Genomic DNA, 57671 nt, shown 5'->3' with positions numbered 1-57671 from the left:
GCGGCCGCTGCTGCTAAAACCAAAGAACCGGTTGAGCAAGGCTTAGTCAGCATGACCGGCACTTTCTTTGACACCATTTTGATTTGTACCATGACAGGCTTAGTGCTGATTATTACCGGTGTGTGGAATGGCGATACCGCTGGCGCAGCAATGACCAGTGCTGCCTTTGCCTCTGGCGGCTCAGTGATTGTCGGCCAGTATGTGGTGACCATTGCGCTAGTGTGTTTTGCCTTTACGACAATTCTGGGTTGGCATTATTACGGCGAGCGTTGTTGGTACTACCTAACCAGCAAACGCTTAGGTGAACAAGGTATTAAACTGTATCAGTTTATCTTTTTAAGCTTGATTGCTGGCGGCGCGTTTATTCAACTAGACCTTATTTGGATGCTGGCCGATACCGTTAATGGCTTAATGATTATTCCTAACTTGATCGGGATTATTGGTTTAAGACACATTATTTTAGCCGAAACCAATAAGTATTTTGCTAAACAGCTAGGTAAACATGCCTCTTACAATGTACTGGACTCATCCGTTAAGTAACGAGGTTTGCTCAAATACCTTAAGCCCTTTTTTAATGTTTAAAAACAGGCTTAAATAATAAAAAGGCGCAGTCAGTGAATGACTGCGCCTTTTTTGAAAGCTGATTATCTCAACACTTCATCTTGATAAGCATCAAATTAACCTAGGGATTATTTAGCTGTGATGGCTTGTTTTACTGTGCTTTTCAGGTTGTTCATAAAGGTTTTAAAGTGAGGCATAAAATCCAAAAATAGTGGATGCTTGCGGTTTTGCATCATCACAGGGCCTATATAGTCGTAAAGCTACTGCGACTCTGGTAGCAAGCGGCGCTTCTAAACCACTGCCCTTTTTTATATTTTCAACAGCCTTGAATAGATCTTCCCTATCTTGAAACTCAAAGCTTAAGCTTTTGCCAGTATCTTGGCCTGAAGTAACCTCTTCAATGGTAATGCGGTAGCTATTTTCTCGGTTAATTTTAGGGATCATAATCTCTCTCCGGCTTAATGAAACAAATTAAACTTAGTTGATAAAATCAACTATGGTCACGCTAGTTGATTATATCAACTATTTAATTGTCGCAATGTTAACCAGTAGAGAGCTGTTATACGGTTTTAAACAGGGTTTGGATTAACTGGTTACGTTTAATCAAGACGCAACCAGTTAGTTTGAGCTAGGGTCTTGTTAGTTTCAGCCTGCTTTTTATGACGATAAACTGATTAATATCGAGCGCATTAACGGCGACATTAAGCTTTGAGGCTTGAGCTTTGAGGCTTGAGCTTTGAGGCTTGGGCTTTAACACTTAAGCTTTAAGACTTGAGCTTTAACACTTAAGCTTTAAGACTTAAGCTTTGAGACTTAAGCTTTAAGACTTGAAAAGTAATCATCCCAACTTTGATGCTTACGACCTGCAGCTTTTTGAAAGTCGCTGGGGTTATCTGATTTACCATTGAGAATGCCTTGGTAAATACCTGCGATCACCGTACCAATAAATTCACCCAGTTCAGCGGTGCGATCATCGCGGTATTGCGCAACTGAAATAGGGATATATTTAAGACTCAGATCAAAAGTGCTATTCAGATATTCGGCTAATTGATACTGAGTTATTGACTCACCATGGAGGTTATAAACATGGCCATTATGTTTATCTTCAGTCAACATACAGGCATAGGCAAATGCCAGCTCTTTTCGAGTAGTGTAACCGCACATGCCATCGCCAGCGCAATTAGAAATAACGCCAGCCGCCTTGTAACTCTCAATATACTCAATATCCGGCTCAATATAGATACCGTTTCGGCCTATAACCCACTCAAGCCCTGAGCTCTGAACATCTAGCTAGGTTTGGCGATTACTCTGAATAACTGGAGAAAATGCCGTGCCTTCCTCTGCGCCTTGAACACTGGTGTAGACAATTTTTTTAACCCCAGCTTGCTTGGCAGCTTGAATAACATTGCGATGCTGAGGAATACGCGCTTCGGGGGCTTCCATGCCTGATACCAGTAACAAGGTATCGATACCATCAAGCGAAGTCTCAAGCTCAGCGAGATTATCGTAATCACCTGGGCGAACTTCAACCCCTAAGTGTTTAGCATTGTCGACGGTTCTAGCAAGGGCGATAACATTATCACTGCCGCCTAAAGCAAGCAGGGCTTTGACTATTGCAGCGCCAAGTTGGCCACTGGCTGCTGTTACAGCAATATTCATTGGATTTTCTCCTGTTCAAAGCAAAGCATTTCATCCATCGGCGAGTGGCGATCTACAAAAATTAAAGCATAGCAGTTTATTTACGCAGTCGAAGAACCACAGTCGAATAACCGCAGTCGAAGAACCACAAGCGAATAACCACAGCCAAACGTAAAAGCTAAACAACAGAAAAATAGCAGAGTTAATATCTAAATAAGCTTTAAAGTGAGCCTTATTTAGTGTTTTGTGTTGCAAAAAGTCTTTTTCCGTCCAGCAAAACGCTAACTCAATTGATGCAGATCAAAGCGCTCCTAGCTTAACTATTGTCTTATAAAGGTGACCAAGATCACGTAAGCAGATTCAAACTGTGCTTTCGTATCACAAATAAAGCCCTACAAGCTCCATCACATAAAATAATAGGTGTACTCATGGAATTACTACCGAACTGCTATACCGACGTGTGTATTAATGGAAAATGGTTTCATTACGATCACAACAAACAAGCGGCATTTATGCTTAATGGCAGCGATCCGCTATCAATTGAACTTGAGATCACCCCCACCACAGAAGCAGAACTTGAAGCACACTTGGCCTCAATTGCCACCTTCTAAGTAAGCTTACTGCCGCAATATCAAACCTTGGTTTGATAACGACAATGCCAGAAACAAAAATCCCCTCAATGTTGTTTCTGGCTTGATATTTCATTGACCGCTGTCGCTTTACGCTATAATGACAATACAAGACCAAGAGTATCTAGTTGTTAATGAGGCATTAATGGAAAAATCTACGGTTGTGGTAATTGATGACGATCCTGTTTGCACAGGCCTGTTGTTGGCAATTTTGGGCGATGAATATCGGGTTATGACAGCAAATTCTGGCGATGCAGCTATCGAAATGCTTGCAAGTATCCGCCCCCACCTCATATTCGTTGATATTACTATGCCCAATATTAATGGCTACCAAGTGATAAAGTTTATTAAAGATCAGCCTGAGATCGCCAATACTCCGATCGTAGTTGTCAGCTCACTCATTGAAGCCTCAGATCAACAATTAGCCTTAAAAATTGGCGCTGATGATTACCTGACTAAACCTATCATGCCCAATGATGTGCAAAAAACCATTGATCGGTTTTTGAATTAATCGATCCTTTGCACAGTAAGATACTATGCACAGTAAAAAGCCTTTTCATGCTGAAAAGGCTTTTGATTTTTATATGAATCAGAATATTAGTCCATAAACACTAATTCATAATGGGCTTTGTCACCTTTCACTTCTAAGGCTACCCGGTAAGTCTCAACCGCTGTTTTCCAATTCACACTGTCTAAGGTTAAATAATACAGCCCTGATTCGGCTTCATTGATATCAAGTGAGCAGGTTTCAGCCTCAATGCAATTTGCATGACTGGCCTGATGCCAGTCCAGATTGTACTTGGTTGACGACTGCGTTTTTGAAGGGTAACCCATAATAATCAGGTTAAATGCACTTGCGTCAGTGACCGACAAATCATCATCACCGGTCAGTTTTACTGTTACAGTGCCATTTTCTGCATCAACAGATTGTAAGCTAGCAGTTAGGGTCTCAGTTTGATCGATATTAACCGTTAATACCGGAGGCTCTACTGGTGGCTCAGTTGGCGGATCGATAGTTTCATCATCAGAGCCACCACAGCCAAACAACAACATCGAACTCAAGCCAATCACACTACATAATTTAAAATGTTTCATGTTATTACTCCCAGCAATTAGTGGCCGCCGTGACAGGTATTACATGACATATTCGTTTGCACACTAGGGGCAAATGTTGATGACGATGTATGACAACCTTGGCAATCTTGAGTCGCTTCAGAAACAGGATGATCATTCACAGTTTCACCATCAAAGGCGTTATTGAGCATCGTAACTAATTCATAGACCACAGAGGCTGAAAGCTGTTTACAGCGCATGCCTTTTTCACTAAATGACTTACCATTTTCACTGGCCCAAAGACTAATAGAGCTGTGACAAAGGGTACTATTTGCCGCTGTAGGTTTACCGACTTGAGCTAAGGTCTCTGTCATGTCCGCGCCAATACCTTCAATAAATTCAGCCGTTTGAAACGGTAGTGTTTCTGATTCATAAAAACGCATGGTTTGACTTAGCACTGCATTGGCTGACTCACCATTAATGGATAATAAATTAACCAACATACCTGTGGCGTTAATATTGCCACAAACAGTGCCTTCTCCTAGCATACCTGCATAACCATAATGCGCCATGGCGGTTGGCACTTGGGCGAACTTATCAGCATCAACAGAATCTGATTCTGCCAAGCTTTGAATAATGCTATCAAACACTTGGAACATACAGCCATTACCGGTTTCATAGGCACGTTTTGCCACAACCATAGGATCGAGTTTGCTGTAAGCTAAGCGGGTACCCACTTCTAATTTCCAATCTCCGCTGACATTGGTCACTGCCGCTATAACTGGATTAGCGATAAGTGCCCCGCCCGCTGCCGCAGTAGAAATACCAATAATACGGTTGATCGCCTGTCTTCTATTTAGAGTTTTCATAATCACTTGCCTCGCATTTTTATATTTATTCCCAACTTTTAAGTCGAGTGTTGATAACTGGCAGAACGGTAAATATGTGCATATTTAGCACTCGCGTTTCTGGCTTGAGATAAGAATGACAGATAGGGAAAATACCTATGGGAGCTAGCTCAAAGTAATATTCAAGCTAAAATATCCATTAGAAAAAACGAATGAAAGGTAAATTAAATAGCGTCAAAAACACCATTTGAAGCGTTAAATATCAATATAAAGGCATTATTTAGCGTGTAATACTAATTACAGGATTTTACTTTTGATATTACTTAAAAATCAATGTGACCCAGATCACATTGAGTTAATTATCCGTAGCAGAACTAGCAAATATACGACGCGCTGGAGCTTGATACGAGCAGCCGCAACTGCAATGGCGATTGGTCATAATAAAGAAGTAATGAGTGGCCTTTAGCAAAAGCCAGCTGCAAATTTGCGCTGCAGTATAGTAAAACTGTGATTTGTAGAATGTTTGTGATGATTTATTTGCGGTAAACTTAACAATAGAATGTTTATCTGAGTGTGATTTACATGCGCATTGAAATCTTTGAATTTGATATTGCCAATAACCAAATACTCAATACTGAATCTCAAGTTCAGCTGCACCTTACCCGCACCGAAAGTCAGGTTTTAGAGCAATTAAGTCGCCACCCCAATCGCATCATGACCAAGGGGCAATTAGCCTGTGCAGGCTCTCAAAGCCCTGTTATGAGTGAATCGGCAGTGGCAAAAGCGGTATTTACCTTGCGTAAGTACTTTGGCGAAAATTATGCTGAATTAATTGAAACCATCCCGCGTAAAGGTTATCGGCTCAATATCACCCCACCAGCAGCCAGTTGGATTCAAAAATCAGCTCAGCACAAAAAACACTTTATCTTCGCCGTAACGCTAACAATTGTGGTGTTAACCGCCATTATTGCGGCTATGCATCAATACATCCTATTTAAACCAGCACAAACGCCGATTAAAAATAGCCGCCTTGTACAACTTGATAATCAACAGCAAATTGAACTGGCATGGCTTGAGTCACCCAGCATATCAATGCAACAAGATACCCCTACTGAAGAAAAAATTATTGCCGCGCTTAACCAGTGCGAGACTTTAGTGTGGCAACAAGTGTATCTGGCCTTTTCTAACGACATGCAGGTGCTAAATATCTCTTTAGCTGGACATAAGTCCAATGGGGATAACTTTATGCGTAATATTAAAACCAGCGATTTTAGCTTAACCCCGAATTTTATTTCCGATAAATGGCTAACTGAGGTATCGCTCTGTGACTAATCGCATCATATTCAGAATACTGGCAGCCTTAATAGCCATTGTCAGCAGCGTCATTGTTTACCAGCATATCAAAGCCACCGAAGTGGATATGGTGTTATCTTGTCGCAATGAATTAGTGGCGAAAAACCCGAACAGTGACACCATTGAACATCACTCATTGATCGCTGATTTTACCTTACAAAAACGTTCAGCCAGTATCAGCTATCGTTACTTCAGCACTGATGGTAACCCCATTGCGACCTTGTATTTAACTGGCGATGTACTTAGCGCCTATAAAGAAAAAGACACCTACATTTTAAACTTAACCCACAATGAATTAATTCGGCATAACACTGAACTGCCATTACCACAGCATGCCAGCCACTTAGAAGCCTTTGCTAAAAGAAATATCAGTAAAAAAGGTGTCCATAACCTCACGATTCAAATTACCAATCGAAATGCGCAACAAAATACCGTGTTACTGTATTTTTTACCCAGTACTAATATCTGTGCCTGCAACCTAGTGGAAATGAAGTAACTGAGCTAATGATTTTAAAGTCACAGTTTAAAATGACATTTTAAAGTGACGCTTTAAAACCGTCACTTGCTAATAGGTTAAAAAACATAAACATAACACTACATAGTTCACATAAGCACAAACACTCGGTAACAATGAGCCTAAGCAATGCTATAATCCCGCTTGGAAACAACCTCAATAAAACTATTAATAACAATATGTTGCTGGATTAATATGCCTATAATAACTACAAAAACACTGCGCTACCTTCCTTTATGCATGGCTGCAGCCTTTGCTACCTCAGTTCAAGCTAATAATCACAGTTTTGATGCGCGCTCACATGCCATGGGCGGCGTGGGTGTTAGCAGCGCTGATTATTTAACGGCGCCTTTTCATAACCCTGCATTAACGGCGCGTTTTAAAGAGTCAGATGGGGTGGCGGTATTGTTCCCGTCTTTTGGAGTGCACGCTAACGATCCCACTGACACTATCGACAATGTTGAAGATTTTTCAGATGTTTATGATGAGTTTAAAAACATCAGCAGGCCAACTGAAGCGGATGCCCAAGTGGTGATTGATCAACTGCAGTTGATCCAAGGAAATTACGCCCAAGTACAAGTGGGTACTCAGCTAGCCATTGCGATCCCCAATAAAGTGGTATCGATAAACCTGTTTGCCCAAGCCTATGCCGATGCACTGGTGTTTGCTGATATTGCTGATGGCGATCTTGATCCTATCAATATCATCAATCAAGACCTGAACTCTCAAGCGTTAACCATGGGTGTGGTCGTGACTGAAATTGGTGTCAGCTTAGCTAAGTCTCATCAGTTTGCCACAGGCGAGCTCTACTATGGGCTGTCACCTAAATATCAGACGGTAAACACCATTAATTATATTACGGACATTGATAACTTTGAGTTTGATGACTGGGATGATGATCGCTACCAAAACGATCAAAGCAACATGAACCTTGATGTGGGTATTGCTTATCAACATAACGCCGGTTTTGGCTTTGGTTTTGTGGGTAAAAACTTAATCGAGAATAGCTATGACACTGAGCTCATTAATGGCGTGCAGGGTCAATATCAAATAAGCCCCACTTATACTGTCAGTGCCAATTATCAAAACCGCTTTATCACCGCAGCCATTGATGTGCAGTTAAATGAGTCTGAAGGTTATAGCAATATTGATGGCACCCTTAACCAGTTTGATAGCAGTAATGACAATCGCCAACTAGCCGCTATTGGGCTTGAGTTTACCCCTGCTAGCTGGGCTAAATTGCGCGCCGGTTACCAAACAGATTTAACAGATAATATCGATGACAGCGTGACAGCCGGTTTAGGTTTATCCATTGCTGGAGTATTTAATATCGATATTTCAGCCAATTACAGTGATGAAAACAATATGGGTGCAGCTCTGCAAACGAGCTTCACTTTTTAGGTGTTAAATCTCTAATCTGAGATTTTAGAAAAGAAACATCATCACGGCGATTAAGTGATAAATAACAAAAAGGCTGTTGCAGAAATTCTGCAGCAGCCTTTTTTACAAGTGAATTTAATCAGTTAGTAACGCTTAATAAGCTAAATTATTCAGCACTTACTATTTAGCCCCAGGTTCAGCAAAGCGGTTCATCCACTGCTCAACTTGGTTGTACCAATAAATTGAGTTGTTCGGCTTCATGATCCAGTGGTTTTCATCAGGGAAGTAAATCATCTTCGACTCAACACCACGGGTTTGTAGCGTGCGGAATAACTCAAAACCTTGGCCGACAGGCACACGGTAATCAAGCTGACCATGAACCACTAAGGTTGGGGTATTAAAGTTTTCAGCGCCGTAATGCGGCGAGATAGCCTGGTAAATTTCTGGCTTGTCCCAGTAGTTACCAAAACGGGTACTGTGAACCGAGAAATCAGCCGCCATTTGCGAGTACATGTTATATACCGCAGCGTGGATAAATAACGCATTAAATGGCTGTTCTTTCTGACCTAAAATAATTGAGGTCAAGTAACCGCCATAACTTGCGCCACCTGCCACTAAACGATCATTATCGATCCAATCTTTTTGCTTAAACCATTCAGTCGCTTTAAATACATCTTCCAGAGACTTGTTTTTCCAATCAGGGTTAATGCTGTCGGTAAAGTCTTGACCGAAGCTATTTGAACCGTGGAAGTTTGGCCACGCAGTAACATAACCCCATGACGCAAAGGTTTGTGCATTCCAGCGATAATGGAAACCATCAGAGATCGCACTGTGTGGACCGCCGTGGATCAGCATCATTAATGGGTATTTTTTACTGCGATCAAATCCCGGTGGATAATGAACCCACATTTGAATGTCTTGATCGTTATAACCTTTATAGGTCACTGACTCATAAGTACCCACATCGATATCCGCTAAAATCTCATCATTAAAGCTGTCTAGACGGGTACTATTACCATTGCGTGGATTGATTTTTACCAAGCGTGCAGGGTAAGTAAAGCTATCATTGGCGGCCACTAAAGTACCGTCATTCGCCAGTGCAGGCATACCAAAGTTAGTGGCTTTAGTGATGGCTTTTACTTTGCCGTTTTTAGCATTGATATGGAAAATACGTCTTGTTGCCGCATCATCAATCGCAGCATAAAAGCCTTTGCTGTCTGGTGTCCATACAAAACGCGCTACGGTGCGATCCCAATCTTTGGCAATCATTTTTTCGCTGCGCTTGTTAACATCGAGCAAAATTAGCTTGGCAGTGTCGGCATAAAAACCATGAATAGTTTGGCGAGTAAAAGCCAAGGTTTTGCCGTCTGGACTAAATGTTGGGTTTGAATCTGGCGCTTCGTTGTTCGGGGTTAAGTTTTCAACCTTAGCGCTACCGATTTTAGCGAAAAAGATATCGATTTTAGCGTCAACTTGGTTGTCCCAACCATTGCTATTAAAGGCAATAAAACGCTCAGCTGGATCGATGTCATAGCTAGCTGCACTTTGAGATGAACGTGGTAGCTGCTTGTTTAGTGGCTGAGTGATTGGTTCAATATCGCCGCCTTTAGCTGGAATACGAAACACATGGGCTTCGCGGTCTTCATCCAGCCAATGATCAAAGCTTGAATAAGGCAGTGCATTCCATTGGTGCGCTGACACTTTATCGTCTTTATCAGCTTTTAGTTGCTCGGCTACTTGATCCCAGTTTTTACCCGGAAATACTGAACTGATAAAGTAAATATGCTCACCAACCCACTTAATCCCATACGCGCCGCTTGGCACTTCAGTTAAGCGCTGGGCTTCACCTGGGCTGTTCATCGGTAATAAGTATACTTGGCCTGCTTCGTCTTTATCACGCTTACTGATAAAGGCTAAAGTATTGCTGTCTGGTGAAAAGGTTGGTTCGCTCACCCGTAAACCGTTAGCGGTAATTGGGCGCTGGCTGTTGCCCTCTTTATCAAATAGCCATAATTGAGTTGCGCCCTTATCTTCAGGAACATCGTAGTTAGTTACTGGTGCAATGATGTAATCGCCATTGGGGGAAATAGTGGGATTACCTAAACGGCTTAGTTGCCACAATACATCCACTGAAAGGGTTTTGGTTTGCTCTGCAAACGCTGTCGCTAATGGCATAAACATGCACAACAGCACTATCCCGACTCTCTTCACGTGTCGTCTCCTTCAAATTTTGTTTTAATTATTTTATTTTTGCTAATAACTTTGTCTGTTCATGTGGCGATAAAAGTTAACTAAATTGTATCATCATCAACAAATAGCAGTGGCTCAGTTGGCAAGTTGTTATTGTTATCACATCACCATCATCAGGCTTAACACTTAAATGAAACTTAAACCTGAGATGGATAAGCAAAAACCACAAATTTAGTGCTTATCAGGCTAGTTTTCAGCCTACACGACATTGAAATCAGTTTATAAAAAACGCTACCATTATTAAAATTAGCTGTTGATTAATAAGGGTAATATAACAATGGTGCAACATGGTTGATTCACATCAAGGCAAGATAAAACAGCAGCTTTCAGCGGTGTTTTTAACTGATTATAAAATCAGTAAATTACAGTTTAATCTGCTGATTTTTCTGGCCATCATTTGGGGAGGAGTCAGTAATTACTTAGCGATACGTTATATTCCCATTGAGTGGTTCAATATGCTCGGTTTTTGGCCCATTTTAGCCATGTATTTGCTCTGCGGCATTGCTGGGGCGCTGTTATTAGACCAAAAGTTGCCGATAAAAATCTTTGCAGGCTTTAATATTATAATTTTAGGCTCGGGAATACTGCTCAGCTTTCTACTGCAATCGGTTGCCGCAGACACCATTTATACCTTCTTTCAATATGCGGCATTAATGACCTTATTGATGCTGTTTATCACCCATTTTTTGCCTAAAAACCTGCTAACCAAGAAGGTGGTGGTAGCTATTGCACTGGGACTAATCATGCTAATAGAGCTAGTATCATGGTCACTTTGGGGAGTAACCAGCAACCTATTTAGCTTAGGCATTCTGGTGATGGTTTTTAGTGGCAGCAGCAGTATTTGGGCTGAAGCCAATGAAGAATATGATGGCAGCGTAGGCTATTGTGCCGAACTAGACTTTAAATTAAGTGATGCTATCTGGTGGGGCGTATGTGTGTATATGGGGTTAGTTCATTTACTGATGAACCATCTCTCTAAAAAAGAGCCATCTTAGATTATAAGTAGGGCAAGCAAGCTAACTTGTTTGCCCTATTAATATTTAGCTTAAAAATAGCTTTAAAAATAGCCTTTTAAAATAGCCATTAACTATCAAACTTCAGCTATCCGCAGATTAATCGCTTAGAAAAAACCTAGCGGGTTAATGTCGTAACTCACCAGCAAGTTTTTGGTTTGTTGGTAATGATTTAAGGCCATCTTATGGGTTTCACGGCCTACGCCTGATTTTTTATAGCCGCCAAATGCCGCATGGGCTGGGTACATGTGATAGCAGTTGGTCCAAACTCGGCCTGCTTGAATGTTGCGTCCCATTCGATAAGCCAAGTTAGTGTCACGGGTCCACACTCCTGCGCCCAAGCCAAAGTCAGAGTTATTGGCCATGGCGAGTGCTTCGGCTTCATCTTTAAAGGTGGTTAGTGATATCACAGGGCCAAAAATCTCTTCTTGGAACACCCGCATATCATTGGTGCCTTTAAGTAATGTCGGCTGAATATAAAAACCACTATCAAAATTATCACCCACAGATGCAATCTCGCCGCCTAATAACACTTCTGCGCCTTCTTTTTTGCCGATATCAATGTAGCCTAATATTTTATCGAACTGCTCTTTCGATGCCTGCGCGCCAACCATGGTGTCGGTATCTAAGGGATTACCGCGCTTGATCGCTTTTGAACGCTCTATCAGCATTTCCATAAATTGTGGGTAAATATCTTCTTGAATAAGTAGCCGTGACGGGCAAGTACACACTTCCCCTTGGTTGAAAAAGGCTAATACCGCGCCTTCTACGCACTTACTTAAATATTCATCTTCAAAGTTAACCACATCGTTAAAGATGATATTGGGTGACTTACCACCTAGCTCAACCGTGGAGGGAATAATGTTTTCAGCGGCGCATTTTAAAATATGCGAGCCAACAGGAGTTGAGCCGGTAAAGGCAATTTTAGCAATACGCTTACTGGTTGCGAGCGCTTGACCTGCTTCTTCGCCAATACCATTAACGATATTAAGCACCCCAGCAGGCAGTAGATCGCCAATTAACTCCATTAAAAATAGAATTGATGCTGGTGTTTGCTCCGCAGGTTTAAGGATCACGCTGTTGCCCGCTGCGAGTGCAGGCCCAAGCTTCCAGGTCGCCATTAATATAGGAAAGTTCCACGGAATAATTTGCCCGACAACCCCTAATGGCTCATGAATATGGTACGACAAGGTATTGGCATCAATCTCTGCGGCGCTGCCCTCTTGGGCCCGTAAACAGCCAGCAAAGTAACGGAAGTGATCCACCGCTAAGGGAATATCGGCATTAAGGGTTTCGCGCACGGCTTTACCGTTATCCCAAGTTTCGGCCACAGCCAGAGCCGTTAGGTTATTTTCGATGCGATCGGCTATTTTTAATAAAATATTAGAACGCTCCGTGGCAGAGGTTTTACCCCAAGATGCTTGGGCTTTATGGGCTGCATCAAGGGCTAACTCAATATCTTGTGCATCTGAACGGGGAATTTTACAAAAAACTTGGCCATTTACTGGGCTGATATTGTCAAAGTATCGACCATTAACAGGCTCAACCCACTGACCGCCTATGTAGTTTTGATATACCGATTTATAGCTCATTTCTGAACCTGCTTCGCCGGGTGCTGCGTAAATCATGCTACTTTCCTCTAATTGTATTTTTTGGATAACTAATTAAGCTAAATCAATAATTGGAAAGTGACTATTCTGAGAATCCACAGCTGTTGACTCACAGTACAAATGATTGTGAAACTGGTGTCTAGCTCATGGCGATATTGCCCATAAGCTGAGCTAAGTTAACGAGTTAGCTCCGCGATTTAAGGGGCAAGCTATCACAGCATAAGTAAGGATTGTTGTTCAGGAACAAAGATACCAAATGACTTGGTATCACTCTGTGAGGGAACAATATGATCAGTGGACGCCTACAACTGCAGCGCAGCAAGCCAAAGGTACTAGTAGAAAACAAGATTAGCTTTGCTGGACCTGAATCTGAACTGAGTATTTACGATACCTTTGAGCAAGCCTCGAGGGTGGCACTTAAATCTGACCAACTGTTATTTTGCGGCATGCTAACAGGTAAAAAAGTCATGCATGCGGTAGATGATTATGAGGCGGCGTTTTACCCCCATGAATCTTTTATTATGGCGCCTAATCAGGCCGTAGAAATTGATTTTCCTGAGGCAAAAATCCATCAACCTACTACCTGTCTTGCCATTGAAATTTCAACTGAGCGAGTGCAACAAATTGCCGATAAGCTTAATCTTAGCGCCCCTATCGATAAACAATACGGCCACTGGCAATACCAACAATCTTTAGTGCATACCCACCATAATCAGCAAACCCAAGCGCTATTAGACAGAATTGTGGCGATTTATACCGAGAACGGACAGGATCGCAGTTATTTAATTGATTTGGCGATTTCAGAATTAATAGTGCGCTTGATGCGTCATCAAACCCGCGATTTTTTATTGCATCACAGTCATAACGACCCACAATTTAACGGCCTAAACGCGGCGTTACACTATATTAAGCAGCACCTCAGTGAACCATTAGATATTAATGCCTTGTGCCGACAAGCCTGCATGAGTCGCAGTAAGTTTTTTCAGCAATTTAAACAACATTTGGGCTGCACGCCGATGGTTTATCAGCAGCAAAGCCGCTTAACTCAAGCGGCGACGCTGATAGAGCAAGGTCAGCAAATAACCCAAGTGTGTTATTCACTGGGTTATCACAGTGCTAGCCATTTTAGTCGCCTGTTTAAACAGTTTTATGGCATTTGCCCTGTTGATTATAAACAGCGCCATTTAGCGAGTTAGCTGTTAAAACGGGTTTAGACTTACAGCTGGGTAAATTGACGGATCAAGTTATGATAAACATTGTGCAGATTATCTAACTCAGTGCGATCGGTATTACCTTGGCTAATGAGCGTTTGAATGGTTTGATCAAGCTGATACAGATTTTGCCTTAAACTAGTATCGGCCACCATGCTTTGCATCCAAGTAATGGCTGCGACTCGTTCACCACGGGTCACCGCCGTTACCTTGTGCAAACTACTAGACGGGTACAATACCGCGTACCCTGCAGGCAGCTTTATTTGCTGCTCGCCAAACTCGGTAGCAATGATTAACTCGCCGCCGTCATACTCATCTGGCTCACTTAAAAACGTGGTCATAGACATATCACTTCTTAGCACCTCATTGGTGCCCGGAATGCGCATCACTGCTGCATCTACGTGAAAACCATATTCTTCAGATATACCATAGCGATTAAAGCAAGGCGGAAAAATTTTATGGGGTAAAGCCGCCGAAACGACCTTTGGGGTGCTGCCAAACTTAGCTAATAAAGTATTAGCCAGTTGGCGCACCACATCATCATTAGCATCAGCTTGATTGTTATTTTTGACTGACGCCGCCATACCCATGGCGGTTTGCTTGCCGTCTAACCATGGCGCGTCAGCTAATTGCTGCCTGAATAAACTCACTTCTTCAGCAGTCAATATTTTCTCAATAACAATCATGATAATCCCTTTAATTAAAATTCAAATGTTGCAGTTAAATTAGCGTTTCTAGCATCGCCTAGGTACATGAATGAGCCTGAACGGTATGCTGCTGTCCAGTACTCTTCATCTAACACGTTACCTACATTCAAGCGGAAGGTTAATGCTTCTGTGGCATTGTAGTTCGCGAATAAACTCACCACTTGGTATGCAGGTACTTCTATGCTGTAACGGCCATTTTCACTATCATATCCAGCGGCAGTATCAGGTTGGCCACCGAACATTTCACCTTGGTAAGTGTAACCACCACCAATGACGAACATGTCATTAATCTCATAACGAAGTTGTAAGTAGGCACTTTCGTCAGCAAAGTTACTCAGCTTTTTACCAATATAATCTTCATTAAATGATTCAAGTACTTCTGAGTCCATTAATGACGCCGATAATTGAATACTTAACGCCTCAGTGATGTTACCCACCATGCCAATTTCAATCCCTTCAACACGGTTTTTACCGGTATTAAGGCTGCCTAGAGTTGAATAGCTATCTCCCACGCTTTCCATTACATCATCTTTAGTGATTTGGAATACCGAGGCAGAAAACATCACGCTATCATCAAATAGCATCCATTTGGTGCCAAGCTCAATATTTTCAACCGCTTCAGGATCTGCTGCCAGTACTTGCTCAGGTGTGCCACAAAGTCCACCATAACCACAACTTGCACCAAGGTCAGACTCGCCGCCGTTAATGTTCGTCGCTGTGCTGTAGCTAGCGTATATATTGCCCGCGTCAGTCAAGTTGTACACTAAGCCAGCATGGCCGTTATACATGCTGTCGGAATAGTCATATAAAATATCACCATTGCGGCTACTTGAGGTGTCATTGGTGTAATCAAAGCTGTCATATCTAAAGCCAAAAAATAGCTCTAAATCATCAGTAAGACTCACGGTATCCATGAAGTAAGACGAGATGGTTTCGATGTTATATATGGCATCAGATGCCCCTTTGGTATAAGTACGGCCCATCAGCTGGTCAATATTATCAACTTCATCGCCATTACCATCAATAATACAGTAAGCACCTGAGTCACCTCGACGGCCTTCAACGATACAGTTAGTGGCGTTATTATTGACGATATCATAAACGCCGTTATCCACTGATTCATCGGTATATTCAACACCGAAGACCCACTTATTCTCCATACCTAAAATATCGGTATTCCAGAATAAGTTGAACTGAGTGCTCCAGTATTCAACATCTTGGCGTCCTTGATGGGTACTAATGGTTAGGGTTTCAGCTCCTGGCGCGTCAAGATCGCTCGCAGCGCGATTAGTACCGCTCATACCAGTGGTAATGTAGCCATTTTCAGTGCGACCTACACGGGTGGCATTATAAAAACTTAAATTGTCTGAAATTTCATATTCGGTGCGCAGAGTAAAGGTGCGCACATCTGAGCTTAAGAAATCTGACTCTTGCGCATAAACCGGAATATCTTCAATCGGCTTACGGGTATCTTGGTCAAAGTAGCTACCTAAGTCCGCCACATCATCGGCTTTCATGTAGTAACCATCAAAAATAAATGACAACACATCAGATGGCTCATATACCAAAGATAATTGAGCGCCTTTTCTTTCTGCACTGATGCCTTCACGGCCGGGCTTATCTTCATCTGCAATAAGACCGTTGACTCGCAAGCCAACATCCTCAGCTAACGGCACGTTATAATCGACCGTAAAACGGGTATGGTCGTCAGTACCCACAGCGGCATCAACACGGCCAAAGTCATAAGCCGTTGAGGCTTTTTTGGTGACACTGTTCACTGCGCCACCTGAAGATCCACGTCCTGCAAAGGTAGAGCTTGGGCCTTTGGTAATTTCAACTTGTTCGGTGGCAAAACTCTCACGAGTAGTCATGCCCGGATCGCGCAGACCATCAACAAACACATCACTGCGGGCTTCATGGCCACGAATAATGTAACGATCGCCAAAGGCATTACCGTTTTCACCGGTTCCCAAGGTCACACCCGCTTGGGTAGAAAGAATATCTTTAAGGTCGGTTAAGCCAGATTCTTGAATTTGATCTTGAGTTAATACCGTGATCATTTGTGGGGTATCAACCAGATCAGCAACGCGGCGTTTGTCACCCGATTTATCATAAAAGTAGACTGAGCTTTTTACTCCGTGGACTTCAATGCGCTCAATCGCTTCTTGTGACAGTTCAGACTGGCATTCAATATTTTCGCTTTTATCGCAAGCTTCAGTTGTTGCTTCAGCAGCATAGGCAGGTGCGCCACTAAAAACCAAGGCGGTAGCAACGGCTTTTGCCCCAAGAGATAACGATGTGTGATAGCGAGATTTCATATTACAAACAATCCTTTTGTTAGAACCAACTAATGTATGTGGCGATCCTAACAAAGCAATAACAACAATGTAAATAGAAATTATTATCATTTACATTACGTTCTATATTGTAAACCTGCTTTGAGCTCAACTTCGGAGGTGCTATGGGGTTTTATGTCGAAAGGATTAAATATCTGGCTAGTTCAAGAAACTGTTTTAAGTAAACAGCTAAAACAAACATTGAGAATAGTAGCGTAAAAAATAGGCTGACCTGTTATAGGTCAGCCCATTGTTTAATAGGCATGTTAACTATGCTTATTAATCACATTTGCTTAAAGCGTGTCTTAATCTGCACCAAGTTTAAACAGCACAGCTTTAGCCAAGTGGCATAAATTTAAGTCTAGATAAGTGGATTACCACCTTTACTTTCTACTTGGCCAATAACTTCAACATTGCTCAACGTTGATAAAACACCCCATTGCTGAATCGTCATCATGTCAGTTACTTCAGCAGCACTAAAGCTCAAACGTAAACCATCTTTTTGATGTTCTTTTGCTAGGTTACTTGGCAAAATTTGCTGACCGTCGTCAGTTAGAATGCCCCAAAATCCACCTTCAAGATCAAAATATCTTACTGTTCCTTGTTGCATAGCGATCCCTTTTTCAGAGCTAGTATCAGGTTTTGCCATTTCTGCCGCTTTTTCAACAGGGGCCGCTTTTACCACTGCTTGTGCTGGCTCAGGTTGTGGCTCAACTTGTTCATTACAGCCTTGAACAAGCAATAAAGCGGCGATAGATGCAGATAAGGTTAATGATGTGCGCATGGGAGATTCCTTTTAAGCAAAATTTAAAAACAGTTTTAAACCGATCTGATCAACTGTTTCAAGAACGAATGTGTTACCAGCTAACGCTTTAGCAACTAATAAACTGAGTTTACCAGAAACACAGGTCAGTTTAGTGTCCGCAGCGTGATTTTTGTAAACCACATACAAACCACAACTGACATCGACAATACATGACAGTCATCAAATATAGCAATATGATCAGTTTAGTGTCGGTAGCGTGCTTTTTATAAACCACATACAAACCACATACAAACCACAACTGACATCGACAATACATGACATGACCCCCATCAAATATAGCAACAAGATCAATTAAGGCGCCTATTAGCACCTTAATTAAAGTATTACTCACCAAAGCGATTTATACCGCTATTAGTGCATAACAGACTATTTATCTGAGTTGGTAGAGCCAATCTTATGGATTGCTAAATCAGCGCCGATAAATTCATCTTCTTGGCTTAATCGTAAGCTAGCAATTTTATTGACTATGCCATACACAATAAAGCCACCAATAAGCGCCACTGCAACCCCAGCGACAGTGCCAACCACTTGCGACATTAAGCTTACGCCGCCTAATCCACCCAAAGCTTGCTGACCGAATATGCCAGCAGCAACGCCGCCCCACACACCACATAAACCATGTAACGGCCAAACGCCTAATACATCATCAATTTTGCTACTGCGTTGTAAACGGGTATACACCATCACAAATAAACCACCGGCCACACCGCCAACAATAAACGCCCCTACTGGGTGCATTAAATCAGAACCAGCACACACAGCTACCAAGCCTGCAAGCGGGCCATTATGGATAAAACCAGGGTCATTTTTACCGACAATCAAGGCGATAATAGTGCCGCCAACCATGGCCATTAAACTGTTTACCGCCACTAAGCCACTAATGCCATCAAGGGTTTGCGCTGACATAACATTAAAGCCAAACCAACCGACAATCAGTACCCATGAGCCAAGTGCCAAAAACGGAATATTAGACGGCGCAAACGCTACCCCCGGTTTACGGCCTTGACGGGAGCCCAAGACATAAATCGCCACCAGCGCTAACCAGCCACCCATACCATGTACCACCACCGAGCCTGCAAAGTCATGAAACTCGGCGCCAAAGGTGTCATTTAACCAAGTTTGAAAACCAAAGTTACCATTCCAAATCATGCCTTCAAAAAGCGGATAAACGAATGCCACTATTAATGCTGATGCTAATAAGAAAGGTTTAAAACTGCCGCGCTCGGCAATACCACCCGATACGATAGCAGGGATCGCAGCCGCAAAGGTAAGTAAGAAAAAGAACTTAACTAGCTCGTAGCCATTATTAGCTGTGAGTGCATCTGCACTCACAAAAAAATGACTGCCGTAAGCCACTTGATAGCCAATAACAAAGTACGCCACCGCAGAAAAAGCAAAATCAGTTAAGATTTTCACCAGCGCGTTCACTTGGTTTTTATGCCTAACAGTACCGACTTCTAAAAATGCAAAACCTGCATGCATTGCCAGCACCATAATGGCACCAAGTAAGATAAATAATGTATTTGCACTTTGTGCCATGACGCTAATTGCATCACTAATGTTATCCATGCTTATCCCCATAAGTTTTCTTTTATTAAATTCAGGGACTTACAAAAGCAAGAATTATTCCGTTATGAAGGTTTTGTCATACTAATTTGTACCACTAAGGTGCAAGACATTGATGGGTAAGGTGAAATGTGACTAATTACGACCCAAATAAGTGCATAAATAACGATTAGCTCGTCGCTAAAGCAACATTAAAGTACAGCAATTGCACCATTTTGAATCACCAGACAAGCAAGTCGCCACCCAATGGTGCAAAATTATGCGAAATTGCGATATTTTTACAAGAGCAAACACGAACAAGGCTGCTAAAAGTCAAAATAGTGCACAAAGTTAGCTTAATTGTGCAGCAAAAAATTCATTTCCCTATCTTGATCACACTTTTGTAATACAATAATACGTAGTATTCTACAGCAATGAAATAGAGATAATTCTAAGGGTAAAAACAATGAAAAAGCTCCATCTTAGTTTACTAGCGGTTGCTATTCTTGCAGGTTGCTCCGCGACATCACCAGCGCCACAAGTTAAAAAAGAGTTCAACTACGATCTCACTAAATACAATCTTGATGCGACTAAAGCGCCAGCACAAAATTTTGACCTAACAAAATGGAAGATCACCCTTCCTGAGCTAACCACAGAAGGTTCGCGTAAAGGCAAAGCCTTAGAGATTAATCGCCACGACCTTGGTAATACCCAAACTCCATACGTTCACCCTGAGTGGTTTTATACCGACCCTAAAACCGGAGCCTTGGTTTTCGTCGCACCAAATGAAGCGCCTACAACGCCAAATAGTAAAAACACCCGTAGTGAATTACGCGGCATGTTGGCTGAAAAGTACGATGACCCAAAAACAAATTTTGTGATTGCCTCTCACCCCAATGCTAGCGAATACGGCGCAATTGGCGGCCAACTAAAAGCCACCTTGGCAGTTGATCAAGTCAGTACCAGTGGTGAATACCGCAAGAACAATGCCTTTGCAGTGGTTATTGGCCAAATTCATGGTTCAGATAACGAGCCATTAAAAATCTTATATCGTAAGCTGCCGGGTCACGAATTTGGTTCGCTGTCTTGGAACTACGAGCTAAACCCAATTCCAGAATTACAAGATGCCAGAGACAGTAACGGCAAGAAGCTACGTAAAGATATTCGCCATAATGTATTTGGCACCTACAACCTACGTGAGCACCATGACGATCCACAAGATGGTATCCGTCTAGGCGAAATATTCTCTTATGAAGTGAATATTGAAGGCGACATCATGCAGCTTACTTTCACCAAAAATCCTGGTGAAGCCAACGAAATCGTTAAAACCTTTGATGTGAACCTAGCTGAAGGTAATTACCAAGGCCATGAAGTTGACCAAGGCTACCAAGCTGATTGGATGTACTACAAAGCGGGTGTTTACAATCAATGTAATACCAAAGCCAGTAGCTCAAACTGTGAGTGGCGCGGTATGGAAGCCGGTGACTATGCCCAAGCAAGCTTCTATGAGTTAGAACTTAACCAGTAAGCGTTATTTATATTACTGTTTAGTGGCGTTAAAAAGCGCCGTTAGCTAAATCGCCCAATGTAGTGTCATTGGGCGTTTTTGTAGGCTTATTCATCAATTTTAACCCTGATCCAGTACCCATTGCTCATTGCTCGTTACTTCAATAGCAGCGCCAAGCAGTTGCTTATTGATATAAACAACCGCCTCTTATCTATACAAAACAATTAAATATTTGCCTTAACARCCACGCCAACCTGTCGCTTATCTATAAAAACAGTTAAATATTTGCCTTAACAACCACGCCAACCTGTCGCTTATCTATAAAAACAGTTAAATATTTGCCTTAACAACCACGCCAACCTGTCGCTTATCTATAAAAACAGTTAAATATTTGCCTTAACAACCACGCCAACCTGTCGCTTATCTATAAAAACAGTTAAATATTTGCCTCAACAGCTGCGCCAACCAGTTGCTTATTGATATAAACAACCGCCTCTTATCTATACAAAATAGTTAAATATTTGATAAAGTTGCGCCAAATTAGTTCTAAAGGGTTAGCATTTTGTTTAAGGAACGGTTCAAAGACGTCAATCTTAAAGGCGATTTGTTTGGCGGCGTCACCACAGCCATCATTTCCCTGCCCTTGGCACTGGCCTTTGGTGTTGCCTCTGGCGCTGGTGCTGAAGCGGGATTATGGGGCGCGATATTAGTGGGCTTTTTTGCCTCCTTATTTGGCGGCTCATCGAGCTTAATATCTGAACCTACCGGCCCTATGACCGTAATAATGACCGCCATTTTAACTAGCATGGTGGCCAAGTATCCTGAATCAGGAATGGCAATATCCTTTACCGTGGTGATGATGGCCGGCGGGTTTCAATTTTTACTGGGCACGCTCAAGCTAGGTAAATACGTCACCTTAATGCCATACAGTGTCATTTCAGGCTTTATGTCAGGCATTGGGGTGATTTTAATCATCTTACAATTGTCTCCACTGTTAGGTCATGCCGCTCCTGCAGGTGGTGTGTTAGGCACCTTATCAGCCCTGCCCGACACCTTAAGCAACATTAAGTTTGCTGAGCTATTTTTAGGCTTGCTGACCTTAGCGACATTATTTTTATTCCCTCAACGCTATCGTAAATACGTCCCTGCGCAACTGGTTGCCTTAGTCGCCATCACGTTACTGTCAGTGATTTTATTTGATAGTGACAGCATTCGCCGTATTGGGGTTATTCCTGCAGGGTTACCTTCTTTAGTGATCCCACATATCAATGTGGATATTTTTATGACCATGGTGATTGATGCCTTAGTGCTAGGCACCTTAGGCTGTATCGATACTTTACTTACCGCCGTTATCGGCGATTCATTGACCCGTAAAGAGCATGACTCAGACAAAGAGTTACGGGGTCAGGGCTTGGCCAATATGATTTCTGGCTTATTCGGTGCCCTGCCCGGTGCTGGCGCGACTATGGGTACAGTGACCAATATTCAGGTAGGTGCACACTCACCCGTTTCAGGTATGGTTCGCGCGCTAATGCTGGCATTAGTGGTACTTGTGGCAGGCGGTTTAACAGAGCCTATTCCTATGGCCGTTTTGGCTGGTATTGCGGTGTATGTGGGCTTTAATATCCTTGATTGGAGCTTTATTCAACGGGCTCACAAAGTCAGTATGCAAGGCATGGCGATCATGTACGGGGTGATGATCTTAACCGTCTTTGTCGATTTGATTGTTGCCGTTGGCCTTGGGGTGTTTATTTCTAACATTATTATCATTGAACAATTAAGCCAGCAGCAAGCAAGGCAAGTCAAAGCCATTAGTGATGCCGATCAAAACGATGTGCCGCTGACCCAAAGCGAACGCGGCTTACTGGATCAAGCCAATGGTAAAGTGCTGTTTTTCTATCTGTCAGGGCCAATGATCTTCAGCGTGTCAAAAGCGATCTCTCGCCAACATACCAGTGTGGCTGATTATGAAGCGATGATCCTCGATCTTACTGACGTGCCGATGATCGATGTTACCGTCGGCCTAGCGCTAGAAAATGCCATTAAGGATGCGCAAGATGCCCATTGTGAAGTGTTTTTATTGTGCCCTAACCTACAAACCAAAGAGCAGCTGCAGAAGTTTCACGTGATTGATTCGCTACCCGCTGAAAACACCTTTTTGTTCCGCTATGAAGCCTTACAAGCCGCCCTTAAACATGTGCAAGCTAATGGCTAAAATATCACTAACTGAATGGGTGGGTTAAGATAATAAATAACCAATCCTAACCTACTCAAAAAAATCTTATTTTTAGCGAAAAAGTCATTAAAGTTTGTTAACTAGCTCGCCATTTTTAAACAACATAATGCTATAGTGAACTCAGTTCCAAAATACTGAATTTCTGTTCACCATTTAGGGGTTACTATGTTAAATGAGAATCACGCACTAATTTTCGACTTTCCAGAATTTAAGCAAGACATTGTTGATTTAACACATAAAGATGAAACGTTTCAAAAACAATCTAAACAATACCACCTACTGGATTATGAAATCCGCCAGCTTGAAATTGATGGCAGCCCAACCGATGACGAACACATGCACCAGCTCAAAGTGCAGCGGGCTAATTTAAAAGATGTGTTATTCCAGCAGCTAAAAGCCCACCATAACTAAAGCTTATCAAGCTGACAGCAAGCGAAGGGAACGATACGATAAAACAATCATTCCCTTCACAACTTATTCCACTCAGATTTAAACCAATCCTCCCCCCACTCACAGCTTAAACGACTCTCCTCAAGCGTGTTGTCGCCCATGCCACTGGCTGATTAGCGTAAATAGAAAGTCTGCATTAAGCCTTAGCCACTCGCTATTAACACATTCGTCACTATACTTCTCGGTGTTAAATTTTTAACAACCTAAGAGAGATTAAGATGAAATATATCGTATTAATAATCGGATTATGCAGCTTACTCTTTGCCGTTTCTTCTCAGGCTGAGCTTGAGATTTATAAAGACTATGACATTGGAAAAGAAGTGACTTCGATGACCACTGTTAGGATCGATCCCAACATGGAAGACGTTTACCTAGAAGGCTTAAGAGAAAGTTGGGTTAAAGCGGTGCGGTTACAAAAAGAGCTGGGTTATATTAAAGATTGGAAAATTTTTGCCAGTGAATTACCACAAAGTGGTGAGTTCAATATGGTACTGATGGTGATGTTTGAAAATAGCGCCGATTTAGAGCCCAATCAGGAAAAGTATAAAAAATTTATGAAAAGTTGGGGCCAAGCCAATCAAGACAACAGCCGTAAAATCACCAAAACTTACCCCAATGTAAGAACCTTAACCGGTGAATACCGATTAAGAGAAATTATCATGAAGTAGCAAATATTAACTTCTATTTAATCATTAATTTAATGCCACTTCACAATGTCTAGACCACAGCCTCGCATTAAGGTTTACCCCAAATGCGAGGCTGGTTTTCAGTTTCAAACCCCTTCAGTGATAACTTCTGTAAGCACTAAGCTTAAGTGGTGTTTTAGCTTTATTTAACCGATATTGTGACAAACCTTTCCGCACCAGCCCTTTATGCAAAAGCGAGAGCTAGCGCTTATTTTCATTACTAAAAATCCGCTATCTTGGATATAAGACGTTTTTTTGAGCATTAACCTATGTTTCAAATTTTCACTGATTTTGCATCATGGCTAATTTACGACTTATTGGGCTTGTCGGCGCAGACAAAGCTTGGGGATGCAATGCATTTTTTTGTTGAAGACGTCACTAAGATTTTTGCCCTACTGCTGGTGATGATTTACCTCATCGCCTTAATGCGAGCCTCATTAAATGTTGAACGAGTCAGAGACTATTTAGCAGGTAAACCTAAGGGCTTAGGTTACTTAATGGGCTCTGGATTTGGGGTGGTAACGCCATTTTGTTCTTGCTCCAGTATTCCGGTATTTCTCGGCTTTACCTCAGCTGGGATCCCCCTTGGGATCACCATGAGCTTTTTGATCACCTCACCGCTAATCAACGAAGTGGCCATCTTGCTACTCATGAGTCTACTGGGGATAAAATTTACCCTCTTATATGTCCTGGTTGGCATGAGTGTCGGCATGTTAGGCGGCTTCTTTCTCGATGCAATAAAAGCTGAGCGCTGGCTACAATCTTTTGCCGCTGAAGCCCTCAAACGCGGTCAACAACATAGCACTGCTAATAACCCTGACGATATTCAAACCCAAGCCCTATCAATGTCACAGCGGCATCAATTTGCCAAAACTGAGATGTTCGATATTTTTGGCCGAGTATGGAAATGGGTCATTATTGGTGTCGGCCTTGGCGCGGCGCTGCACGGCTTTGTACCCGATGGTTGGATTGAGGCCCATTTAGGCGATGGTCAATGGTGGTCAGTACCTGCTGCAGTGCTACTGGGGATCCCGCTTTATTCAAACGCCACGGGAGTGATCCCAGTGATGGAAAGTTTGATTGTTAATGGCCTACCCATAGGCACCACACTGGCATTTTGCATGAGCACGGTTGCAGCTAGCTTCCCAGAATTTATCTTACTAAAACAGGTTATGCAGTGGCGCTTACTGGCAATATTATTCAGCCTGCTATTGGTGGCATTTACCTTAGTCGGTTGGCTGTTTAATGCCTTTACGCCATTTTTATGAGGTTACTGATGTAAAAAACATGGGTGACTTAACCGCCTAACAAATAAGGATGTATTATGAAAACCATTAAAATATTAGGCTCCGGCTGTAAAAAGTGCCTTGAAACAGCAGAACTTGCCCAAGCCGTTGCCGATGAAAAAGCCGTGACTGTCACAATAGAGAAAGTCACCGACATGGCGCAAATTATGGCTTATGGGGTAATGAGCACACCCGCTGTGGTGGTGGATGAAAAAGTGGTGCATAAAGGCAGCAAACCCACTAAAAAGCAACTGGCGAGCTGGATATAGCTAATCAAAGTGTCGGGGGAGCTAACACTATAAAAGCCTAAACAACCAATCCCATTAGGCTCAATAGGATTGGTTATAAAAAACCTTTGGCAACTAACCTGCGATAGGTTTATGGCCAGATGGTAGTGTTTCAGTACTCTTAAATAACATATACATGCAGGTGGAAAACAAGCAGACACCTAAATAGATAATTAATCCGTTGCCGACATCGGTAAATGTGGTCGCCAATAATGGCCCTAATACTGAGCCTACGCTGTAACACAGCAACATCACTTCAGTCGCTGAAACCATTTTCTCTTGGGGCAAATTATCACAAGCCAGCGTTATCGCTATTGGATATAGAGCAAAACTCGCAGCACCTAGGCATAGTAAACTTAGCCCCATCATGACTAAACTGGTTGACTCCAGTATGCCTAACACAGCAACGCAGCCAACAAGACTAATAATTGCCATAAGTAAACTTTTACACATGCGAGTCGACATGCTACCTGCAATCGGCTGCACCGCCATGCCACCCACAATGACAATCGCCATCAATAGCCCGGTATAGTCAGCATAAGCACTTGATAGACTGATATATAGCGGCATTAATCCATAAATTGGTCCCAGCAATAGCCCAGACACCATACATCCGATGATCGCTGGCCGGCTCAAATGACGAATGTCTTTGCGGTTAAAGCGCTGCTGCTGATGACTAGGAGGCTGACCATGTCGAATAAGCACTGGTGCCAAAGTAGCTAAAAATAACAACGCTAATACAAACAGATAAGGCGTAATGCCTTCAGTACCGAATACCGAAATAGCCAGCTGTCCAGCGGCGCTACCTCCGTAAAGTGCCGCCATGTAAAGACCGAGACGTTTAGCACGCTTTTTAGGGCAATTAGACATCAAAAGCCAAGACTCTACCACCACAAAAATGCCTGCAACCGCCAGTCCAGCAACAAATCGCGCAGCAAGCCAGCTGATCTGATGAGGTAGCAGTATCATTGTTGCCACCGTTAATGCCAGCAGACATAAAAAAACGATAAATGCGCGCCGATGACCAAGTCGCTTAATCACCTTTTGAATACAAGTAGCACCTAATAAAATGCCAAAATAAAACACACTTGCAAGCCAAGGAGTTAGCGATGGACTAAGGCCAAAGTATGGTAAAGATAATGGTACTAGGCTCATTAAAAAGCCTGAAGCGATAGCGAAAAAACTTAAACCAATAACTGGTGTAACAATGGAGTTTTCACCACTGCCATGAGTATTTATGGACAATTTAAGGATACTTAACATGAAATTTAACGAGCTTGCGCATACTTGTCGGCTAAAGGCTTAGTTATACCCAAAGACTATTTGCGGCGAATGTAATATTGAAGCAGAAATAAGTAAAGAAAAATCTGCTAGAGCTCGCTTAATGGCCAATAAAGTGTCAAATTTTGCTATAAAGGTCATGTTTTGTGGTTATTTCGTACGAAATAAAAAGGACGTGATATTACTGCCAGCCTAAAAAATCGTTAATTGATAGTGGATAAAATACAGTTTAAAGCTACAAAAACAGCTAATAAATACTATTTAAGCTATAATTTTTAGCACTTGTAGGCAGATATAACATGAATGATGTAAAAACTAGAATTAAAGGGGATAAATATGAAGAAAATGAGTTTTAGCAAAATATTTTTGAGGCATATGTTAGCGGTACTTGCGAGCTAAATAGCAATCGATAAAGCTTATTATGAAATAAGTCTTAGATTTATTCATGAACCTCAAATCTAAAAAGCCATTAAATGAAACTAATGCTGCACTTTGAAGGGGCTTGAAGCCTCCTAAAGATGAAAGACAACCCAACAGTATTCTAGCGCAGAATTTTTCATTAGCTTATTGATATAAGTAACTTGAACCACTTGGTATTGATGAAAAAACCTAAGGGAATGGGTTTATCTCCCTTAGGCCTCTATCACTATACTTATATCACTATGCATATAACACCATGCTTATAACACCATGCTTATAACACAACATTAGCCTCTAAATAACGGGTGGCTTAGTGGCAAAACTGTCACATTGATTCACTAACTTGTTTTAAATTGACCAATTTGTTCTCTGAGTTGCTGTGACAGATGATTAACCTGCACACTGGCACTATGTGATTGGTCGGCATTGCTCGCCGTTAATCTGGCTTCATCACTAATATTGACAATATTACGATTAATTTCATCACTGACCGCAGTTTGCTCTTCTGCTGCTGTGGCGATTTGGGTTGCCATATTAGAAATCATCGCAACCGATTCGGTAATTTTAGCTAAGGCATCACCTGCTTGCGCAGCTTGCTCAGTACTTTTATCTGCTTGCTCACGGCTTGAGTCCATTACTGATACGGCATCTTTAACACCGGTTTGTAATTGCCCAATCATTTGCTGAATTTGATTAGTGGACTCTTGGGTTCGTTTTGACAAAGTTCTGACCTCGTCGGCCACTACGGCAAAGCCTCGACCGTGCTCGCCCGCACGCGCAGCTTCAATGGCGGCATTGAGTGCCAGTAAGTTAGTTTGCTCTGAAATACTGCGGATCACATCTAAAATGCTGCCAATATTATCGGCATCGTTTTGTAATTTTTGTAAGGCATTGGCAGCCTGTTCAACCCCGCCAGAGAGGTTATCGATCGAGGCGATCGTTTGCTGAACTATCATGTCACCATGGACTGCTTGGGTATCAGAATCTTTAGCTGCTTGCGCTGCCAGCTCAGCATTATTAGCCACTTCTACTACGGTCGCCTGCATTTGATTCATCGCTGTTGCAACTTGCTCGGTTTCACCTTGTAAGCGCTGCATGCCCGCTAACGTTTCGTTACTGGCCGATTTAAGCTGCACACTTGCGGTACCTAATTGCTGGGTATTACCATTAAAATCAGTAATTAACTCACGAATATTAGTTACAAATACATTAAAGTTGCCAGCGACCTGATTAATTTCGCTATTGCCACTGTCATCTAGCGTCACGGTAAGATCTTTAGAGCCTGAAGCCACATTACTCATTGAGTTATCTAAAGCATTAAGCGGAGTGAAAATATTGCGGTAAAGGGCTGACAAAATAATGATAATAAACACACCAATGCCAATACTGCCCCACAATTGCACACTGGCAGCTTGCATGGTGGCATTTAAAGTATCTTGTACCGCAACAGTAAATTTACCATCTAACTCTTGGGCTAATTGATCTAAATTATCAGCTAACTCTGACGATGCTTGGTCAAAGCCGCCAGCACCTTTCATCAATAAATTGCCGGCATCTGTACCTTGAGTTATATACGCATCAGCCATGTTTAAACCAGACTCATGCAATTGATTAATTTGACGTTTAATCGATTGAGCTCTTGCAGTATATTCCGGTGCCAACAATATAAGCTTATCCATATTGGCCTGCGCGGCATGTAAACAGGCTAAAGCTTCTGCTTTGGCTTCATCAGTTTTTGTTGCGCCAACATCGGTCAAAAATTGCTGAATTTGCACAACATCAAAGCGAGTATCTTTTAAAGCAAAAATGGTATTAACTTGCTTTTCTTCATTTAACACACTGTCGTAGATGAAAGACTGCTGGGTATTACTCACTAAAACTAAAGAGATTAAAGCCAATAATGCTAGCGAAATTGTAATTTGGAGCATTCTCTTAATTGAGACATCAAAACTCATAAAACGACCTTTAAAGATTAAGCCCTACTTTCAATGTAAGTAGAGAGATTTTCACAAATCTACAGTGATTGATGACCTGATGATGCAGCTTGCTCTCAAGCGATTTCAGTTGTCAGTATGGGGCTATGACGAGTAGTTATTAATATGAAAGCCGTTATTAAGCAGCCGTTATTGAGCATTAAAATGTTCAACAACATTACGCAATCACTTTACGCAATAACATTGGCTGTTAATATTCGCTAAATACCCGATTAAGCCCATGTATATACATCGACTTCTTAAGGGAAAACTTTAATGCTGATTTGGCAAGAAAACGGCCTTTGGCTTAACAAGTGTCACTTGTTAAGCCAAAGGCCACGATTTTATGAAAGGCATAACTGGCAAGGTATTATGGTTTATCAACTGCAATCAACTGATGTCAAAGCGGGCAAAAGGATTATAACAAGGCCGATTAGCGCCGTAGTATTGCAGCGCCTCTGTGGCAGGGTTCCTGACTTGGAAAAAATTGGTCGACATCATAAAATCAGTGACTAATTTTCGCTCATACTTATCAATCCAGATAGCGCGCTTTTTAACCACCAAATCAAACGCCGATGATTGATCTAAAATAATAATGGCACGCAGCTTCATCTCACCATATTCAGCGGTAAATTGCTCACAAAACAATTGCAGGTTTTCATCGCTAATATTTAGCTTACCCAGTAAACGATCAAGACTCGAGACGATAAAATTTTGGGTATTTAATGTGTGTACGCCATAAAACACCGCCCCACCCAGCCCTGCGCCAATCGCCGCCACTTTAAGAAACGAGCGCCGAGAAAGACTAGCACCACTCATATTAAACCCCCATTCTCGCTGCGCGCACTGCTAATGCTGCAGCGGTTAAGCTAGGGTTGGCACAAGAACAACTTGCAAATACTGATGTGCCCACCACAAATAAGTTTCGGTATTGATGATGAATAAGGTTTGCATCTACCACTGAGCCATCATCAATGTTGCCCATCCTCAAGGTGCCCTGTAAATGTGATTCAGTCGGCCGCCAGCCACGAAAATGAATCGCTTCCACAGGTAATGCATCAAGTACCTTAGGTAATTGCGCTAAAGCCTGCTCAATACCCTTTTTGGCGTACTCAGATTCTCCGGTATAGCTCACTACCGCCTGCCCTGTAGTAGCATCAATAGTGACATTATTGGATTTTTGGGGGAGATCTTCAGCGACAATGACTAATGGCAGGGTTTCTCGCCAGCGACCCACTTCTTTTCTAAAGCCATAAGGCCAACGATTTTCAAAGTAAATCAAACAAGAAGCGTGATCTTTTCTAAACTCGCCATCATACAAGGCATAATTGAGCCCTGTGGTAATCGTGCTGCCATCAAAGTTCTCTAAACCATCTAAAAACACTTCAACTTTTACCCCAACTTGCTCGTGTAGCCCAAGACCTGTGTCACCAAAATCCATTTTCGAGCGTAGCAATATCGCAGGGCTTTGTATGGCGTTGGCGCCTAAAACAAACTTGTCGGCGCTGACAGTATATTCTTGATTGTTGTTGATAAAAACCACGCTAGAAACCGCGCTATCACTGTGCTGCATATGCCTTACTTCAGAGTTTAAACAGGTGTGTACTCTAGGGTCCGAATACACCTGCTGAAAACCATTATGCACAGTAAATTTGGCCTGAATGGGACATAAATTACATTTGGCATTAGAGCAGCAGGCCGCCCGTGTATCAGTTGACACCCTTGCTCTGGCCGTTGGCATGATAAAGTGGCTGTCCATATTGGCATTTTTCATGATGCGATCAATGGCAGTGGGTCTATGGGGCGGTTGTGGGAAAGGTTTGGAGCGAGGAAGCATACTGTGCATATCAGGGTCGCCTGACACCGACATAATGCTTTCGACATCACAATAATAGGGCTCAAGATCGTCATAGGAAATCGGCCAGTCATTGCCGACCCCATACAAAGAGGCGGTTTTAAAATCGGCAGGATGAAATCGAGGGGTTTGGGCAAACCAGCAATTCATTCCACCACCAAAACCAATGGTGCAATTCCATTCTTTTTCAGCTGTATTTTTAAAGGTATCGGCAGGATCAACAGCCGAATTTTTTCCTTGGGATAATTGCCAATTCCACGAATTATAATCGCCCCATTCCAGCACCAGGATATTACCGTTAATTTTTTTTAGCGCCTCTAGTAAAAAGAATGAAGAGCCAAAGCCAGAACCAATAATTATGAGTTCATACTTTTGCTGTGAAGCCTGTTCGGCGCTGACAATATTTAAATTCATCGTTATGAAATTCCTTTTCACTGATCGCTAACATCAGCGCCTTAAAAGTCTTAAAAAGTAGCCTGCAGCTCACAGATAAATAGTCAGTAACTAGGTTGGAGTTAAATTCTTATTTATCTGTTCGTTTAGTATAGAAAGGTTTAAAGCGAACTTTGCAGCAAAGTATTAATATCAATAGGAAGTTTTAGTTAATAACAGCGGCCCTTATTCTGCTATTACACCGATTCGATTAACTAAATCGATGTTGATTAGAGTAAAAAAACAACACGTTTATAAAGCGCATTTAGCCAGATGATATTTTAGTTATAGCATAAAAAAACGGCCAATCAATGATTGGCCGTTAGGGTTTACAGCGATTATGTTTAAAACCTTAGCAAACAAGCATGAAGGCGATTAACGCCACACGCCCCATTCACCCGTAGTGCCAGGCTCTTCACCTTGGGTCCACCACTGAGCAGTCCACTCTTGGTTATTATGCATCACCTTTTCACCGCCATTATAAACAGCAGATGCGCTCCATTGCTCACCAGGTAATGGCTCAGGGCTTGGGCCTGGCTCTACGTCAGTGGGCGTAATTGAGAAACTATAAACGGTTTTATCTTGTTCACCTTGGCCTGTAACAGTAAGCTCAAAACTCACTTCTTGGGCGACATTGTCAAGTAAAACAGTATTGATAATCAGCTCATCATTCTGGCCAATAACTGTTTCAACCGGCAAACCTGCCACTTGCGCCCAAGAGATTTGCTCAATATCACCGATACTACTTGCTGGGGTTAGTACCACGTATTCACCGTGGCTAACGCTGGCATTAGTAATTTCTTTTAACACTGTTGGCGTAATCACAGCTTTTACAAACTCGTTGTTTGCGCTAATACTGAACTCACCATAAGCCTGTCCATTACTGGCATTAAAAAAGTTATTATGTAGCTCATTTCTGAAATACATATAGTGATTCATTTCTGCATGCCAGCGACCAATAAATACGTTACCGCTATATTGAGTCTCATAATAACCGTTCACTTGTGAGGCTAATAAGCGGTCCCAATCGAGCTGGTTTTCTGTGGTGATTTCTAGTGAGAAACTTGAATGAATATCGCCATTGTCACTAAAGACTTTATAGTTAACCGACTCACCAAGCTGCGGGGTATCTAAATTGATATCTGCAGGAATAAAAGCATCACCTTGCTCTAAATAAGGCTCATTTGGTTCTGGTTCTACCGGAGAGTCACCGCTAATGGTAATGTCACTACAGTTATAAAATCCTTCACCCACGGTGTCATCGCGCTGCCAGCGAGTATACAAAATCGCATCACCTGAGCGATCGGCAGGGATCGCAATGTCCATGCGGTACTTTTTATCCGCATCCACAGCAACATTGCCGTACTCTTGGATTAGTTCCAAATCATCCCATTTTAGTGGCTTAGATACATCAACACCGGGCTTGGTTAAATAAAACTGCCAGAAAGATGGGTTGTGTGGCGCGGTTGCATTAAACACGTACTCAAAAGTGCCTGTTGGTAACTCAGTGCGGGTCCAGTCTGAATGCTCTGCACCCATGCCGCGTTTTTGCGCATCGTTGGCATAACATAAGCTGCCATCAGGAATAGCCGCTTTTACCACGTCCATATCATTGTAAGTCGGTGCAGGAATATTGATGGCAAATTCATTACGCTGAATAAATGGGTAAGTACCAGAAATCTCTTTCGCCTGTGCACAAGCCGCATTGGGTGGCGTGCCACTCCACAAGCCACCTTGCTGGTAACAAATTGATTGTCTTGCTTCAGGAAACTCTGCCCAGCCATGAGCATAAGCGCTTTGATTCGGTATCACTACATACATCGCTGACGCCACGGCAATGGCACCAAACAACTTATTGGTTTTCATGTCAATTTCTCTAGTTATTAGGTAAAAGAAGACAGCAGACTCAATGATTAATATAAATAGCCAACAAGGGTCTGTTCGAGCCACATAGTAATTAAAAAAAAAGATATAACAACAGAGCCAACAAAACAGACAACCGTCAAAAAAATATTTATTTACAGCAAGATAGGAATTAAATTCAAACAAGTTAACACATTTAATAAAAATTTGACTTGTCATATAATTGACGATAGGGAGAGTGGAAATTATGAGCAAGTAATAGCAACCGCCAACAAACACTTATGGGGCTTAGTTAAGCAAGTATGGAACAATATCGCCTTAACATAGATCTACAGCGTTTTATTTTTGGCTTTTAGCCACAGGCCAACAAGCGCCAAATAATTGCTGATTGAATGTTAAGAATTATCATGGTCTTCCACGCACTCATCCGACCACTAAAAAGCGTATTTAAATGGCGATTAATTCAACATTGAAAACGGTTTTATGCCCTCATTTCGCTGCAGCTCTACAGCGCATAAACATTAAAACGGCGTTATGGTGAGTTAATCACAGCTTAATTTAAGCTGCTCACAAATATCACTGGCCAGCACTATTCTCTGGGTTTGGGCAAGCTGATGGCCTAGGGTTGCATGCCAGTTTACCCCGGTAATGGCGGCATCCTCGGCTGATAAACCTTGGGCGATAAGTGCTGCAATAATACCTGCTAAGCAATCGCCCATGCCCGCTGTCGCCATAGCCGCTGAACCTGAATGACAAAAGTTGACTCCCCCTTGGTGAGCCACTAGGGTGCCAGCCCCTTTTAATACCACCACTGCTTTATATTTTTTATGCAGTGCAAGCGCAGCGGCAAGGCGATCGTTAGTGACCTCATCGGCAGATATGCCCAACAAGTCAGCAGCCTCCGCCTCATGGGGAGTTAGCACCCAATGCGCCACCATTTGCGGCTGCTTTGCTAAATAGCGCAAGCCGTCAGCATCTAACACCCCGAGGCTGCGTTTATTATCAACGCCAGAGTTGGCTTGAAGGGTTAATATCGTTTGCATGATTTGCTGAGCTTGCGGCCCGCGGCCAAGACCTGGGCCCACCACCAGCACCGCGTTTTGCTGTAATGTATTGTCGGTAGTTTCAGAAAACATGATCTCAGGGGATTGGCTCAAGCAGGCGACAAAATGGCTTGGCTCGCACTGTAAATACACTCGCCCAGCCCCAGCGTTTAAAGCGGCGCGGCTAGCAATAATGCCTGCGCCCGCCATGTTGCCAAGACCTGCGATAACACCGACATTGCCATGGTGACTTTTATGAGTATTGCCTGTGCGTGATGGCAGCTTGTTTACCCTTGGATCGTAGCGCCAATTCTCTTTTGTTGTACTAGCAATAGGCTCAAGCTCTAAAGTATCTAAAGACAGCTCGCCACAAGAGGCTGGCCCGTATGCGGTAAGTAGCCCCGGCTTATAAGCAATAAAACTGTGGGTGGCGCTAGCATGAACGCAAACTGGCTCAGGCTGGCCGCTATCGGCATTTAAACCGCTGGGCACATCAACGGCGTAAACCTGCCCACTACTGTGGTTAATGTAATTAATCACCTCAATCGCCGCAGCAGATAAGGTGCGGCTTAAACCACTGCCAAATAGCGCATCAATAATGATTGGGTATGACTCTGAGGTTGCTATTGCTGCTGTTGCTATTGCTGCTGTTGCTATTGCTGCTGTTGTTGAGGCTGCTGTTGCTATTGCTGCTGTTGTTGAGGCTGCTGTTGTTGAGGCTGCTGTTGATGCAGCTAAGCTTGTGGCATTAGCACGAACCCTGCCACCAGCTGCTAAAAATTCATTCATGGCTTGCTGCGCATCGATGCCTGCTTTGGGCGCGCCAAAAGGCGCATAAACCACGACATTTTTGCCCTGTTGCAGCAACAATTTGGCAATGTAATAACCATCACCACCATTGTTGCCCTGACCGACCACCACCAATATCGATTGCGATGCATTAAAGGCCGCTTCAAAGCGCTGCACAAAACTGCTCGCCGCCTTAACCATCAAAGGCCAAGTGCTGTTGTTATTATTTGATGCCCAATGCCGCTCGGCGTCTCGTACTGCCTGCGCTGATAACACCACTGCGCTTTTTTCAAAGCCTTGCTTTAATTGATCGCTTAAATGATCTGTTAGCTGAGCTGCGGCGTTATTTTCAGAAAGAGTGGCCATATAAACCTTACCTTGAATGCAAAAAGCTAATATTAACTATACAAGAAGTTTGGCAGCACAAAACAACTGCAGCCGCGATTAAGCAGATATTTGCTACCAATATAAAGCGGCTTGCGGCAATAACTATCGACATTAGTTGTTGCAATTCAATTGCCTTTAGCATTAACACTGGCTTAACAATTGTCGTATGATGGTTTTCTCGCTTACCTAAACCAACAATAAACAGGAAAACCACGCAGATGGTAAAGCCAAATAAAATATTAAAGGGTCTAACAAAATTAAGTTTAGCAGCGGCAATCTCGCTGACGCTAAGCGTGCCAGCACTGGCACAACCAACCTTATTGGTCGCTGATGCATACGTCGATGTTGTAAAAGGTAAAACCATAAAAGACGTGGCCATTGTCATTAAGGGCAATCAAATAACCCAAGTCACCCAACAAGCAAAAATCCCTACCGATAATGATTACAAGCTCATCGATTTAAGCGGTAAAACCTTACTTCCCGGGGTAATGGATATGCATGTTCACCTTAGCGGTGATGCAGAAGATAATTTTTTAGCCTCGCAAAATTATTCCATTCCACGCCAAACCGTTAAAGCGGTTAAAAATGCCGAAAAAACCTTAATGGCAGGCTTTACCACAGTGCGGGATTTAGGCGCTTCAGGTTATGCCGTTATCGCTACCCGCGACGGTATCAATGCCGGTGAAATTGCAGGGCCAAGAATTTGGGCTGTTGGCCATCCAATTAGTATTACCGGCGGACATTGCGACGATAACTTTTCAGCCCCAGAAAAAAAATCAAAATCGCAAGGAGTTGCTGATGGACCGTGGGCTGTGCGCGCTAAAGTGCGTGAAAACATCAAGTACGGTGCGAATGCCATTAAAGTGTGCGCCACCGGCGGGGTGTTTTCAAAAGGCACTAAAGTCGGGGTGCAGCAGTTAACCTATGAAGAAATTAAATCGGCCGTTGATGAAGCCCACATTCGTGGCTTAGTGGTCGCCTCCCATGCCCATGGCACTAGCGGTATTAAAGAATCGATCAGAGCGGGCATCGACAGTATCGAGCATTGCAGCTTTATGGATGATGAAGCCATTAACATGGCCGTTAAAGCGGGCACTTACCTTTCTTGTGATATCTACAATACTGAATACACCCTCGCCTTTGGCGCAGCTAATGGTGTACCTGAAGCCAACATCAATAAAGAAAAGTTAGTATCGCAAGCCCAGCGCGACAGTTTTCGAAAGGCAGTCAGGGCCGGCGCTAACATGGTGTTTGGCTCAGATGCGGCAATTTACCCCCATGGTGATAACGGCAAGCAATTTTCACGTATGGTGACATTTGGTATGACTCCAGCTCAAGCCTTACAAGCTGCGACCATCAACAGTGCTGCTTTGCTTAAGCAAGACAACCTAGGGCAGATTAAAGCAGGCTTTTTAGCTGACATTATTGCCGTTGATGGCGATCCACTCAGCAATATCAGCTTAATGGAAAACGTCAGCTTTGTGATGAAAGACGGTCAAGTCTATAAGCAGTAAACCAGTAAGATGACCACTTAAAGCAATGACTTGCCTATGAGCTAGAAACAACAAAGCCTTGATAGTGTTTGCTATCAAGGCTTTTTAATCTGTAAATTACACTTTAGCTCAAATAATATTGAGTTGAACTTAGTTAATCCACTGCATTAACTCAGGCGCCGATCTCAATGCATACTGGCGTTTTATCAAGTTACCAGCAGGATCAAACAGTAACATTTCAGCAGGATTAGCACGGTATTTAGCAATCAATTGATCGCCCTCTGGAGTGCCAATTCTGGCGATCAAAAAGAACGCTTGATCATTGATCTCAGTACGGGCGGCATTCATTTGTTCAGTTTGGCTATTGCTCACCGCAAGGTTGGGATCATAAACAAATACAAACGCAGGCTTACCTGTGCCAATTTGTTCATGGGTGGTTTTAAACCCTTTGGGCATGACATTAAACACCACCGCAAACAATATCACTATGGAGGCAATAACACCGAGAGTCACCCAAGGCTTACGGCTAGACGAGTTTGAACTGTGATTATCTTTGATAATAAAACCCTCTTTTAAGTGTTCAATTCATGGCAATAATTTATATCATCTTACATTGTAATCAACTTAACTGAGTTTTATCTTAAAACGAAATTACGCTTTTAAAACGCGATCACAAGGTTAACTAAAACGCTGATTTAAAGCCGCAAGATGCCAGCTGCACGTTTTAACACAGTTTTAATCCGCTAAAGTCAGTATCAGTATCGACTCAGGCTAAATGCAAAAAAAGGGAACACTCTCAACGAGTATCCCCTTCTTAATTCAAATATTGGCTCGATCAACCTGATGATAGCCAACCAATTATTATTTAATCGTTACCTATTCAATCTTCAGCTTTTAAATAACCAAGCCAGCATTGGGTGACTTTAATTCGCACGTATCCAATCATCGATAGTTTGATTCACTAAGTCAGCAGAAGACTCCATAAACCAGTGACCACCCGGTACCACTTCAACCTGGCCTTTATTCAAATCGACAACCTGTTGCAGCCACTCTTTACCATGGAACCAGACATTTTTATCTTTGCCATAGATGAAAAGAAAAGGCGTGCCAAAATCTTCTACCGCGACACGTTGGGGTAAATCTTTTGATAAAATAGCGTTCCATAAATGCCAGTATGGGTAAGTCATACGCGCATCAGAACGTAAATTGGCCACTTTTTTATTCGCGTCTACATTCTCTTCCAGTTTTAAAATGTTTTCCGCAGTAAAAAGCGTTAATTTTTCACCGAGAGATTCAGGTAAAACCCAAGCAAGCGCAAGGGCAAAGGTGTATTTAACATTAATGCTTGGTGATTTCTCGTTACCATAGCTGCCAATATCTAAAAGAATAAGTCGGTCGACTAAGTCATTTTTCGCAAGATAATGAGAGGCATAAGACGCGCCCCAGTCATGAGCAAGAACAGTCACCTTATCTCTATCTAAACTTTCGATAAAGGCATCCATAATCATTCGAATTTGCTGAATATTGTAATCGGGTCTTTGGCCATTATCTTCTAGCTCGAACCCCGGCAAAGTAAATCGAGCAATCTGATAGTCTTGCTTTAAATATTCAACTTGCTTGTCCCACAGCTCTAGGCTGTCTGGGTAACCGTGGATCATGACGATGGTCTCTTCACCTTCGCCATCCATTTTAACTTCAAGATTTTTTACTATGGTGGGCAGTTTTTTCTGAAATTCGTCATCTGGCATTGGGCCTGTAAAAACAAATGTGCCTGCGAGATACAGAATGGGAGAAAGTACAACCAGTGCGATCACTAAGATCCTAATTATTATTTTTTTCATACATATCCATTTTTATGTTGAAGTACATCTTTAAACACCCTGCTGGCGTTTGCGCTTTTATCAATTAATACCGTTAAAAATTTTTATACCGAGTTGACTGCGCCAGCAATTGCTGACAGATACTGCAGCGCTAACTGAACATGCCTATTCGCAGCCAAGATCCATCCGCGCACTTTTCAAGCTGATTTATTAGTAACTCGGTTACATCCCACACAAATTAGAATAATAACTCTAATTTTATGAAGATGAAAAGAACTATCGACAATTATGTAAAAAGCCAAATTAATGAGTGGCTCCCTATCAGGCTTTTATCTTAATTTCATATGCTTAATGATTTTTTTTGTGGGCTATTTATTGGGCTGGGGTTTGTCGCCTGGGTCATCCTCAAGCTTTTAAAGGCATAAGCTCGGCTAAGTGATTTAGCCAGCTAAAAAGCTGATTTTATAGTCCATGGTCAATAGGTGAGTTTTTAAATAAATTACGCAAGATAAATTACAACAATTAAAAGGGCTGCCTACGATATTGAACTTGTATAAACAGACTCAAAAAATGGCTCTAAATGGCATGTTAATGTTTATACCTAAAGGTATTGCTGTCGTCTAGAATGTCAATTTTGATCGCTACAATCCCTTGATCGACACTGGCGATTTGTTGAAATGCTTTTTGAGAAAGATCGATCACTCGGCCTTTAACAAATGGGCCGCGATCGTTAATTTTTACATCGATGCTTTTATTATTACCGGTATTGGTCACCCTCACTATAGTGCCAAATGGCAAGGTTTTATGGGCTGCGGTATAAGCTCTCATATTATATTTTTCACCACTTGCCGTCAGTCTGCCGTGAAATTTACTGCCATACCAAGAAGCTTGCCCCACTAACGCATGAGATGCTGAATACTGTTGTGTTTTAGGTGAGTCGATAGGTAATCGTGACGAACAACCCGTTACTATGCCAAGGAGTAAAACGCTAACCAAAAGGGGAAATGTTCTCATTGTGTTTACTACTCGCTGTGATCAGTGATATTGTATCTTGCTAGCCATAACGCGCAGTGTAGATGAGAACATTTATGCTGTCACTCAAGATGCCCCTCAACACCACCATAGCAAGCGCAGCATCACATAAACCCTGCTAATGTTCACTCCCTTGCTCATGTAGTTGCTTCTGGAGCCTATATGGTATGGCTCGCTTGCAACCGTTTATTCTGCGCCCCCCGTTATAACACAGGCTTACACGGGCTTACACAGCTTGCACTTATGACACTGTTAAAAGCGAAACATTATCCCAAAGCTTGTATCTCAAACAGTGCTTTATCAATTTCGGCTTCGTTATTAATTAAGCTTGGCGCAAAACGAGCAAATGAGTCGCGATAAGGTGTCGAGCTCATAATAATCCCTTTAGTGTGCATATGCTCTACCACCTGTTGCGGAGACAAACCATCGACATCAAAACACACCAGCCCCGATGAAAGCTCAGTGGCCATAGGTGTATACAAGGTGACATGTGACATTTTAGCTAAACCCTGTTTGGTTTGGGTATTGAGCTGATGAATGCGCTGTTGCACATTGGCTTTACCCAAGCGCAAATGAAGCTCAAACGCAGCAGGTAATGCCCAGCGATGTTCAAACGAGTGAAAGCCTCCTGGAGACATATGCTCACCCATTGGCACTTGCGCTTGGGTGCTATTACCTAACCACACATCGTAGGATTGACTGAAACTTGGGATCACTGCGGTGCAGTTATTCCAGCCGCGCTTTGAGCCCCAAATAACACCTGTGCCACGTGGGCCAAAGATCCACTTATGAGTGCCTGCAATAAAAAAGTCACAGCCCAATGTACTCACATCAACATCCTCAATGCCAAAGCCATGTACGCCATCGACACAAAATAGGATTTTATCAGCCTCTGAACGTGAGCTGTTGGCTTTGGCAATCACATCAGCCATCGCGCGGATAGGTAATTTAACTCCAGTGGAAGAGTGAACCCAAGTTACGGCCACCACCTTGGTCTTTTGATTTATGGCCTTGGCCAAATTATCGGTAACTTGTTGGGTTGTCACTGTGGCAGGGGTGTCATATAACCTAATACGGCGCACGTTAGCCCCTGTTCTTTCTGCACGTAGTTTTAAAGACAGATCGGTAGAATAATGATCGTGTACGGTTTGCACCACCTCATCATTAGGGCGTAATTTAAGCCCGCTGTACACCAAAGATAACCCCATGGTGGTACTGTCAGTGAGGGCAATTTGTTCGGCTTCACCACCCATATAGCTTGCTGCCGAAGCGGAGATTTTTCCATCTATGGTTTCAAAGTGTTTATGCCAATAATCTGAAGGATTGGCATCTAAGCCTTTGCGGTGTCGCTCAATTTCATCTGCCACAGGTTTAGGGTGAGAGGCTAACAAAAAGGTAGAAAGGTGGATGTAATCGTCAGTTAATGGGAAAAGCTGTCGCAGCGCAGTCCAATCTCCAGCATTGATGTTATCAGGCATTAACGCTGCTTTATTGCCCTCTGCTGTATTGCCTATACCTGTCCCGATGACACTTCCAGCCAAGGCTAATCCCATTCGACTTAAAAAATTACGACGTAACATAGACAACTCTTTATTGATCGCTGTGTACCGTTAATAAAAAGTAGCAACCGAATCCAAAGCTGTCTATTAATCGACCTCAATAGTCAGTATGGCGCCGAAATGTCAGTCTTAAACACTATTAAGCCTGTTTGATAATTTGCGATTAGAATAACTGGGCAGATGATCTCGCTTGCTAGTGATGGTAAGCGCAGTTACAGTTCCTTGCAATAATTGTTATATAATCAACTCAACTGATTTCTAACGTATTTTATCTGAAGGATTAAATTTTAATGGAAAAAGTGTTTGAAAAATTAATGTATGCATCGCGCTGGATCATGGCGCCAATTTATTTGGGCTTAAGCCTTATATTATTGGCGTTAGGCTTGAAATTCTTTCAAGAGATTTTTCATATCCTGCCAATGATTTTCGAAATGAAAGAAGTCGACTTGATACTCGTCACCCTGTCACTTATCGATATCACTTTAGTCGGTGGCCTTATCGTGATGGTGATGTTTTCTGGCTATGAAAATTTTGTCTCACAACTTGATGTGGGTGAAGACAGTGACAAACTAAGCTGGCTTGGCAAGATGGATTCAGGCTCACTTAAAAACAAGGTCGCCGCAGCGATTGTCGCCATTTCATCGATTCATCTGCTTAAAGTATTTATGAATGCTGAGAATATCAATAATGACAAAATCATGTGGTATCTACTGATCCATATCACTTTTGTATTATCAGCCTTTGCGATGGGGTATCTGGATAAAATTAGTCGTACAAAATAGCAAACAAAAAGCCCCGGTACCGTTAAGTATCGGGGCTTTCATTTTCTTATACAAACAGTTCGATTTGAAGCTTATCGGGTTAGGTAAAATACCCTTTATTTTGCGCTAAGATATTCGACTCTACTTATTATGGCTATGGCTACAAAATAATCTCAGCTAACACAAAACCAATCATCACCGAGCTAACAACCGACACCACACCGGGTACCACAAAAGGATGGTTAAACACCCACTGGCCAATACGGGTCGAGCCTGTGTCATCCATTTCAACTGCCGCCAACAAGGTTGGATAAGTTGGCAATACAAATAAGGCACTGACCGCAGCAAAAGAAGCAATGGCAGCCTCAGGGCTAACTCCTAGCATAAATGCCGATGGCATTAGCGCCGCTGTGGTTGCGGCTTGCGAGTACAACAACATGCTCGCTAAAAATAAAATGATCGCCAACATCCACGAGTGCTCTTCTAGTAAACCACCCGATAGCGCTTTAATCTCTTCTAAATGCCCAGCAACAAAAGTGTCACCTAGCCACGCCACGCCCAACACACAAATACACGCACTCATGCCCGATTTAAAGGTAGCCGCATTAAGCACCTCAGCCGTATCCACTTTACAAAACAGCGTAATCGCCGTGGCTGCCGTGAGCATAAACACCATAATGGCTTCATTGCGCGGCAATGTCGGATTATCAATAAGGCCTACAGCATCACTAATCGCCGTGGCGTAAAACACCACCGCCACAATTGCCACCAGAAAAACCATCACCGAACGCTTAGCAGCCGCTGGTAACTCAGTGCTGTTCACCTCGCGTTTGCTCACTAAACCATGAGCTAAGCGGTCTTGATAAACTGGGTCATCTTTTAACTCTTTACCCATAAATTGGGCAACAAAAGCGCCGATCATACAAGCAATAAAAGTAGAGGGAATACAAATCATCAATAAGCTGATATAGCCCACGCCTTTGGTTTCAAGCATGCCGCTCATAAGTACAACCGCAGCTGAAATAGGTGAAGCTGTAATCGCAATTTGAGAGGCTACAACAGCAATACTTAATGGACGTGAAGGACGAATGCCCTGCTCTTTCGCCACCTCAGCGATAACAGGTAAGGTAGAAAACGCAGTGTGACCCGTACCCGCAAACAGTGTCATGGTATAAGTGACAATCGGGGCTAAAAAAGTCACCTGCTTGGGGTTGCGACGTAAAACGCGTTCAGCGAGATTCACCAAAAATTGCAAGCCACCTGCAACTTGCATTGCCGCAATAGCCGCGATGACAGACATGATAATCAAAATCACATCAATAGGAATAGTGCCCGGCGTCATACCTAAGCCAAGAGTTAACACCAACACACCAAAACCACCAGCAAAGCCAATACCAATGCCGCCTATTCGTGCGCCGATAAAGATGGCAGCTAATACCACCACTAACTCAATTGTTACCATAAATCCTCCCAAGCTATAATTGCGCGCACTTTACTGCAAAACCAATATAAGCAATAGATGATTAAATCAATAAAACATCAACTAACAGAATAAAAAACCATAAGTATTACCTTAAATAGCTAGCATTGCTTTAGTTAAAATTCGATCTAGCGCAGCACAGGTTATGCCTGCATCGCTTTAATGAATAAGTTTGGTAAATAGAAAAATGGTTGGCAACAATTATGGAGTCTCATATCTGAGACTGTATTGGAATTGAATTTGATGTTAGAGAAAAGGTTTACTCAGATCCTGACAAATCCCCACTTATTCTATTAGCGACGTAGCACCGCTATCCAGCGGCCAAGATTAAGCAAGCTGGCTAGCGATCCAGCCACGTAGGTCAGCGCCGCCGCTTTGAGAATCTTCTCCGCATGGTTAAGGTCACCGTCGTGCAGGTATTTGCCCTCTTTAAGTATGGGCAGCGCCTTGCCATAACTGGCGTCGAACTCCACCGGCAAGGTCACCAGATGCACAATAGTGCTCAACCCCATCGACAGCACCCCGATCAAAATGGTCAACGCGCCAGCCTGCGGTATACGGGTGAGCATAAAGACCACAGGCGCTGCTAACATCATTACGCCAGCAATACGCTCACCAACCATCGCGGTTCTAGCGAGCTTCTGTCGCATCAGAAACAGCGACTCGTTGCGAGAATCCTGTATAGCATGCCCGACCTCGTGGGCGGCGACAGTTACAGCAGTCAGGGAGTGACCGGAATAGTTATCCGGCGTAAGGCGAACAGTCTTGGCGCTTGGGTCATAATGATCGCCGTCGAGCGTCTCTTCAACCTTGACGTCATTCAGGCCATAACGGTCTAAAAGATGACGCGCAAGTTCACCACCGCTACCTTGCTGACGGTAGCGATCTGTGGGCTGCTGGTACTTGCTCATGATGTGTTTGACCCACAAGCCGGGCAAGAATACGCAGCCCGCAATGACAATAATTAGAATGATCCATAGCATGAAAACCAGTATGCCATAAACCTTAGTATAACTCTCACGGCTTTTACTCAAAGCCATTAACCGTTACGTAAAGCCATTAACCGTGGATGCGTGTAGTGGAAGATGATTTTATAAAAGCTTTAAATTGACAGCTATTTTTATACAAATTCAATCAATAATCATAGCTTTATCAATCTATAATTGGGTATTATGATAATGATTTTTATCAAGTTATGAATGGATGCTGCTGATAAATGATACTCAAAACGAAAACACTGCAAAACACCACTTCACCCAAAGCGAGCGCGGGTCAAAAACAAGAGCAAAACGTGGCCATCTTTTTACGCCGCGCCTTTAAAGATCACCCAGAAATACTGGTGATCAATGATTTCAAATTTAGATTTAATGATGAAGTCGCTCAGATCGATCACTTGATCGTTTACCCCTATGGCTTTGTACTAATCGAATCAAAAAGCATTAAAGGCCATGTGAAGGTCAATCAACAACAAGAATGGACTCGCAGCTATAACAACCAATGGACAGGCATCCCCTCGCCAATCAAGCAGGTAGAGTTGCAGCAAACCCTACTTAAAGAATTACTCAAGCACCATAAAAGTGAAATAATTGGAAAGTCATTAGGCATAAAACAACAAGGGTTTAATGGCCGTTGTTGGGATCATCTGTGCGTAGTATCAAGCGATGCCGTTATTGATAGAAACACCATGCCTAAAGCAGTCTCTGAGCAATTAGTAAAATCTGAGTTTCTAGTCGATAAGCTTAAAAAAATGATGAAACTTAGAAATAAGTTCATACGAGTCGTTAATGTATATGACACTCGACCCCACTTCGACCAAGAAGAACTCGACTCAATAGGCCAGTTCATCATCAGCCAGCATATCGATGGCAATAGCCAAACAAGTGAAGTTGCCACCAAAGCCCCAGAACCACTACAACAGACACAGCAACAGCCGCAAACTCAAACAACAACTAACCGCAGCGTTCCATTAACTGAAAACCAACCTGCTGCTCAAGCGAAGCTAAGCTGTAAACATTGTGGTGAATCAAAAAATTACATCTCAATGTACGGTAAGTTTGGTTACTACATCAAATGTAATCAGTGCACTAAAAATACACCCATGAAGCAAACCTGCCCACAGTGCCAAAGTAAAAATACTAGAGTCACCAAACGCAGAGAAACCTACACCCTACACTGCCAAGATTGCAGCGTAGAAAATCAGTTGATTTAGCAGACAGCAAATTAGATTAGATTTTTAGAGAGACACACTAAGGAAACGGAGTTCATGGAAAAAGGCAATCTTGTACGCTGGAATAATGACAAAGGATTTGGTTTTATCAAACCAATGGCTAACTGTGATAAATCAGATGTATTTATCCATATTTCAGCACTTAAACACATGGCAAGAAAGCCACTTGTGGGTGATGAGATCATATATCAGCGTGAGTTGCAAAGTGACGGTAAAGTTAGAGCTATAAAAGCCAGTATCACAGGGGTTGCAGTTATTTCTAATGCTACAAAGCCAAGCCACACTAAATACCAACACCTAAACTATCGCCAGCCACGTTCAATTTTTTCAAAGTTACTTCCGCTAACACTGATTCTTATTGCTGTATTTGGCTACTCAAAATACCAGCAATTAACTGAAACTCCTGTGCTCACCAATGAAGATATTGAGAACATGCAGCGGGAAGAAACTGTAACGCCATCACCACAGAGCAACCACTCTATACGCCCAATAGGCAAAAAACGGGAATGGGTAGCAACAACCGAACCAAGCACACCTTTAACATCACAATCATTTCGCTGCGAAGCAGGAAAAACCCATTGTAGCCAAATGCGATCCTGCGCCGAAGCTAAGTTTTACATCAGAAATTGTCCCAATACAAAAATGGATGGTGATAGAGATGGAATACCCTGTGAAAGCCAGCATTGTTCATATTAAAAATTTAAAGCTTATATCAATCTTATAAACACCTAGCAAAACCCAACTTTTTACCTGAGGCATAATAAAAATGGATGACCTATTAGCACTTAGACTCTGGCAAGCATTAAGCCTGTTAGCACAACATCAAGAAGGAACTATTCAAGCCTTAAAAAAGGACTGGATAGACTACGTAAGCCTAATTTTAGTGCCAATAATCTCACTCGCCTTTTATATAGTCGGACTGAGTCAAGCAAAAAAGCAGTTTAAATCGCAGTTAGCTCAAATTGAGTCACACCGAATCGAAACTAAAATTCAAGAAATGAGGTTTGCTAAGAAGCAAACAATCGAGCAACTAGACAAAACACTCCTATCGAACATTTGGGCACTAGAAGCATCCACAAATAGCCCAAGGAATATAGACTCTGGGGATACATTAGAAAAGTTAGATAACGTTCATTATGCAAGTTCACTGATAGATAGAGCAGAGATTATGAATCCACTTAATACAATTGGAGATGATAATCAATTTTTCGATGCTGACACAAAATTAGGCGAACTCATAATAAGTTTAAACCCCTTACTTGAAACAGATTGTTCTAAGCCGGATAGAAATAATATTAAAAGACATTGTGAAGCTATTTATGAAGCTAGAAAAAACTTTGTCCACGAAATCGATAAAACAATTAATAATCTTAATCGAACGAATAAATATGAAGCAGAGTGAATTCTAACTAAAGTGCTATTTTTACACATCAAAAAGCCCCGATACCGTTAGGTATCGGGGCTTTCAATTTTCTATGCTCTAAGCTCTAAGCTTTTAGGCTTTAGACCAGCAATGAATTTTGCATTCTTGGCGCAGGATAAATCGGGTTAGAACAAGGCGCTTTACCACGACGTTTAGTTCACTAAACGAGTGGTGAAGCAACGCCGTTATCACCGATTTAGACTAGCAAAGAAGCAATAATTACATCATGCCGCCCATTCCACCCATACCACCGCCCATTCCGCCCATATCTGGTGCAGATGAATCTTGTGGAATTTCAGCTACCATTGCTTCAGTTGTGATCATTAGACCAGCAATTGATGCTGCAAACTGTAGTGCACTACGGGTTACTTTAGTTGGGTCAAGAATACCCATTTCTAACATGTCACCGTAAGTGTCATTACCAGCGTTGTAACCGTAGTTACCTGTGCCGTTTTTAACTGTGTTAGCCACAACTGACGCTTCTTCACCTGCGTTAGTTGCGATTTGACGAAGTGGTGCTTCCATTGCACGTAGTGCGATGATTACGCCGTGCTTTTGGTCTTCGTTGATCACTTCAACTTCAGAAATCTTAGAAGCAACACGTACTAGTGCAACCCCACCGCCAGGAACCACGCCTTCTTCAACGGCTGCGCGTGTTGCATGTAATGCATCTTCAACACGGGCTTTTTTCTCTTTCATTTCAACTTCTGTTGCTGCGCCAACTTTGATTACTGCAACACCGCCAGCGAGTTTTGCCATGCGCTCTTGAAGTTTTTCTTTGTCGTAGTCAGATGTTGACTCTTCAACTTGTTGTTTGATTTGTGAAACACGGCCAGAGATTTGCGCTTGCTCGCCGTTACCATCGATGATGGTGGTGCTGTCTTTAGTGATAACAACACGTTTTGCTGTACCTAAATCTTCTAGGGCTGCTTTTTCAAGCTCTAGACCGATTTCTTCAGCGATAACAGTACCGCCAGTTAGGATAGCGATGTCTTGTAGCATTGCTTTACGACGGTCACCAAAGCCAGGTGCTTTAACAGCTGCGACTTTAACGATACCGCGCATGTTGTTAACAACTAATGTTGCTAATGCTTCGCCTTCAACGTCTTCTGCAACGATAAGCAATGGCTTACCTGTTTTCGCTAGACCTTCAAGGATTGGTAATAATTCACGGATGTTAGAGATTTTCTTATCAACTAGTAAGATGAAAGGAGAATCTAACTCAACGCTGCCAGTTTCAGCTTTGTTGATGAAGTAAGGAGATAGGTAACCGCGATCAAACTGCATACCTTCAACAACGTCTAATTCGTTTTCAAGGGCTTGGCCTTCTTCAACGGTAATAACGCCTTCTTTGCCGACTTTTTCCATTGCGGTTGCAATGATTTCACCGATTGATTCATCAGAGTTAGCAGAGATAGTACCAACTTGTGCAATGGCTTTAGAATCTGCACATTCTTGAGAAAGTGCTTTAAGCTCAGCAACGGCAGCAATTACTGCTTTGTCGATACCACGCTTAAGATCCATTGGGTTCATGCCAGCAGCGACTGCTTTAAGGCCTTCAACCACAATTGATTGTGCTAATACGGTTGCAGTCGTAGTACCGTCACCAGCAGCATCATTGGCTTTAGAAGCAACTTCTTTCACCATTTGTGCGCCCATGTTTTCGAACTTGTCTTCTAGTTCGATTTCTTTCGCTACCGATACACCATCTTTAGTAATTAGCGGTGAGCCAAAGCTTTTGTCTAAAACAACGTTACGACCTTTTGGGCCTAAGGTTACTTTTACTGCGTTAGCAAGAATGTTGACGCCGTTAAGCATTTTAACGCGACCGTCACTACCAAATAATACTTCTTTTGCTGACATTGTTATGTTCCTTCAAATTTGTTGATGATTGCAAAGGGTTAATGTTTAAAATTAACCTACAACAGCCATTAGGTCTGACTCAGATAAGATAAGGACTTCTTCACCATCAATCTTTTCTTTCTTCACGCCGTAACCTTCGTTGAAAATCACTACGTCGCCGACTTTAACGTCAAGGGCTTTAACTTCACCGTTTTCTAAAATGCGACCATTGCCTACTGCTAGGATTTCACCACGAGTTGATACTTCTGCAGCGCTACCAGTTAATACAATGCCACCAGCTGATTTTGATTCAACTTCTAAACGTTTAACGATTACGCGGTCATGTAATGGACGAATATTCATCTACGGACTCTCCTAATGATTTGGTGCCCTAAAACGAGGCGGTTTTAACAAAATGATAAGGGCATTACCCCTTTGATGAATGATATATGGGGGTCGATGTTGACAGTTCCAAGTGTATTTTAAAAAAAACTGCGATTTAATTGTAAAATTTGTGGCTGCTAATATTTAAACCATGTTGAATGCTGCTAGAATTTGGCTCCCGTTTTCGTGTTTAAGTCGAGATAGATGAAAGATAAACATGGGTTGCTTAGCGCACCAATTGGTCGCGTGCTGTTTAATATGAGCCTCCCCAACCTTATCGGTATTCTCACCATTTATGGTGGCAGCCTTATAGATACATATTTCATCAGTCTGCTGGGCACTGAGTCATTAGCTGCGGTCAGTTTTACCTTTCCGGTGGCGATTATTTTTTCCAGTATTGCCATTGGCATTGGCGCGGCGGTTTCCACTAACTTTGCCCGCCTCATTGGCGCTGGTAATCAGCCCCAAGCTAAATCGTTTTTGTTTGATGCCTTGCTACTGACATTTTTATTGGTGAGCGCGTTAGTGTGCATCGGGATTATGACCATTGACCCGCTATTTACCCTACTGGGCGCCAATGAGTTAAGTTTGCCACTTATTCATGACTATATGTTGGTGTGGTTTTTAGGGGCGCCATTATTGGTGTTATTGATGGTGGGCAATCAGGGCATTCGCGCCACCGGTGATACTTACTCCCCTGCGATCATTATGTCGGTGGCAGCCATTATCAACCTGATACTCGACCCTTTACTTATTTTTGGTCTTGGGCCTTTCCCTGAGCTGGGTATTCAAGGTGCGGCCATTGCCACTTCAATATCTTGGTTATTTTCAGCCTCTGTGGCTGTGTATATCTTGGTATTCAAAAAACAAATTTTGCTTTTCACCAAATTAAGCAAGCGCCGGATTATCAATAACTGGTGCAAGCTGGGGCATATTGCCCGCCCTGCGGCTTTAATGAATATGATTAACCCTATTGCTAACGGCATTATTTTGGCCATGCTTGCCAGAGTCGATCAAGCTGCGGTGGCCGCTTATGGTGCAGGGGTGCGCTTAGAAACCTTATTTATCTTGGGGATCATGGCCCTTAACTCCAGTTTAATGCCGTTTGTGGGGCAAAACTTGGGCGCTGGGCAACATCAGCGGGCTAAAGATGCCATGATGCTGTCACTGCGGTTTGCCCTGGTGCTGCAAACCTTACTGTATCTGCCTATCTTTTTGAGCGCTGATTTTATTGCGCAGTTATTCAGTAATGATGCGGTGGTGATCGATTGGCTGAGCTTTTATATTAAAGCCTTGCCCGCAGCCTATGGGCCATTAGCGGTGGTGATTATCTTCGCCACTTGTTTAAATGCCTACCATAGACCTATTCAGTCGTTAGTGATTAACTTAGTTCGGCTGTTTATATTGATGCTGCCATTGGCGGCCATTGGCTTATACTTTGGCGGGGTAAAAGGTTTATTAATTGCGCTGCCGATAACCAATACCATTATGGGCATTGCCTGTTATGTGATGGCCAGTCGGATCACTGAGCCTGAGTCCATTAGCGCATCAACGGCCACAGAGTCAGTTAACACCATAAATTAACAGGGATGTACGAGGGTTAATACACAATGAAAAGATCAATCAACGCCGCGCTATTGTCAGCGTTTGTGTGCCCCGGCACAGGGCACTTATACATAGGTAAAAAAGCCATAGGTTGGGGCATTATTGTGGCTTGTTTTATCAGTTTATGCGCCATCATGACCGTGCTGATGCAGCGCGCTCAAGCTGTGGCTGATGATATTGTCGCGGGTAATATTGCGCTGGATTTTAACAGCCTCTATGGCGCAGTACATGACAGTGTCAGCCTTGATTTACCCCCTTCGGTATCAATAGCCACTTGGCTGTTATTTATCTGCTGGATTGGCAGTACGGTTAGTGCGTATTGGATGGCCGAGCAGCTAGACAAGCCTTCAAAGGATTCCACCCTAGCGCCGTAAATTGGCGCTTTAACTTAAAATCCTAAACAAGCGGCTGATTTATTTGAGCCATAAAAAAACGCTAGCCTTGCTAGCGTTTTTTCATTGAGTCACCAAGCCAACAATTAGTCTTTTTTAGGCTTATCTTGCTCGCCCTTTGCCTCATTATCTGCGCGAGGCTCATCCTGTGGGGTGATATCTTTAATTTCTACCTGATGGGTTTCAGGGGTTAAATCATTTGGATCGAATTTGCGCTCAAAATCACCGTCAAAGGTATTGCCGCCTTGGTTAAATGGGCCATTTTGCCCAAATGGGTTTTGACCCGATTGACCTTGTGGGCCAAAGCCGCCCTGAAAACCGCCACCAGCAACCACGCGCATTTGCATACGTTTAAAGATATAGCTGGCTATGGGTGAGCGGGTAATTGGGGTTAGCAATAACAAACCGATAAAGTCAGTCACAAAGCCCGGAAACAATAACAGTAAACCTGCTGCGGCGAGCATCATGCCTTCGACAATTTCTTTACCCGGCGCTTCACCGCGCTCAAGCTTAGATTGTACTGACATTAAGGTGCTTAAGCCTTGGCTGCGCACCAGTGATACCCCAACAATCGCAGTGAAAAACACTAATGCGATGGTATTCCAAGTGCCAAGCACGTCGCCCACAGAAATTAATACTGACAACTCAATGGTCGGAACGATAATAAATACAAACAATAAAACAAATAACATGTGGGCCTCAATTTTTTCACTGGCTATGAAAACTAAATGGGGGTTATCCGGTCTTAATTCAAGACGTGTCACGATTATCATCAATGACTAATGCAAGCGCTTACGAAAAAACGTACAGTATTGCACTATTGAAATCGCGATAAACATAACATTAGCAACAACAATAAAGATAAACCGCAGTTTATGTTATTAAGCTTAAGCTAACTTTAAGGCAACCAATAGATGATAGCATTCCAATGCCAGCAACTTACTTATTAGTTATAACAACTTGCCCTGATAACGCCAGTGCCAAACGCATTGCATCAGCGCTAGTGGAACCGAAAGCGGCTGCTTGTGTGCAATTAATTCCACAAATAGAGTCAGTTTATGTGTGGGAAGATGAGGTCTGTCATAGTAGTGAAGTCGCTTTACACATAAAATGTATTGCTAAAAATTATGATGCAATTCAACAAATAGTGATCCAACAGCATCCCTATGAAGTACCTGAATTAATCGCTATGCCTATTACTCAAGGCTTGCCAAATTATTTAAAATGGATAGAAGAAACTTCCCAATCATGAAAAAAATATTTGCGCTTATTTTTACCTCTTTACTCCTGCTAACGCCATTAGCTCACAGTGAAGGCATTTTTAGCAGTAATAAGTTCAGCTTCCTTCAGGGCGAGCCAGAATTAATGCCTGTTGAAGAGGCTTTTGTATTTGATTATCAGCAAAAAGATAATCAATTAGCCATTAGCTTTGTGATTGCCGATGGTTATTACATGTACCGTGACAAGTTGCAGTTTTCTGCTGACGGCGCAGTGATTGGCGATATCGATCTGCCCAGTGGCAAGGTGCATAACGACGAATATTTTGGCGAACAAGAAGTTTACTACACCTTTGTTGAGCTGCCGTTAGCCCTTAAAGAAGCCGCCCAAGACAGCCTAGTACAAGTGACCTTTATGGGTTGTGCTGAAGGCAAGCTGTGTTATCCGCCGACCAAACGTGATGTTAAGCTCGATGCCGTGGCAGCGAACGATGGCAAGGTAAAGGGCAAAAAAGCCATTATTGGTGCTGCGCCAGCTCAAGCTGAACCAGCAACAGCAAGCAATGCGACAGCCCCTATCACCCAACAAGACAGCTTAAGCCAAATGCTGGCCAACGATAGCTTAATGTGGACCTTAGTTATCTTCTTTGGTTTAGGTATTGGTTTAGCCTTAACCCCTTGCGTGTTCCCTATGTACCCGATTTTGTCAGGGATTATTGTGGGCCAAGGGAAAAAGTTATCCACCGCTAAAGCCTTCACGCTATCAATGGCCTACGTTCAAGGTATGGCGATTACCTATTCATTACTAGGTTTAGTGGTTGCCTCTGCGGGCATGAAATTCCAAGCGGCATTACAGCACCCTGCTATTTTGATTTTCTTAGCGGTAATGTTTGTACTGCTGAGTTTATCTATGTTTGGCATGTATGAGTTACGCCTGCCGGGCAAGTTCCAAGACAAGATGAATACCCTGTCCAATAACCAAAAAGGTGGCAACCTTGTTGGGGTGTTCTTTATGGGGGTTATTTCAGGCTTAGTGGCATCACCTTGTACCACTGCGCCGCTGTCTGGTGCGCTGATTTATGTGGCCCAAAGTGGTGACTTACTACAGGGCTTCTTGGCGCTGTATGTATTAAGCATGGGTATGGGTGTGCCATTACTGATCATTGGTACTTCTGGTGGTAAATTACTGCCGCGCGCCGGTGCATGGATGGATATCATTAAGACCATTTTCGGCTTCTTATTGATTTCAGTCTCAATCGTAATGATTGGCCGCATCTGGCCAGGACTGGTATCAGATGTATTGTGGTCAATTTGGGGTATTTGCTTAACGGGCTACCTAATGCATCAGAACAAACTATCAGAGTTTAACTGGAAGCAAACCACCCGTGGGGTAATACTTATCCTGACTTTACTCGCCAGTTTTTCTTATGGGTTCCAAGCGGTGATGACTGCTATGGGTCATCAAGCGCCCTCAATGAGTAATGAAACTCGCCAAGCTGCAGCGGTCAGCCACGGTGAGTTATTTATTCAAATTAAGTCACTAGAAGACTTAGAAGTGGAGCTAGATAAAGCCAGTCTGAGCGGTAAAACCGTGATGCTAGATCTATACGCAGACTGGTGTGTAGCCTGTAAAGAATTTGAAGCCATCACCTTTGCTAACCCAATGGTATTAGAGCGTTTAGATCAAATGGTGTTGTTACAAGCCGATGTCACCAAAAGTGATGCTATTGATATTGAACTGCTTGAGCACTTCAGCGTTTTAGGCTTACCGACCCTGTTAATGTTCGATGAAAACGGCAATCAGCGTGAAGATTTGCGCGTAACCGGCTTTATGGGACCTAAACCTTTCGCTGAGCACTTGGATTTATTGCTTAATTAATTGTTTCAGCTAGCGTTAACATAATGAAAATGGTCAATTTATTTATTAAATTGGCCATTTTTTTATTCTAGCGCCACATTTTAATAGAAAGTTAATTTCATTCTTATATAATCCACCCATAAGTAACCTGCCATTAACAGTTATAACTAAGGCATTATGGAACCAGCAATTCTCATCATCACCCTACTGTGTGGCATACTCGTAAGCCGAGTGGGTTTACCGCCGCTCATTGGTTATCTTGCTGCGGGATTTATCCTGTTTATTTTTGGGATCCAAGATGAAAGTCTGCCACTGCTGCAGGAGTTAGCCGATCTTGGCGTGATGCTATTGCTGTTTGCAATTGGTCTAAAGCTGGATGTACAGAGCTTACTTAAATCTGAAGTGTGGGCCAGTTCCAGTTTGCACTTAATTGGCTCAATCTTATTCTTTTTACCCATCTTAAAATTGCTGGGGTTAATAGGGCTAGACAGGCTAGTTGATTTAGACATTAATCAGCTGTTGCTACTGAGCTTTGCCTTAAGTTTTTCAAGTACCGTATTTGCCGTCAAAGTGCTGGATGAAAACGGCGATAGCCAAGCCTTATATGGTCGTATCGCTATTGGTATCTTGATTATGCAAGATATCTTCGCAGTGCTATTCCTCACCATTTCAAAGGGAGATTTTCCTTCAATTTACGCCTTAGGTTTATTGCTGTTACCGCTACTTAAACCCCTTATTTATAAAATTTTCGACCGCGTTGGCCACGGCGAAATGTTGATTTTATTTGGTCTGACTATGGCATTAGTCATGGGGGCTTGGCTGTTTGAAGCTGTGGGCTTAAAGCCAGATTTAGGCGCATTGATTATTGGTATTTTACTGGCGGGCCACGCTAAAGCGTCCGAGCTGTCTAAATCAATTTACTACTTTAAAGAGCTGTTTTTAGTCGCGTTTTTCTTAACTATTGGTTTAAATGGTTTACCAACCATTGCCGATGTGGGCCTTGCTGGGTTGCTGGTACTATTAGTGCCATTTAAAATCATGCTGTTCTTTATACTATTGACCCGCTTTAAGCTGCGTTCTCGTACCTCACTATTTGCCTCATTCAATCTAGGTAATTACAGTGAGTTTGGCTTGATTGTCGCCGCTGTAGCCGCATCAAAAGGCTGGTTACCTGCCGAGTGGTTAATCATTCTCGCAGTGGCCTTGAGCATCAGTTTCTTAATTGCGGCGCCACTTAACGCTGCGGTAAATAAGCTATATCAGCGCTACCATAGCACTCTGACAACCTTAGAGAAGTACCCGCTACACCCTGAGGATAGACAAATTCCTGTGGGTAATCCGCGCTTTTTGATTCTAGGTATGGGCCGGATTGGCTCAGGTGCTTACGATGAGCTGCGTGCTAAATACTCTGGCGAAATACTGGGTATTGAACATAAGCAAGACCTCGTGGACTTTCATCGTCAACAAGGGCGTAATGTGGTGCAAGGCGATGCCAGCGATACCGACTTTTGGGAAAAACTTGAGCGGGCTCCGGGGCTTGAGTTGGTGCTATTAGCCATGCCACACCATATTGGTAATATGTTTGCGGTAGAGCAACTTAAAAAGCTCGATTATCAAGGTAAGATAAGCGCTATCGTACAGTATTCTGAAGATGCAGAGTCACTGAAAGAGCAAGGGGTTAACAGCGTTTATAACCTTTATGAAGCTGCAGGTGCCGGTTTTGTGGACAATGTCATTCATGAATTACTTGAACCAAACGCAGAGGAAGAAGCTGAAGCGAGCCTTGATAAAGCCAGCGCAGCCGCTGAAATCACCCCGAACTTGAGCAAGCCATAAACGCAAATAGTTAGCTGTATGCTCTATTCGCTATGCTAAATCCATAAGCGCCTTATTAACATTAAGGCGCTTTTTTATTGCTTAAAATGCGCTTTTATATCAATCGCCCACGGTTAGCCAGCGTCGCTATTTGAGTGCTTATAAAGCCCATTTATACCAAAAGTTTGTTCTGCCAATAAAACCGTCGGCGTAAACCCTTACACACTTAAACACTTCACGCTTACCCACTCGCGCATATCTCTTTAGTAGTATAAAAAGCGTTGAAATTACTGTTATTTCCACAAAACAGACTACTCTTAAGCTGTAATTTGTATCAATCTAGTTGCTGCTAGTTACAGTCACTGCTAACTCGTGATATAAATCACATTATCAATCTAATAATTAATACTTTTATACCGCTTAGGTAACTTCGTAACTCGGCATTCTTTGGAAGTGAAACTGTATGTCTAATCCTGCTCAAAAAGCCATGAAGTTGTTTGTACAAACATTTGGCACTACGGCTGACGACCTGTATCAAGCACCAGGTCGTGTCAATATTATTGGCGAACACACGGATTATAACGAAGGATTCGTTTTACCCGCTGCAATTAATTTTCACACTGTTATTGCGGTTAAACACCGTAGTGATAACACCTTTAGAGCCGTGACTGATGCCTTTCCTGGGCAAATTGAACAATGGCGTTTTGGTGAAGAAAGCGCCATTGAAAATAAAGGCAGTTGGGGAAATTACCTAAAAGGCTTTACCGCCTCAATGGCTCAGTCTGGGCTTAAAG

Annotated in this window: 52 protein-coding genes (2 of these 52 running past the window's edge); 25 read left to right on the top strand and 27 right to left on the bottom strand. The window is 42.7% G+C overall.

Annotation, left to right across the window (positions count from 1 at the left end; translation table 11 throughout):
* Window positions 1-540: the 3' end of a sodium:alanine symporter family protein gene (locus tag BM739_RS06620; protein WP_076538757.1), read on the top strand. Its footprint begins 846 nt before the window's first position; only the last 540 of its 1386 coding nucleotides appear in the window; its start codon lies beyond the left edge, outside the window; its stop codon occupies window positions 538-540.
* 149 nt (window positions 541-689) lie between these two features.
* Here BM739_RS06620 and BM739_RS20695 read toward each other — a convergent pair whose 3' ends face one another.
* From BM739_RS20695 to BM739_RS20450, 4 genes are all read right to left on the bottom strand, one after another.
* The gene (locus tag BM739_RS20695) at window positions 690-794 is read right to left on the bottom strand and encodes a DUF3861 family protein (RefSeq protein WP_368483152.1); all 105 of its coding nucleotides are present in this window, start codon (window positions 792-794) and stop codon (window positions 690-692) included.
* Window positions 745-1005 carry a DUF3861 family protein gene (locus BM739_RS06615; RefSeq protein ID WP_217697830.1) on the bottom strand — a complete coding sequence of 87 codons (261 nt, stop codon included), beginning with the start codon at window positions 1003-1005 and terminating at the stop codon, window positions 745-747. Before BM739_RS06615 ends, BM739_RS20695 begins: the two co-directional genes overlap by 50 nt.
* A 369-nt stretch (window positions 1006-1374) precedes the next feature.
* The gene (locus BM739_RS20455) at window positions 1375-1725 is read right to left on the bottom strand and encodes a hypothetical protein (protein WP_254843481.1); all 351 of its coding nucleotides are present in this window, start codon (window positions 1723-1725) and stop codon (window positions 1375-1377) included.
* Window positions 1726-1851: 126 nt separating this feature from the next.
* Complete coding sequence (locus BM739_RS20450) at window positions 1852-2220, bottom strand: NAD(P)H-binding protein (RefSeq protein WP_254843480.1); 369 nt, start codon at window positions 2218-2220, stop codon at window positions 1852-1854.
* 407 nt (window positions 2221-2627) lie between these two features.
* Between BM739_RS20450 and BM739_RS06605 the strand changes: the two genes are divergently transcribed.
* On the top strand, window positions 2628-2810 hold the full coding sequence (locus BM739_RS06605) for a hypothetical protein (RefSeq protein ID WP_076538754.1): 183 nt from the start codon (window positions 2628-2630) through the stop codon (window positions 2808-2810).
* 163 nt (window positions 2811-2973) lie between these two features.
* On the top strand, window positions 2974-3339 hold the full coding sequence (locus BM739_RS06600) for a PleD family two-component system response regulator (protein WP_076538751.1): 366 nt from the start codon (window positions 2974-2976) through the stop codon (window positions 3337-3339).
* 86 nt (window positions 3340-3425) lie between these two features.
* On the opposite strand, the gene BM739_RS06595 is transcribed toward BM739_RS06600, so the two are convergent.
* Both BM739_RS06595 and BM739_RS06590 read right to left on the bottom strand, forming a co-directional pair.
* Window positions 3426-3923 carry a hypothetical protein gene (locus BM739_RS06595; protein ID WP_076538748.1) on the bottom strand — a complete coding sequence of 166 codons (498 nt, stop codon included), beginning with the start codon at window positions 3921-3923 and terminating at the stop codon, window positions 3426-3428.
* 17 nt (window positions 3924-3940) lie between these two features.
* On the bottom strand, window positions 3941-4750 hold the full coding sequence (locus BM739_RS06590; protein ID WP_076538745.1) for a cytochrome C: 810 nt from the start codon (window positions 4748-4750) through the stop codon (window positions 3941-3943).
* Between the two features lie 561 nt (window positions 4751-5311).
* Between BM739_RS06590 and BM739_RS06585 the strand changes: the two genes are divergently transcribed.
* The 3 genes from BM739_RS06585 (at window position 5312) to traF (ending at window position 7997) form a co-directional block, all read left to right on the top strand.
* A complete protein-coding gene (locus tag BM739_RS06585) occupies window positions 5312-6061 on the top strand; it encodes a winged helix-turn-helix domain-containing protein (RefSeq protein ID WP_076538743.1) in 750 nt (249 codons plus the stop codon).
* Window positions 6054-6578: a hypothetical protein gene (locus BM739_RS06580; RefSeq protein ID WP_076538740.1), complete on the top strand. Its 525-nt coding sequence runs from the start codon at window positions 6054-6056 to the stop codon at window positions 6576-6578. Before BM739_RS06585 ends, BM739_RS06580 begins: the two co-directional genes overlap by 8 nt.
* 213 nt (window positions 6579-6791) lie before the next feature.
* Entirely contained in the window at window positions 6792-7997 is a 1206-nt protein-coding gene (gene traF, locus BM739_RS06575; protein ID WP_076538738.1) for a conjugal transfer protein TraF, read from the top strand.
* A 159-nt stretch (window positions 7998-8156) separates the two neighbouring features.
* Here the strand turns inward: traF and BM739_RS06570 are convergent, their stop codons facing one another.
* Window positions 8157-10187 (bottom strand): S9 family peptidase, encoded by a 2031-nt coding sequence (locus BM739_RS06570; protein ID WP_076538735.1) that lies wholly within the window; start codon window positions 10185-10187, stop codon window positions 8157-8159.
* 326 nt (window positions 10188-10513) lie between these two features.
* On the opposite strand from BM739_RS06570, the gene BM739_RS06565 reads away from it, so the two are divergent.
* A complete protein-coding gene (locus BM739_RS06565) occupies window positions 10514-11221 on the top strand; it encodes a hypothetical protein (RefSeq protein WP_076538733.1) in 708 nt (235 codons plus the stop codon).
* Window positions 11222-11346: 125 nt separating this feature from the next.
* On the opposite strand, the gene BM739_RS06560 is transcribed toward BM739_RS06565, so the two are convergent.
* Window positions 11347-12867: an aldehyde dehydrogenase family protein gene (locus BM739_RS06560; protein WP_076538730.1), complete on the bottom strand. Its 1521-nt coding sequence runs from the start codon at window positions 12865-12867 to the stop codon at window positions 11347-11349.
* Window positions 12868-13136: 269 nt separating this feature from the next.
* Here BM739_RS06560 and BM739_RS06555 point away from each other — a divergent pair, with 269 nt between their 5' ends.
* The gene (locus tag BM739_RS06555) at window positions 13137-14045 is read left to right on the top strand and encodes an AraC family transcriptional regulator (protein WP_076538728.1); all 909 of its coding nucleotides are present in this window, start codon (window positions 13137-13139) and stop codon (window positions 14043-14045) included.
* A 20-nt stretch (window positions 14046-14065) separates the two neighbouring features.
* Here BM739_RS06555 and BM739_RS06550 read toward each other — a convergent pair whose 3' ends face one another.
* From BM739_RS06550 to BM739_RS06535, 4 genes are all read right to left on the bottom strand, one after another.
* Window positions 14066-14746 carry a Fe2+-dependent dioxygenase gene (locus tag BM739_RS06550; protein ID WP_076538726.1) on the bottom strand — a complete coding sequence of 227 codons (681 nt, stop codon included), beginning with the start codon at window positions 14744-14746 and terminating at the stop codon, window positions 14066-14068.
* Window positions 14747-14760: 14 nt separating this feature from the next.
* Window positions 14761-17085 (bottom strand): TonB-dependent siderophore receptor, encoded by a 2325-nt coding sequence (locus BM739_RS06545; protein ID WP_076538724.1) that lies wholly within the window; start codon window positions 17083-17085, stop codon window positions 14761-14763.
* A 379-nt stretch (window positions 17086-17464) separates the two neighbouring features.
* On the bottom strand, window positions 17465-17887 hold the full coding sequence (locus BM739_RS06540; RefSeq protein ID WP_076538722.1) for a hypothetical protein: 423 nt from the start codon (window positions 17885-17887) through the stop codon (window positions 17465-17467).
* Window positions 17888-18295: 408 nt separating this feature from the next.
* The gene (locus tag BM739_RS06535) at window positions 18296-19498 is read right to left on the bottom strand and encodes an ammonium transporter (protein ID WP_076538719.1); all 1203 of its coding nucleotides are present in this window, start codon (window positions 19496-19498) and stop codon (window positions 18296-18298) included.
* A gap of 442 nt (window positions 19499-19940) precedes the next feature.
* Here BM739_RS06535 and BM739_RS06530 point away from each other — a divergent pair, with 442 nt between their 5' ends.
* The 6 genes from BM739_RS06530 to BM739_RS06505 all read left to right on the top strand — a co-directional run bounded on the left by BM739_RS06530 (window position 19941) and on the right by BM739_RS06505 (window position 25908).
* Window positions 19941-21002 (top strand): polysaccharide lyase family 7 protein, encoded by a 1062-nt coding sequence (locus BM739_RS06530; RefSeq protein WP_076538716.1) that lies wholly within the window; start codon window positions 19941-19943, stop codon window positions 21000-21002.
* A 538-nt stretch (window positions 21003-21540) separates the two neighbouring features.
* Window positions 21541-23196 (top strand): SulP family inorganic anion transporter, encoded by a 1656-nt coding sequence (locus BM739_RS06525; RefSeq protein WP_076538713.1) that lies wholly within the window; start codon window positions 21541-21543, stop codon window positions 23194-23196.
* A 186-nt stretch (window positions 23197-23382) separates the two neighbouring features.
* Window positions 23383-23628 carry a YdcH family protein gene (locus BM739_RS06520; protein WP_076538711.1) on the top strand — a complete coding sequence of 82 codons (246 nt, stop codon included), beginning with the start codon at window positions 23383-23385 and terminating at the stop codon, window positions 23626-23628.
* 257 nt (window positions 23629-23885) lie between these two features.
* Window positions 23886-24335 (top strand): hypothetical protein, encoded by a 450-nt coding sequence (locus BM739_RS06515; protein WP_254843479.1) that lies wholly within the window; start codon window positions 23886-23888, stop codon window positions 24333-24335.
* 287 nt (window positions 24336-24622) lie between these two features.
* Complete coding sequence (locus BM739_RS06510; protein WP_076538705.1) at window positions 24623-25621, top strand: permease; 999 nt, start codon at window positions 24623-24625, stop codon at window positions 25619-25621.
* Window positions 25622-25677: 56 nt separating this feature from the next.
* Window positions 25678-25908 carry a thioredoxin family protein gene (locus BM739_RS06505; protein WP_076538702.1) on the top strand — a complete coding sequence of 77 codons (231 nt, stop codon included), beginning with the start codon at window positions 25678-25680 and terminating at the stop codon, window positions 25906-25908.
* A gap of 93 nt (window positions 25909-26001) precedes the next feature.
* Here BM739_RS06505 and BM739_RS06500 read toward each other — a convergent pair whose 3' ends face one another.
* The 6 genes from BM739_RS06500 to BM739_RS06475 form a co-directional block, all read right to left on the bottom strand.
* A complete protein-coding gene (locus tag BM739_RS06500) occupies window positions 26002-27180 on the bottom strand; it encodes an MFS transporter (RefSeq protein WP_254843487.1) in 1179 nt (392 codons plus the stop codon).
* Between the two features lie 785 nt (window positions 27181-27965).
* Window positions 27966-29582 carry a methyl-accepting chemotaxis protein gene (locus BM739_RS06495; RefSeq protein WP_076538696.1) on the bottom strand — a complete coding sequence of 539 codons (1617 nt, stop codon included), beginning with the start codon at window positions 29580-29582 and terminating at the stop codon, window positions 27966-27968.
* A 408-nt stretch (window positions 29583-29990) separates the two neighbouring features.
* On the bottom strand, window positions 29991-30419 hold the full coding sequence (locus BM739_RS06490) for a twin-arginine translocation signal domain-containing protein (RefSeq protein WP_076538693.1): 429 nt from the start codon (window positions 30417-30419) through the stop codon (window positions 29991-29993).
* A gap of 1 nt (window position 30420) precedes the next feature.
* On the bottom strand, window positions 30421-31869 hold the full coding sequence (locus BM739_RS06485) for a GMC oxidoreductase (RefSeq protein WP_076538690.1): 1449 nt from the start codon (window positions 31867-31869) through the stop codon (window positions 30421-30423).
* 393 nt (window positions 31870-32262) lie between these two features.
* A complete protein-coding gene (locus BM739_RS06480) occupies window positions 32263-33753 on the bottom strand; it encodes a lytic polysaccharide monooxygenase (RefSeq protein ID WP_076538688.1) in 1491 nt (496 codons plus the stop codon).
* A 539-nt stretch (window positions 33754-34292) separates the two neighbouring features.
* Window positions 34293-35948 (bottom strand): bifunctional ADP-dependent NAD(P)H-hydrate dehydratase/NAD(P)H-hydrate epimerase, encoded by a 1656-nt coding sequence (locus BM739_RS06475; RefSeq protein WP_076538685.1) that lies wholly within the window; start codon window positions 35946-35948, stop codon window positions 34293-34295.
* 239 nt (window positions 35949-36187) lie between these two features.
* Between BM739_RS06475 and BM739_RS06470 the strand changes: the two genes are divergently transcribed.
* Window positions 36188-37483: an amidohydrolase family protein gene (locus BM739_RS06470; RefSeq protein ID WP_076538683.1), complete on the top strand. Its 1296-nt coding sequence runs from the start codon at window positions 36188-36190 to the stop codon at window positions 37481-37483.
* A 129-nt stretch (window positions 37484-37612) separates the two neighbouring features.
* Here the strand turns inward: BM739_RS06470 and BM739_RS06465 are convergent, their stop codons facing one another.
* The 4 genes from BM739_RS06465 to BM739_RS06450 form a co-directional block, all read right to left on the bottom strand.
* Window positions 37613-37975, bottom strand: coding sequence for a hypothetical protein (locus BM739_RS06465; protein ID WP_254843478.1), 363 nt, complete (start codon window positions 37973-37975; stop codon window positions 37613-37615).
* A gap of 410 nt (window positions 37976-38385) precedes the next feature.
* Window positions 38386-39303, bottom strand: a complete 918-nt coding sequence (locus BM739_RS06460; protein ID WP_076538678.1) for an alpha/beta fold hydrolase — start codon at window positions 39301-39303, stop codon at window positions 38386-38388.
* 567 nt (window positions 39304-39870) lie between these two features.
* Window positions 39871-40296, bottom strand: coding sequence for a septal ring lytic transglycosylase RlpA family protein (locus BM739_RS06455; protein ID WP_076538675.1), 426 nt, complete (start codon window positions 40294-40296; stop codon window positions 39871-39873).
* Between the two features lie 284 nt (window positions 40297-40580).
* A complete protein-coding gene (locus BM739_RS06450; protein WP_076538672.1) occupies window positions 40581-41894 on the bottom strand; it encodes an aminotransferase class V-fold PLP-dependent enzyme in 1314 nt (437 codons plus the stop codon).
* A gap of 269 nt (window positions 41895-42163) precedes the next feature.
* Between BM739_RS06450 and BM739_RS06445 the strand changes: the two genes are divergently transcribed.
* A complete protein-coding gene (locus BM739_RS06445) occupies window positions 42164-42655 on the top strand; it encodes a TIGR00645 family protein (protein ID WP_076538669.1) in 492 nt (163 codons plus the stop codon).
* Between the two features lie 139 nt (window positions 42656-42794).
* Here BM739_RS06445 and BM739_RS06440 read toward each other — a convergent pair whose 3' ends face one another.
* Window positions 42795-44096 (bottom strand): anaerobic C4-dicarboxylate transporter, encoded by a 1302-nt coding sequence (locus BM739_RS06440; RefSeq protein WP_076538667.1) that lies wholly within the window; start codon window positions 44094-44096, stop codon window positions 42795-42797.
* Between the two features lie 311 nt (window positions 44097-44407).
* Entirely contained in the window at window positions 44408-45148 is a 741-nt protein-coding gene (locus BM739_RS06435; protein ID WP_254843477.1) for a zinc metallopeptidase, read from the bottom strand.
* Between the two features lie 182 nt (window positions 45149-45330).
* Here BM739_RS06435 and BM739_RS06430 point away from each other — a divergent pair, with 182 nt between their 5' ends.
* From BM739_RS06430 to BM739_RS06420, 3 genes are all read left to right on the top strand, one after another.
* Window positions 45331-46323, top strand: coding sequence for a nuclease-related domain-containing protein (locus BM739_RS06430; protein WP_076538664.1), 993 nt, complete (start codon window positions 45331-45333; stop codon window positions 46321-46323).
* Window positions 46324-46377: 54 nt separating this feature from the next.
* Window positions 46378-47037 (top strand): excalibur calcium-binding domain-containing protein, encoded by a 660-nt coding sequence (locus tag BM739_RS06425; RefSeq protein ID WP_076538662.1) that lies wholly within the window; start codon window positions 46378-46380, stop codon window positions 47035-47037.
* Window positions 47038-47107: 70 nt separating this feature from the next.
* Window positions 47108-47743, top strand: coding sequence for a hypothetical protein (locus BM739_RS06420; RefSeq protein ID WP_076538658.1), 636 nt, complete (start codon window positions 47108-47110; stop codon window positions 47741-47743).
* A 240-nt stretch (window positions 47744-47983) separates the two neighbouring features.
* Here BM739_RS06420 and groL read toward each other — a convergent pair whose 3' ends face one another.
* Both groL and BM739_RS06410 read right to left on the bottom strand, forming a co-directional pair.
* Window positions 47984-49627, bottom strand: coding sequence for a chaperonin GroEL (groL, locus tag BM739_RS06415; RefSeq protein ID WP_076538655.1), 1644 nt, complete (start codon window positions 49625-49627; stop codon window positions 47984-47986).
* 51 nt (window positions 49628-49678) lie between these two features.
* On the bottom strand, window positions 49679-49969 hold the full coding sequence (locus BM739_RS06410; protein ID WP_076538652.1) for a co-chaperone GroES: 291 nt from the start codon (window positions 49967-49969) through the stop codon (window positions 49679-49681).
* Between the two features lie 225 nt (window positions 49970-50194).
* Between BM739_RS06410 and BM739_RS06405 the strand changes: the two genes are divergently transcribed.
* Together BM739_RS06405 and BM739_RS06400 are read left to right on the top strand one after the other, a co-directional pair.
* Entirely contained in the window at window positions 50195-51574 is a 1380-nt protein-coding gene (locus BM739_RS06405; RefSeq protein WP_076538650.1) for an MATE family efflux transporter, read from the top strand.
* A gap of 26 nt (window positions 51575-51600) precedes the next feature.
* On the top strand, window positions 51601-51969 hold the full coding sequence (locus BM739_RS06400) for a hypothetical protein (protein WP_076538647.1): 369 nt from the start codon (window positions 51601-51603) through the stop codon (window positions 51967-51969).
* 104 nt (window positions 51970-52073) lie between these two features.
* On the opposite strand, the gene BM739_RS06395 is transcribed toward BM739_RS06400, so the two are convergent.
* On the bottom strand, window positions 52074-52679 hold the full coding sequence (locus BM739_RS06395; RefSeq protein WP_076538645.1) for an FxsA family protein: 606 nt from the start codon (window positions 52677-52679) through the stop codon (window positions 52074-52076).
* 236 nt (window positions 52680-52915) lie between these two features.
* Here BM739_RS06395 and cutA point away from each other — a divergent pair, with 236 nt between their 5' ends.
* The 4 genes from cutA to galK form a co-directional block, all read left to right on the top strand.
* A complete protein-coding gene (cutA, locus tag BM739_RS06390; RefSeq protein WP_076538643.1) occupies window positions 52916-53239 on the top strand; it encodes a divalent-cation tolerance protein CutA in 324 nt (107 codons plus the stop codon).
* Window positions 53236-55083 carry a protein-disulfide reductase DsbD gene (locus BM739_RS06385; RefSeq protein ID WP_076538640.1) on the top strand — a complete coding sequence of 616 codons (1848 nt, stop codon included), beginning with the start codon at window positions 53236-53238 and terminating at the stop codon, window positions 55081-55083. Before cutA ends, BM739_RS06385 begins: the two co-directional genes overlap by 4 nt.
* Window positions 55084-55239: 156 nt before the next feature.
* Window positions 55240-56898 (top strand): cation:proton antiporter family protein, encoded by a 1659-nt coding sequence (locus BM739_RS06380; RefSeq protein WP_076538637.1) that lies wholly within the window; start codon window positions 55240-55242, stop codon window positions 56896-56898.
* 442 nt (window positions 56899-57340) lie between these two features.
* On the top strand, window positions 57341-57671 hold the 5' end (the start) of the coding sequence (gene galK, locus BM739_RS06375) for a galactokinase (protein WP_076538634.1). The gene runs 812 nt beyond the window's last position; the window shows 331 of its 1143 coding nt (coding positions 1-331); the start codon lies at window positions 57341-57343; its stop codon lies off the right edge, out of view.

This window comes from Shewanella sp. UCD-KL21, assembly GCF_001957135.1.
Taxonomy (GTDB): domain Bacteria; phylum Pseudomonadota; class Gammaproteobacteria; order Enterobacterales; family Shewanellaceae; genus Shewanella.
Note: the sequence above shows the minus strand (reverse complement) of the source record. Positions and strands in the feature narration are given on the sequence as shown.

Bases quoted from the DNA above. Each gene is read 5' to 3' on its own strand.
- BM739_RS20695 (WP_368483152.1), bottom strand. From the start codon at position 794: ATGCAAAACCGCAAGCATCCACTATTTTTGGATTTTATGCCTCACTTT.
- BM739_RS06615 (WP_217697830.1), bottom strand. From the start codon at position 1,005: ATGATCCCTAAAATTAACCGAGAAAATAGCTACCGCATTACCATTGAA.
- BM739_RS20455 (WP_254843481.1), bottom strand. From the start codon at position 1,725: ATGTGCGGTTACACTACTCGAAAAGAGCTGGCATTTGCCTATGCCTGT.
- BM739_RS20450 (WP_254843480.1), bottom strand. From the start codon at position 2,220: ATGAATATTGCTGTAACAGCAGCCAGTGGCCAACTTGGCGCTGCAATA.
- BM739_RS06605 (WP_076538754.1), top strand. From the start codon at position 2,628: ATGGAATTACTACCGAACTGCTATACCGACGTGTGTATTAATGGAAAA.
- BM739_RS06600 (WP_076538751.1), top strand. From the start codon at position 2,974: ATGGAAAAATCTACGGTTGTGGTAATTGATGACGATCCTGTTTGCACA.
- BM739_RS06595 (WP_076538748.1), bottom strand. From the start codon at position 3,923: ATGAAACATTTTAAATTATGTAGTGTGATTGGCTTGAGTTCGATGTTG.
- BM739_RS06590 (WP_076538745.1), bottom strand. From the start codon at position 4,750: ATGAAAACTCTAAATAGAAGACAGGCGATCAACCGTATTATTGGTATT.
- BM739_RS06585 (WP_076538743.1), top strand. From the start codon at position 5,312: ATGCGCATTGAAATCTTTGAATTTGATATTGCCAATAACCAAATACTC.
- traF (WP_076538738.1), top strand. From the start codon at position 6,792: ATGCCTATAATAACTACAAAAACACTGCGCTACCTTCCTTTATGCATG.
- BM739_RS06565 (WP_076538733.1), top strand. From the start codon at position 10,514: ATGGTTGATTCACATCAAGGCAAGATAAAACAGCAGCTTTCAGCGGTG.
- BM739_RS06560 (WP_076538730.1), bottom strand. From the start codon at position 12,867: ATGATTTACGCAGCACCCGGCGAAGCAGGTTCAGAAATGAGCTATAAA.
- BM739_RS06555 (WP_076538728.1), top strand. From the start codon at position 13,137: ATGATCAGTGGACGCCTACAACTGCAGCGCAGCAAGCCAAAGGTACTA.
- BM739_RS06550 (WP_076538726.1), bottom strand. From the start codon at position 14,746: ATGATTGTTATTGAGAAAATATTGACTGCTGAAGAAGTGAGTTTATTC.
- BM739_RS06545 (WP_076538724.1), bottom strand. From the start codon at position 17,085: ATGAAATCTCGCTATCACACATCGTTATCTCTTGGGGCAAAAGCCGTT.
- BM739_RS06540 (WP_076538722.1), bottom strand. From the start codon at position 17,887: ATGCGCACATCATTAACCTTATCTGCATCTATCGCCGCTTTATTGCTT.
- BM739_RS06535 (WP_076538719.1), bottom strand. From the start codon at position 19,498: ATGGATAACATTAGTGATGCAATTAGCGTCATGGCACAAAGTGCAAAT.
- BM739_RS06530 (WP_076538716.1), top strand. From the start codon at position 19,941: ATGAAAAAGCTCCATCTTAGTTTACTAGCGGTTGCTATTCTTGCAGGT.
- BM739_RS06520 (WP_076538711.1), top strand. From the start codon at position 23,383: ATGTTAAATGAGAATCACGCACTAATTTTCGACTTTCCAGAATTTAAG.
- BM739_RS06515 (WP_254843479.1), top strand. From the start codon at position 23,886: ATGAAATATATCGTATTAATAATCGGATTATGCAGCTTACTCTTTGCC.
- BM739_RS06510 (WP_076538705.1), top strand. From the start codon at position 24,623: ATGTTTCAAATTTTCACTGATTTTGCATCATGGCTAATTTACGACTTA.
- BM739_RS06505 (WP_076538702.1), top strand. From the start codon at position 25,678: ATGAAAACCATTAAAATATTAGGCTCCGGCTGTAAAAAGTGCCTTGAA.
- BM739_RS06495 (WP_076538696.1), bottom strand. From the start codon at position 29,582: ATGAGTTTTGATGTCTCAATTAAGAGAATGCTCCAAATTACAATTTCG.
- BM739_RS06490 (WP_076538693.1), bottom strand. From the start codon at position 30,419: ATGAGTGGTGCTAGTCTTTCTCGGCGCTCGTTTCTTAAAGTGGCGGCG.
- BM739_RS06485 (WP_076538690.1), bottom strand. From the start codon at position 31,869: ATGAATTTAAATATTGTCAGCGCCGAACAGGCTTCACAGCAAAAGTAT.
- BM739_RS06480 (WP_076538688.1), bottom strand. From the start codon at position 33,753: ATGAAAACCAATAAGTTGTTTGGTGCCATTGCCGTGGCGTCAGCGATG.
- BM739_RS06475 (WP_076538685.1), bottom strand. From the start codon at position 35,948: ATGGCCACTCTTTCTGAAAATAACGCCGCAGCTCAGCTAACAGATCAT.
- BM739_RS06470 (WP_076538683.1), top strand. From the start codon at position 36,188: ATGGTAAAGCCAAATAAAATATTAAAGGGTCTAACAAAATTAAGTTTA.
- BM739_RS06460 (WP_076538678.1), bottom strand. From the start codon at position 39,303: ATGAAAAAAATAATAATTAGGATCTTAGTGATCGCACTGGTTGTACTT.
- BM739_RS06455 (WP_076538675.1), bottom strand. From the start codon at position 40,296: ATGAGAACATTTCCCCTTTTGGTTAGCGTTTTACTCCTTGGCATAGTA.
- BM739_RS06450 (WP_076538672.1), bottom strand. From the start codon at position 41,894: ATGTTACGTCGTAATTTTTTAAGTCGAATGGGATTAGCCTTGGCTGGA.
- BM739_RS06445 (WP_076538669.1), top strand. From the start codon at position 42,164: ATGGAAAAAGTGTTTGAAAAATTAATGTATGCATCGCGCTGGATCATG.
- BM739_RS06440 (WP_076538667.1), bottom strand. From the start codon at position 44,096: ATGGTAACAATTGAGTTAGTGGTGGTATTAGCTGCCATCTTTATCGGC.
- BM739_RS06430 (WP_076538664.1), top strand. From the start codon at position 45,331: ATGATACTCAAAACGAAAACACTGCAAAACACCACTTCACCCAAAGCG.
- BM739_RS06425 (WP_076538662.1), top strand. From the start codon at position 46,378: ATGGAAAAAGGCAATCTTGTACGCTGGAATAATGACAAAGGATTTGGT.
- BM739_RS06420 (WP_076538658.1), top strand. From the start codon at position 47,108: ATGGATGACCTATTAGCACTTAGACTCTGGCAAGCATTAAGCCTGTTA.
- groL (WP_076538655.1), bottom strand. From the start codon at position 49,627: ATGTCAGCAAAAGAAGTATTATTTGGTAGTGACGGTCGCGTTAAAATG.
- BM739_RS06410 (WP_076538652.1), bottom strand. From the start codon at position 49,969: ATGAATATTCGTCCATTACATGACCGCGTAATCGTTAAACGTTTAGAA.
- BM739_RS06405 (WP_076538650.1), top strand. From the start codon at position 50,195: ATGAAAGATAAACATGGGTTGCTTAGCGCACCAATTGGTCGCGTGCTG.
- BM739_RS06400 (WP_076538647.1), top strand. From the start codon at position 51,601: ATGAAAAGATCAATCAACGCCGCGCTATTGTCAGCGTTTGTGTGCCCC.
- BM739_RS06395 (WP_076538645.1), bottom strand. From the start codon at position 52,679: ATGTTATTTGTTTTATTGTTTGTATTTATTATCGTTCCGACCATTGAG.
- cutA (WP_076538643.1), top strand. From the start codon at position 52,916: ATGCCAGCAACTTACTTATTAGTTATAACAACTTGCCCTGATAACGCC.
- BM739_RS06385 (WP_076538640.1), top strand. From the start codon at position 53,236: ATGAAAAAAATATTTGCGCTTATTTTTACCTCTTTACTCCTGCTAACG.
- BM739_RS06380 (WP_076538637.1), top strand. From the start codon at position 55,240: ATGGAACCAGCAATTCTCATCATCACCCTACTGTGTGGCATACTCGTA.